This window comes from Lysinibacillus sp. EB271-A1-10B (genome assembly GCF_058791335.1).
On sequence record NZ_JBYTDL010000008.1, the window covers coordinates 57672 to 115342 of the forward strand.

A 57671-nucleotide genomic window follows, 5' to 3' on the forward strand; every position below is an offset into this window, starting at 1 on the left:
TGTTGGACTTAATGGACACCGTTCTGTAGGAGGCTGCCGTGCTTCTACTTATAATGCTGTACCGTTAGAGACTTGTGAAGCTTTACGTGACTTTATGGTAGAATTCCAACAAAAACATCAATAATAAAAAAATCGACGAATGATTTATTTAAAATCATTCGTCTTTTTTATTATTTGCGATAGAGGGCAAATTCCCACGATATATCTTTTCATATCATAAGAGCAATAAAAGTCGAAGCATTGAAGCTCCTAGTAGAACAACATAGTTACGATAAAAGAGGTAATTCCTAGTGAAACCTCACTTGGAATTACCCCTTCCTTTAAGTATTATCATCTCAAATTTTACAAAGCTTCAGGTTTACACTCGGGACATTTACCGTAAATCTCAAATTTATGGTTTTCAATTTCATAGTCTGGCAGCTTTTCTCCAAGCATTTCCATAGGGCAGAGATTTAGCTCCTTAACATTGCCACAATCCATACAAATAAAATGATGGTGATGATGTTCAGACTCACAATGCATACGGAAATTCCGCTCCCCTGATAACTCAGTTTCATCCAGTATTCCTAGCTTCACAAACGTTGAAAGGTTGCGATAAATCGTATCGAAACTCATACCCGGAAAATCTTTTTTCAAAACACCTAATAAATCTCGAGCAGTTAAATATTTATCTGTTGCTGCAAACATATCTAATATTAACTCCCGCTTATCTGTTTTTTTATAGCCGTTTTCTTTTAAAATTCCCCACGCTTTAGAAACGTTCACTGCGCTACCTCCCCCTGTTTTGCAGCCATTTTAAATACTAATTTCTTCACTAGGATAACAAGTAATAAAATTAAGATAGAAGTAACGACAATCGTACCACCAGGTGCTAAATCTAAATAGAAAGCACTAACTAAACCGATTAACACAGCCGCTTCGCCAAAGACAATTGCATAGATGATTGTTTGCTTAAAGCCCTTTGCAAGTCGCATTGCAGCAGCTACTGGTAACGTCATAAGTGATGATACAAGTAAAATACCAACGATGCGCATACTTGCAGCAATAACAAGTGCTGTAATAATCATAAATAAGAGATGAATCCAACGTGCAGGCAGACCGCTAGCTTTTGCATATTCCTCGTCAAAAGATAAAACAAAGAGTTCCTTGAAAAATATAAACAAAAAGATAGCGACAACAACAGCAATTCCTACTACTACCCATAAATCCTGACGTGATACAGCTGACACTGAACCAAATAAATAGCTCATTAAATCCGTGCTAAAGCCGCTTGCAAGCGAGATAAAGATTGCACTAATACCAATCCCACCTGACATAATAATGGGAATAGCAAGTTCTTCATAGTGCTTATATACACGTCTTAGACGCTCAATTAAAATGGAACCGCTGACAGAAGCCAGTATACCTAAGTAAATTGGATTTAGCATTGCCAAGGCTGTAACAGATTGACTGATATATAAGCTTCCCGCTATACCTGCCAGTGTCACATGTGATAAGGCATCAGCAATAAGTGAGAGCCTTCGAACGACAATAAAAACACCTAGCAGCGGTGCCAATATGCCAATAACTAGCCCAGAGAAAAAGGCATTTTGTAAAAATTCATAGTTAAATATTGCTTCAATCATTAGCCTTCTCCTTCTAGTGAATCTTTCTCACGGAATGACCGTACCAAGCATCAAGCGCATCGTGAGAAATTGTATCAAATTCATTTTTATAACCGTGGAAGTGGATAGTTTGATTTAAACATGCTACATGACTGATACGATTGGACACTGTATCCACATCGTGTGTAACAAGAATCATTGTAATTCCCTGTTCCCGATTCAATTTCGCCAGCATATCATAAAAGGACTGCACATTCTCGTGATCAATGCCGACAGTTGGTTCATCTAATATTAATAGCTTCGGTTCACTAACTAATGCCCTTGCAATAAAGACACGTTGCTGTTGCCCACCAGATAACTCTCCAATATTACGATTCATAAATGCTTCCATTCCAACAGCTTTTAATGCTTCTAAGACGTTTTCCTTTGCATCTCGTCCAGGTCTTTTAAATAAGCCTAATTTTTTGGATAATCCACTTTTCACAACCTCTTGTACGGTTGCTGGAAACCCTGAATTGAAGGCATTCGATTTTTGTGACACATACCCAATCCATTCACGATGCTTAAAAGTTGTACTTGGTTCACCAAATAGTTTAATTTCTCCAGACATTGGTTTTAGTAACCCTAAAATAATTTTTAATAATGTAGATTTCCCAGAACCGTTCGGACCTAGAAGTGCTAAAAAATCTCCCTCTTCCACTCGGAAAGAGATATTTTTTAATACTTGTGTATAGTCATATTGAAATGACACGTTTTCAATATCAATTAATGATTCTTTCATGTATGTTCTCTTCTTTCTAATTCAAAATCATTACGATTTAACAAGTTGTAAGTATAAATGAAAGTACAGTTTTTGTAAAGAAAATAAGATCATCATAACGTGTGGTTGATTTTTCGTTCCTACTGGGCGCGTCAGTCTCCACTCCAATCAACTTATATCCATGGCATACGTTTTAACAAATGGTATCCACAACTTTTGGTGATGGCCAGAAAATAAGATTTTATTGTGAAGGATTTCATAGCTGTCACGACGTTCACAAGAATGATTTTGTTTTAAAAAATAAACAACTTTAAAAGGAGGATTAGCTTTGAGTATTCAATTTTTACAGCAATTAACACAAAGTAGTGATAAGGAAATCGTTGCGATTGCACGTTCTGAAGGGTTTGAAATTACTACTTCTGAAGTAAAAAAACTCCGGCCTTATTTGGAGCAATTCTCATTTTCATGGCTTTTTTTAGGTATTCCAAAAGATATTCTTGTAGAGGTTGAAGCTGTTTTAGGTAGAAAGCGTTCCAGACAACTAATTGCATTGTTTACGAAATAATCAATTTCATCTTTGTGTACTTATAGCTGACATTGCACTTTAGCTACAATTACTTTTACTAAATAAAAATAAAATAAGCCTGAAATCAGTATTCATGCAGCTGATTTCGGGCTTATTTATTCTATCCTCTTAGAGCGTCGATTAACTCTGGTTTATACTCTCCATTACGAAGCATTTCAATTTCATGTTTATAAGGAGCCGATTTTGATTTGGCATCACTATTTAATGCGACAAATGGTGTTTCTAGGATTTTAGGAACCTCCATTAATTGCGGATGATGGACAACATACTTTAATGCATCAAAGCCAATATGACCGAAGCCAATATTTTCGTGACGGTCTTTTCCTGCACCGCGAACATTTTTAGAATCGTTGATATGCAGGACTTTGATACGGTCAACACCTATTAATTTATCAAACTCATTTAAGACGCCATCAAAATCTTCTACAATATTATAACCAGCATCATGCGTATGGCACGTATCAAAGCATACTGAAAGACGTTCATTATGTGTTACACCATCTATAATTTTCGCAAGCTCTTCGAAAGAACGACCACATTCAGTTCCTTTTCCCGCCATTGTTTCTAATGCGATTTGTACCGGGTAATCCTGTGACAGTACTTCATTTAAACCTTCAATAATTTTGGCAATCCCTGCGTCTGCTCCCGCGCCAACATGGGCACCCGGATGCAACACAATTTGTGTTGCTTCCAACGCCGCTGTTCGTTCGATTTCAGTTTGTAAAAAATCTACACCTAGACGGAAAGTTTCAGGTTTTTCTGTGTTTGCAATATTAATAATGTATGGAGCATGAACAACAATATTTGTCATGCCATGCTCTTTCATGTGTAGTAAACCGTTCATAATATTAAGGTCAGCAATTGGCTTACGACGAGTGTTTTGAGGTGCTCCTGTATAAATCATAAAGGTATTTGCCCCATACGAAAGAGCCTCTTTACTTGACCCGAGCAGCATTTCTTTTCCACTCATTGAAACATGTGATCCAAGTAGCATTTGAAAGCCTCCTTATTTTTTACCGCGAGCTTTTAAGCGACGTTCACGCTTTTTAATTTTGTCCATTTCCCATTTCATATTACGTTTATAGCCTGGTTTTACTTTTTTCGGCTTACGTACTAATGATTTAGCTTTTGCATCGATTTCATTTTCATGCTTCACACGATTTTTACGTGCATGACGCTCTTTTAATTCAGACCATTCGCCATTTTTCACGTCTTTTTGAACAAATGGAATACCCATTTTCTCAACACGTACTACTGCATCTTCATCTGATGGCTCAAATAATGTGATAGCAGTTCCTTTATTACCTGCACGGGCTGTACGTCCCACACGATGAACAAAGAATTCTAAGTCCTCTGGAATTTCGTAGTTAATGACATGTGAAATCCCTTGAATATCGATACCACGCGCTGCAAGATCTGTTGCAACGATATATTGATAATCCAAATCTCGAATTTGCTTCATCATCTTCTTACGATCACGCGGACTTAAATCACCATGTATTTGACCACAGCGAATCCCGTTTTCATTTAAGTAGCCTGCAACATGCTCTGCAGTTTTACGTGTGTTAGTGAAAATGACAGCTAAAAATGGATTGATCCCTTCAATAACTTCCAACAAACGTTTGTTACGTGATTTCGAACGCACTGGTACAAGCACAAAGTCAATTCCTTCTGCGACCGGACGTTTATCGTTCATATGGATATGAACAGGTGCTTCCATATATTTTTTTAAGAAAGGCTGAAGCTTTTCTGGAATTGTTGCTGAGAATACAAACATTTCAAGGTTTTCTGGCATTTGGGAAGCAAAACCATCGATTTCCTCTATAAAGCCCATATCGAAGGCTAAATCTGCCTCATCGACAACTAAAATTGGCGCCGTATGCACAAATAACGCTTGCGCTGAAACGAGATCACGAATACGTCCTGGCGTTCCGACAACAATTTGTGGTTGTGTTTTTAACTTATCAATGGAGCGTTGTTTGTCCGTACCTCCAATAAATAATTTCGCTTGAATTGTTGTTCCTTCTATTAATTGATTTAACGCATCAAAAATTTGTTGTGCAAGCTCACGTGTAGGTGACGTAATAACAGCTTGTACTTCCTGCTTATCAGCATTAATTCGTTGCACTATTGGAATTAAAAAACTATGTGTTTTTCCTGTTCCTGTATGCGCTTGTCCGATTGCACTTTTTCCTTTTAATAATAGCGGAATGATTTCCTTTTGAATCGGCGTTGGTTCTGTAAAGCCAAGTTCTGCAATTGCGTCCTGCAAAAATGGCTGAAAATTATAATCAGTATATTTTGACATAATTCGTTCCTCCTAACATCTTTCACATTGTATCATGATTCAACTTTTAGGTATATTCAGGTGTGTTAATTAAGCGTTTTATCCACCCTAATTGAAAGGCTCTGATAACCGCTGGGCTACTTGTCTTCCCACTGAGTCGAGTAGCCCAACTACAATGGACTACATAAGCAAAATATCAACAAAAAAAATTTTATCAGTCAATAATAAATCTATATTTTCCTAATCAACACGCATGAGGTATATTAACGTCCTATTATCTAAAGCATGAACATAATTTTTAATTTTTATCATGGCTGTAGCAAAGCCCTTATCAAAGTTACTCGAAATACTGTGAATATGCAATAAAAATTGCACTCAGACCTGTAAACAAACGCTACTCCTAATTGCATAAAGCTGTAAGGTAATTTAATTGTAAGACCTTGATATTCCTATTTTTTGAGGAGATTTTCTCTATGGTGAGCTACCATAATAATTTAGTCTAGATATTTTTAGTATGTTAATTTTAATACTATTTTGATTCAGTTTGGTACTCGTACTAATGATGAAGAACCGTTGATTTTTCGCTGAGGGCGGCGACTCTTACGGAAATCAGCCACTTGGAGTAAAAATTAACCTTTGTTTTTTGAGACACTTTATCAGGTGTGCTTTTTAAAAATAGGTGTATTTTTGAGGTGAATTAAAGTTGGGCGATAAGTTTGAAAATTAGGGCGACAAATCTTAGAATTGTTCCGATATATCTCGAAAAGGTTCCGATAAATCTTAAAATTGTTCCGATAAAAGGGTTTTTTGTTTCTATTTCGCTAATATATTCCCAATTTTAACTGATTGTAGCGTAGGGTTACTCGAATTAATTCAAATGTATAAAAATGGTTAATCAACACATAAGACACTTATTTTATATTTATTATTTTGTCGACAAGCTGAACCCACCTAATGCTGTTAGAAGGAGCTATGAATAAGTATTTTTTATGTCAATTCATTGTTAACTAATGCCTTACAGAATTACCATATGTTACGATAAAGATGTAAGATACTAGAGGAGGTTGACTTATCATGAAAGCAGCAAGATGGTATAAAGCAAAAGACATCCGTGTAGAAAACATTGAAGAACCAGTAATCGCACCTGGAAAAGTAAAAATTAAAGTACATTGGACAGGGATTTGTGGTAGTGATTTACATGAATATGCAGCTGGCCCAATATTCATTCCAGTGGAACAACCTCACTATGTAAGTAAAGATATTGCGCCAATTGTTATGGGCCATGAGTTTTCTGGTGAAGTAGTAGAAATTGGCGAAGGTGTTTCAAAGGTACAAGTTGGAGATCCTGTCGTTGTAGAACCTATTCTTGCATGTGGCGAATGTGCCGCTTGTAAAAAAGGAAAATATAATATTTGTAAGCATTTAGGATTCCACGGTCTTTCTGGCGGTGGCGGAGGTTTCTCTGAATATACAATGGTAGATGAAAAAATGGTACACAAAATGCCCGAGGGTCTTTCCTATGAACAAGGTGCACTTGTTGAACCAGCGGCAGTAGCATTACATGCAGTTCGTCAAAGTAAACTAAAAGCTGGTGATACAGCAGCTGTCTTTGGTACTGGGCCAATCGGTCTTCTAGTTATCGAGGCATTGCGAGCAGCTGGAGCAGCGGAAATTTATGCGGTAGAACTTTCAGCAGAGCGTGCTGCTAAAGCATTAGAGCTTGGCGCTACAGCTGTTATTAACCCTAAAGATGAGGATGCAGTAGCTCGTCTACATGAATTAACAAATGGTGGCGTAGATGTTGCATTTGAAGTTACAGGTGTTCCTGTTGTATTGCAGCAAGCGATTGATTCAACAACATTTGAAGGTGAAACAATTATCGTTTCTATTTGGGAAACAGACGCTTCTATTCTACCTAATAATATCGTACTATCAGAGCGTTCTGTAAAAGGTATTATTGCTTATCGCGATATTTTCCCAGCAGTTATGGAATTAATGAAACAAGGCTACTTCCCTGCTGAAAAACTTGTGACAAAACGAATTGCTCTTGAGGAAGTCGTAACAGAAGGCTTTGAAGTACTAATGAAAGAGCGAAACCATATTAAAATTCTTGTAAATTCACAAGCTTAATATATAGTGAAACAGGTAGAGAAAATAGTTTCTCTACCTGTTTTTGATTTGTTAAAATTTGTTTCCCCTATATTGTTCATTCTCATAACGTAGGGTTGATTTCCGTTCCGACTAGGCGCTTTGTTGCTGCTACGTTAACACTACGCTTTCGCACAGAGCAAAGCTTCCTGGGGGCTTCCGAGGAGTCGCCCAGTCGTAATGAAGATCAATTTTTCATGGCATACGTTTTAGCATAAGTCCCATCCCAACTTTTATTGATGAGCCTCTTTTCCCTCCATTTTTTTCATAATATCCAAATTAGCCATAAGGAAGTTCACCTTACTTTCTCCAAAAATCCCCAACGAACGTTTTTCTGTATTTGCTTCTATAATTTTTTCAATCTCATCCTTCGAAAGCCCACTTGCTTGGGCAATACGTTCGACTTGTATTTCTGCAGCCTTCACACTGATATGTGGATCCAATCCTGAACCTGAAGCGGTCATTAAATCAGCAGGTATATCTTGTCGTTTTACGGATGGGTTTGCTAGTAAAAACTTCTCGATATCTGCTTCTATCCGTTTTTTCAATTCTGGATTAGATGGTGCATAGTTAAACGTTCCAGAGCTTACACCACTATAATTCACCCGCCCCTTTTCGTCTGGTATCGTATCCTCTTTCATATAAACATTATAGTTAACAGATGAGACACGCCCCCAGAAATATTCTGGTGCCGTAAAAGCTTGACCGATTAATTCTGAGCCGACAGCTTCACCATCCGTCTCTATTAAACTACCATTTGCTTTATGATGAAATAACCCTTGGGCTAATGCAGTCACTGCAAATGGGTATATAAAACCACATAAAACAAACATAGTTAGTGTGATGAGTATTGCTTGCTTTGAGTTCTCAAAAAATTTTCGCATGTAGCTTCCTCCTATAACCCAAACGTATGGAATAGTGGCCCAACTAATAGATCAATCAACTTAATACCAATAAAGGGAGCAATAATACCGCCTACGCCATAAACAAGTAAATTTTTATTTAATAATTTTGCAGCACTCATCGGCTTATACTTGACGCCTTTCATTGCAATTGGTATTAACAATGGAATAATGACCGCATTAAAAATTAAAGCAGAAATGATCGCACTTGTAGGTGAATTGAGATTCATAATGTTTAATGCACTCATCTCAGGTACAGCAACCATTAACATAGCTGGGATAATGGCAAAGTATTTTGCGATATCGTTTGCAATACTAAATGTTGTTAAGGCACCTCGAGTCATCAGCAATTGCTTCCCAATTTCTACAACTTCAATAATTTTAGTTGGATTTGAATCTAAGTCGACCATATTAGCAGCTTCCTTCGCTGCATTCGTTCCTGAATTCATGGCAAGCCCTACATTCGCCTGTGCCAGTGCTGGCGCATCATTCGTGCCGTCACCAGTCATAGCTACAACTTTACCTTGTGCTTGCTCATCTTTAATAACTTGAATTTTATCTTCTGGCTTACTTTCTGCAATAAAGCTATCTACTCCAGCTTCCTTTGCGATAGCTGCTGCAGTTAGCGGATTATCTCCTGTACACATGATTGTTTTAATACCCATTGCTCGAAGCTGATCAAAGCGGTCCTTGAGTCCAGCCTTTACGACATCCTTTAAATAAATAACACCTAAAATTTTATCGTTTAACGCTACTACAAGCGGTGTTCCACCAACAGAAGATACTTGCTGAATCAGCTGTTCCATATTTGTAGGAATGCCATGACCTGCATTCATACTTTCTTTTTTTATTGTATCGTAGGCTCCTTTTCGAATTTTTGTACCATCCTTCATATCCAATCCGCTCATGCGTGTCTGTGCGGTAAATGGAATATGTTCGCTTGACTTGATAATGTTTTCTTCGTCGTCAGTATTCACTCCTAATTCACAAGCAAGTGACAAAATTGATTTTCCTTCAGGTGTATCATCTGTTAAAGAACTAAGCCATGCAACTTGAATCAAATCTTTACTTTCCACCCCTTTTACTGGGAGAAATTCAGCTGCCATGCGATTGCCATAAGTAATCGTTCCAGTTTTATCTAATATTAAAGTATCCACGTCTCCACACGCCTCTACGGCTCTTCCAGACATCGCAATAACGTTAAACTGTGTAACCCTATCCATTCCTGCAATACCGATTGCCGACAATAATCCTCCTATTGTTGTAGGAATTAAACAAACTGTCAGGGCTATTAATGTTGCGATAGAAATCGGAACATTTAAATAAGTTGTCATTGGATAGAGTGTCACAACAACTAATAAGAAAATAATTGTTAAGCTTACTAAAAGTGTGTTGAGCGCTACCTCATTTGGCGTTTTTTTACGACTGGCTCCCTCGATGAGCGTAATCATTTTATCTAAAAACGATTCCCCTGGCATCGAAGTAATTTCGATCATCAGCCAATCACTCGTAACCGTCGTGCCACCTGTCACTGATGAAAAATCACCACCTCGCTCCTTTACAACAGGAGCAGATTCACCCGTTATTGCCGATTCATCTACTGTTGCAATCCCATCTCTGACTTCCCCGTCATTTGGAATAACCTCTCCTGCTTGAACTAAAACGATATCGCCCTTTTTTAACTCATGTGCCTGTTTAAGTATTTCAGAACCATCACTAAGCAAAACACGAGCCTGTGTCACTGTTTTCGTCTTTTTTAAAGTTTGAACCTGTGCCTTCCCCCGTCCTTCTGCAATCGACTCGGCAAAATTAGCAAATAGAATGGTAACAAAAAGAATGACAGCGACAATCGCATTATACAATCGGTCATGTTCTCCAACCTCGTTACCAAATATATTCGGAAAAAGTGTTAATAACAGTACGAACATAAACCCTATTTCTACTACAAACATAACAGGATTTTTCACCATATATGCTGGGCTAAACTTCTTTAAAGCGTCTATCATAGAGCTTTTAAACATAGTGCCCGTAATAAAACTTTTTCTTGCTGTTTCCATAAGTGTCTCTCCTTATTAAAAATCAATTTCGCCTTGGCGTAATTGTAGCTGACGCTTTGCTTTCGCTGCAGATAAACAATGCGTCCGGATTTTGAATTGTGCACGCACATTTATTCCTTTCAAATTCATCTCACCACATTAAAGGTAGGAGTCTTAAGCTGAATGAAGATAAAGTTGTAAGTGCTCTGTAATTGGCCCAAGTGCTAATGCTGGTAAAAACGTAAGAGCACCAATCATTAAAACGATAGCAACAAGTAAAAATGTAAAAATTGTATTATCTGTTTTCAATGTGCCCACCGAATCACTATGAAACATTTTTTTAGCAAGTAAAGACGCTATGGCTAGTTGAATAATGATCGTCAAATACCGTCCAAAGAACATGGCAAGTCCTGTCGTCACATTCCAAAATGTTGAGTTGTCAGCTAGTCCTTCAAAACCTGAGCCGTTGTTCGCAGAGGCCGATGCAAATTCATATAAAACTTGGGATAAACCATGTGCACCTGGATTCGTTATACCCGCTACCCCTGCTGTTGTTGTAACTGCAAGTGCTGAAAATAGTAGGATAATAGCAGGGTGGATTAAGATACAAAGAGCAATTAATTTCATTTCCTTTTCCTCAATTTTCTTGCCTAAAAACTGAGGTGTTCGACCAATCATTAAACAGGCGATGAAAATCGTCAGTAGCACATACATCATCATGTTCATCAGGCCGACTCCTTTGCCTCCGAACACAACATTCAGCATCATATTAAACATTGGGATAAGACCACCAAGCGGTGTTAATGTATCATGCATATTGTTAACAGATCCCGTTGTAAAAGCAGTAGTCACTGTTGTAAACAACGCTGATTGAGCTACCCCAAAGCGCATCTCTTTTCCTTCCATACTTCCAAGCTCCTGCGAAATTCCGAGCTCACTAATGATTGGATTACCCGCTCTCTCAGCCACATACACAGTCACCAATCCGACTAGAAACAGCACACTCATCGCCACAAAAATGGATAGACCTTGTTTGCCGAATATCGTTTTCTCTTTTCTATGTGCGACCATTAAACTAAATGCAACTACACAAGCACCAGGTAATAACATCATAGATAGCATTTCCACAATATTAGAAATGACCGTTGGATTTTCAAAAGGCGTCGTTGAATTCGCTCCATTAAAACCACCACCATTAGTGCCTATATGCTTAATGGATTCAAGAGAAGCTACAGGCCCAAGTGCAATATCTTGAACTTTACCTTCTATTGTTTGAACAGTTTGATTCGCACTTAAGGTTTGCGGAGAACCTTGAGATACTAAAATAATGGCAACAACAATAGATAAAGGCATTAACACACGTGTAATAACACGAACAAAATCTATAAAGAAATTCCCTATAGTATCAGTTTTAGCAACAAGGCGGCGGCAGAACGCCATACAAGCGGCATATCCAGTAGCTGCAGATGTAAACATCATAAAGATAATGATTAACATTTGTGATAAATAGCTAAGTCCTGATTCGCCACTATAATGTTGAAGATTCGTATTCGTCATAAATGAAATAATGGTATTAAACGAAAGTGTTGCTTCCATATTGTCAATATTATTTGGATTTAAAAACAGCATAGCTTGAATGCGCAATAGAATATATCCAATAAAAACCATAAAAGCATTCGACAAAATTAATGAAAGTACATACTGTTTACCAGTCATATCCACTTGCTTAATGCCACTTAATTTATAAATAACGGCATCAAATCTATCCATTATTGGATCAAGCCATGTTTTTTGTTGCATTGTCACCCGAAATAGATAGTGCCCAGTTAAAATAACGATCGGTAAATAAATAATTAATACGATGGCAATTTGCCACATACCGCAATACCTCCTACTAGCCTATTAATAGTTTTCAGGATAAAGTAATGCATACCCTAGATAACCGAAAAGGAACACAAGTACAATCCCCATAATAATCCACATTTTTATTCCCCCTAATGTGTTGATTAACCATTTTTACCCACTCTACTTATTTAGAAGGCTCTGATTTCCGCTACGGGCTACTCTTTTTGTCGCTGACGCTTCGCTTTCGCACAGAAAACATTCGCTCCGTGCAGGGTCTCGCTTTCCCGCGGGAGTCGAGTAGCCCTACGCTACAATCAGTTAAAATGGGTTTACATGAGCAAAATATCAACAATAACATTCTTTTATCAGCCAATAATTAAACCTACATTTTCTTAATCAATACGCCTGTTATTCCCCCTTACTTCTCTTCGACTAGCTTAAAGCACCATGCGGTTAACGCATAAAGACACGCAAAGCTTATGATGAGTACGCCAGTCATATAAAAGTCCATCAATTCGAAACACCCCTTCTCTCTTTTGGATGCTCTCATCATACTGACTTTCAAATTAATGTAGTGTTAGGAAATCGTTTTTTCTATTAAGAAACTATAAAGAGAGAAAATCTTAATACTTTCTTAATGGAAGATAGCGCTATAATACAAATGAGGTGAAAGAGGATGGAAAATACACGTCCAACTCCAGAGACGTTTTTAGCGAGGCTTCAACAGGAAGAACAATTTGTAGGGAAGTTAAAGATTTTTCTTGGTTATGCTGCTGGAGTAGGTAAAACTTATGCAATGCTAGATGCAGCACATCAAGCACAAAAACTTGGTAAAGATGTGGTAGTTGGCTATGTAGAACCACATCCTCGTCCAGATACGTTAGCTTTACTTGAGGGACTTGAACAAATCCCTACGAAAAAAATAATTTATAAGGGTAAACCTTTTCAGGAATTAGATATTGATGAAGTACTGAAGCGTAAACCGGAAATTGTCCTTATTGATGAATTGGCACACACTAATGTTCCAACGATGCGTCACAAGAAACGTTTTGGAGATGTAGAGGAATTACTTGCAAAGGGCATTCATGTCTATACAACAGTAAACATTCAACATATTGAAAGTCTACACGATATTGTAGAGGAAATAACCGGAATAAAAGTACGGGAGCGTATTCCAGATTATTTAATTGATCAAGCTGCACAAATAAAAATTGTCGATATTGAACCAGATGAGTTAATTCAGCGCCTACAAGAAGGTAAAATTTATGTAAAACAACAAGCTGAAAAAGCAGTGCAATCTTTTTTTCGCAAACAGAATTTAGTATCACTTCGAGAAATTGCACTACGAAGAGCTGCAGATACGATTAACTATAAGCAGGTAAACAGCAGTGAATCTATGAAAAATCCTGTACAAATCGAAGAGCATTTACTTGTTGGTATTAGTAGCTCTCCCACTAATGCTAAGGTTATTCGAACTGCCGCTCGACTTGCACAGGCATTACATGGAAAATTCACCGCTCTTTATGTACAAAACGTACAGGAGCATAATAAAAATAACGCAAATTCAGAACGACTTCAGCAACATCTGAAACTTGTTGAACAGCTTGGCGGCCATGTCGTAATAGTTCAAGAAGATGATGTAGCTGCTGCCCTTGCCAACTATGCACAAATTAGTGGTGTCACCAAATTAGTCATCGGTAGAACTAGTATGAGAAAAAAATGGTGGCGACCAAGTACAAAAATTAGTGATCGGCTCAACGAATTTGTACCGAATTTAGCAATTCACATAGTGCCTGATCAGGAAAACGAACAATTCTACTTCCCTACTGTAAAAAATAAGTTGTCATTTGAATGGCTTGACTTATTAAAAATGGCTATAGTATTTGGCATCGTCTCAGTTGTTGGGCTATATTTTTACAGAATTGGTGTAAGCGACTCGAACATCATCACTATCTACATTTTAGGTGTCTTAATTCTTGCCATTTGGTCATCAGGATGGATGATGAGCATTATTAGCTCCATCATAGCCGTACTGCTTTTTAATTACTTTTTTACAGAACCACGTTTTTCATTTAACGCCTATCATCGCGACTATCCGATGACCTTTGTTATCATGTTCCTTTCAGGAGTGATTACAAGTAGCTTAACAAAAAAAATAAAGGAGCAAACCATTGTAGCTGTTCGTAAATCTTATCGAATGGAAGTGCTCCTTGATACGAATCGCAGGCTTCAACATGCTAAATCGATAGAAGAAATTATTACGGAAGGCATGTCACAAATCGTTAAGTTAGTAGAAAGACCCGTACAATTTTTTGAAATAGAAAATAATTTAATTGAGAACTCATTTTTTTTCCGAGCTGAGAGCATATCTAGTATTGAAAATAATAAAATAGCTTCCTTCTTTGAGAATCCGAATGAACATGGTGTAGTAAGCTGGGTTATCAATAATAAGCATGTAGCAGGTGTGTCCACTGATATATTTCCCGAAGTGAATGCCTACTACGTACCGGTTATTTCAAACGGGCGTGTTAAGGGCGTGATTGGTATTGCACTGTCAAAGCAATCACCGTTACCTGCATTTGAACGAAATATTTTGCATGCCATTATCAATGATTTTTCATTCGCACTTGATAAATGGTATTTACAAAAACTCAATGAAGAAGTAGCTAGAGAAGCTGAGATGGAACAAATACGAGCAAACCTTTTGCGTGCAGTTTCTCATGATTTAAGAACACCGCTAACTGCTATTTCTGGTAATGCAGATATATTACTATCAAATGCATCCCAAATTCGAGAGGATGAAAAAAGCAGAATATATGAGGATATTTATAAAAATTCCAAATGGCTTGTACAAATGGTTGAAAACTTACTTGCTGTGTCTAAGTTAGAAGATGGACAATTTGCTTTAGAGTTACAAATGGAACTAGTAGAAGAAATTATTCAAGAGGCACTAACACATGTCGTTCGTCTAAATAATACCCATGAAATAACCTATCAAATTGAACCTGAATTTGTATTTGCTTTAATGGATGCGCGACTTATTATTCAAGTTCTCATTAATATTATTGATAATGCATTGACCTATACACCATCAGGTAGTGTTATTACTATACGGGTAAAAGAATCTGAACATTTAGTACACTTCAGCATTTCTGATGATGGACCTGGTATTGATGATGCTATAAAAGGAAGCCTTTTTGAGCCATTTACAACTGGAAAAGTACAGCGTAGTGATAGTCGAAGAGGCCTGGGTTTAGGCTTGGCTCTATGTCAAACTATTTTAAAATTACATGGGAGCGAAATAACAGTTTCAGATAATAAACCAAACGGAACGATTTTTAATTTTTCACTGAAAAAAAGCTCTTTACCAAAAGTTAAGGATGACATTTATTAAATTGGGCGACTTCTTGGGATCAACGTCATAGGCGGGATTCTGATCAGCCCTCCTTTGTAATCGCCTATTAGGAACAGAAATAACTCCCATCCATGTTATGGGAAAGAGCCGAAAAAGGAGTAATGAAATTCGATGAATAAACGAATTCTAGTAGTAGAAGACGATATAGCCATTGGCAATTTAATTAAAATGACATTAGCTACTCAGCAGTATGAATTCGACATTGCACGAGATGGTAATAGTGCTCTACAAAAGGCTCTTGCCATGAACCCAGACGTATTTATATTGGATTTAGGACTACCGGACATAGACGGTGTAGAGCTCATAACGAAAATTAGAAGCTGGACTCAAACACCTATTATCGTAGTTAGTGCACGTGGCGAAGAGCACGATAAAATCAATGCTTTAGATGCTGGAGCAGACGATTATGTTACAAAGCCTTTCAGCGTTGAAGAGCTTTTAGCCCGAATTCGAGTAGCTTTGAGAAGAATGTCGTTCGAGCATCAGCTAGAAAACGAACCCTCTGTCTTTGTAAATGGTCATTTACAAATAAACTACGCGGCAAATACTGTGTTTGTAAATGGTAAAGAAGTGCATTTGACCCCTATTGAGTATAAGCTCTTGGTTGTTTTATCAAAGCATGTCGGCAAAGTATTAACACATAATTTTATTTTAAAGGAAATTTGGCACAATGCACTTCAATCGGACGTTCCCAGTCTAAGAGTTTTTATGGCTACTCTTCGAAAGAAAATAGAGGACAATCCAGCTAACCCGAAGTTAATCCAGACACATGTCCGCGTTGGGTATAGAATGCTGCGTTGTCATGAAGAATAAAAGTCTTTAACTTTGCTAAATAGTATTGTTTTATATAGTAAACTTATTATTGATAGACCCGCCAAAAAGTGATAAGATTTTTCCGATAATGATTATCACTACAAGAAAGTAGGTAGATCTCATGAACCTTCATGCGGTTCAATTGGGTGAAAAAGTTAAAGTGAAAGATCTTCAGCAAATTGACACTCTTTTATGTAAACGATTAAATGCTTTCGGTATAAAGGAAGGCTGTCAAGTTTGTATGGTCCAAAAAGGATGGTTTTCTGGCGCTTGTATTTTAGAATGTCAAGGACAGAAAATCGGGCTTAGAAAAAAGGATTTAATGGATATAAAGGTCGAACAATTATGAGTAGATTAGCTTTAATAGGAAACCCCAATATCGGTAAAACATCACTGTTCAATACGTTAACAAATTCATATGAATACGTTGGCAATTGGAGTGGCGTAACCGTTGAAAAAAAGTAGGACAAGTAAAAAAACTACAAAAGGAAATTATTGATTTACCTGGTGTCTATACGCTTAACCCGATTTCAAGAGATGAAAGTGTTGTGACTTCATTTTTACTTGAAGATCAGGTAGATGGAATTTTAAATATTATTGATGCCTCTAATTTCGAACGAAATATGCAATTAACTGTAGATATACTAGAACTTAGAAAACCTGTTTTCGTTTGTTTAAATATGATAGACGTTGCAAAAAAGAAAGGCATTTCAATTGATGTCGAGAAATTACAGCGTTCTTTGGGAGTACCTGTTATTCCAATAAGTGCTCGTACTGGGAAAGGTGTTGAAGGTATTTATGCCGCGATTCAAGACTCAGATCGTACCCAACAACATTTTACATTAACCTATGATGACCTACTTGAAGAAGGTATCGCAAAAATTGAAGCATTATTACAGCATATACCTGAGGAACAAAAAAGATGGTGTACTATTCAATTTTTATTAGGGAATGAAGCTGTTGATGCTTATTTGAAAGATAATGAATATTTTGAACAGCTAGCTGCAGTACGTGATGCTTTAGAGAAGCAAATAGGTGAACCATTAAATAAAGCTATTGCTAAAAAGCGTGATTTATATATTGCTAACATTTACAGCGAAGTAATCATACAAGAGAAAAGTGAAACACAATGGACAGAGAAAATTGATAAAATTCTAACACACCCGATTTTAGGTATTCCAATTTTCTTAGCACTTATGTTTTTAATGTTTCAGGCAACGTTTGCATGGATTGGTACCCCGATATCTGATTATCTGGATGGATTTGTAGGCGGCCCGCTAACAGATACTGTTACGCAAGGCTTAGAAGCTATTTGGTGCATCCCCTTTTATTATTAATTTAATATGTGATGGGATCATTGCAGGGGTTGGTGGCGTCTTAGTGTTCATTCCACAAATCTTTGTACTATTTTTCTTTATTTCACTATTAGAAGATTCCGGGTATATGGCGAGAATTGCTGTTGTTATGGATCGCCTTATGGAATTTTTCGGCTTAAACGGCAAGGCCTTTATTCCGATGATTGTTAGCTTTGGATGTAATGTTCCGGGTGTAATGGCTGCGAGAACAATTGAACAGCCAAGAGAACGACTATTAACTATTCTTGTTGCTCCGTTTATGAGCTGTTCAGCAAGGTTACCTGTATATGCTTTGTTCGGTGCAGCATTTTTTACTGCACATCAATCCTTAGTAGTATTCTCCCTATATGTAATGGGTATAGTGGTAGCGCTTATTGTAACAAAATTATTATCGATGACGATCTTAAAAAATGAAACTTCAGTTTTTATTGTTGAATTACCAGCCTATCATGTACCACAGCTAAAAACACTTTGGCGTTCTACTTGGGAAAAAGGAAAAGGATTTTTCCGTAAAGCTGGTACTATAATCTTTGCCGGTTCCGTGATTATTTGGCTTCTTTCTTATTTAGGACCACATGGCGCTAATATCAATATGGATGATAGCTTTTTAGCAATTATTGGAGGCGCTTTCGGTGTGTTGTTTATCCCACTTGGCTTTGGAACATGGCAAGCCGGTGCATCCCTAATTGCTGGATTCCTGGCAAAAGAAGTGATTGTTTCAACGATGGCGATTATTTATGGCGTAAGTGAAGGTGTCTTATCATCTACAATGACAACTCATTTTACAGCTTTAAGTGCTTATACATTCTTGGCCTTTGTTTTACTGTACATGCCTTGTTTAGCCACAGTAGGTGCAATAAAAAGAGAAACACAGTCTGTGAAATGGACATTATTCGCAACTATCTATCCATTTGTTGTAGCATATCTAATTGCACTTATGATTTATGGTATTGGGAATTTATTGATGTGGGGTGTATAGAATGTCTTTATTAATTAATATCTTACTCGGTAGCATTATATTTGGCTATGCTGGTATTACCTTATATAAGAGCATTAAGAAGCAGAAGAAGGGCAAGTGCGCATCATGCTCATTACAGAAAAGTTGTTCCTCTAACGTTTGTGCCCCTCCTTCTCAACTGAAAGATTTTACTACTAAATAAATAGAGCGAGGTATTTCCAAACTGTTATTTCGTTGGAGATTACCTCGCTTTTTTGTGCACTTTTAGACATAGAGGACTTTCTTTGTTCTAAAGCTTAAGTATTAAGAAACGTATTAGAGAAAGATTACTTTACAGCCAACGATTTTAAATGTTTCATCATCAAAAGTTAGTGATGACATTTTTATAGTGTATATTCTATATATAAGTTGATTTCCGTTTCGGCTGGGCGACTCCTTGGAGGATCAGCCATAGCGGAACGAAAAACAACTCACGTTTTGGTAATGAGCCTTAAACTTTAAATTTATTGATTTCTTCCTTCACGGACACCGCTTCTTCGCTTAATGCCTTTGCAACAGCGTTAATTTCTTGAATAGTCGCAGCTTGCTCTTCTATTGTCGATGCTATTGTTTCAGATTGTAGTGCAGTATTACTGGAAGTAGTAGACATATCATTGACCGATGCTGCTATTTCTTCAACACTTGCAGAAATTTGTTGTGTAGAAGCAGACACATCCTCAATCTGAGATGTCATATCACTAATCGATTTTAAAATTCCTTCAAAGGCATTTTGGGCATTCTGAATAAATGTGACACCCTCATCCACATTCAATACAGTTACACTTACAGCCTTTTCTACTTCTCTCGTTTCTTGCTGAATAAGCGCTATTACATCGACTATTTGATTGGCAGATGCTTTGGATTCCTCTGCTAATTTACGTACTTCATCTGCCACTACAGCGAAGCCTTTACCATGCTCTCCTGCACGAGCCGCCTCAATCGCAGCATTTAGTGCTAGAAGATTTGTTTGTTCCGTAATCTCAGTAATTACTTTTGTAATATTAACGATTTCAGCTGATTGTGTGCTTAGCTTCTTAATACGTTCATTTGTTGTATTAGAAGATTGTTGGATAATCGACATTTGGTCTTCTGCGACATGCAACGTTTTTTCACCATTATTTGCAATAGATTGCGTGTCGACTGCTTTAGAATGAAGCATTTGAGTTGCCTCTGCAATACGTTGAACACCTTGGGCAGTTTCATCCATTGTTATCGTACTTTCACGACTAGTAATAGCTGCTTGGTTATCACTAATTGCCATTTTCTCCACAAGATTTGCAATATCATGAGAGGAATTTGAAATTTCATCTGTACTTACTGCTAACTCTTCAGCTGCTGATGTTGTATGCTCAACATTTGCAGTCATGCTATGTATTAATGAATGTAAATTAGACTTCATCAAATTAAAAGAATCTGCCAAATCTTTAATTTCATCCTTCGTTCTAACTTCGATATCCTTTTGGCATAAGTCTCCTTCAGCAATTACCTTTGCTGCAGAAGTTAACTTATTGACAGGAACAATTATGGAACGTACAAATAGTAACCCAACTACTACACAAATCATTGCAATAATACAGAACATCCATAAGAACCACTGCTTATTATTATCAATAAGCTTTTCAACATGCGCTAATGAACTTTGCGTGTCTGTAATGTTTTTTTGTTGCAACAAATCTACTTTGTCATTAATCTCAATTGAAGTCGTATCGAATTTCAGCATTATTTTATTCCCTAGCTCAGGCCCTCCTTGAATATAACTATGGGCCATTTTCTGACCTGAACTATAATACTCATCAAACGCTACTTTAATCGCATCTAATTTTTCCTGCTCTTCCGGATGCATTTTTTTCACTTGTTCCAAATTTTCATGAAAAATTTTGCTATATTTATCTGCTTGCTCAAATCCATCATCTAAATTATTAAGTGCTCTTGTGGCACTAATATCCGTCAAATACTGCTGAACCTGTACGACTGCTAGTTTCATTTCATCTGCTAATAACGTCGTTTGAAGTGTTTTTTCTTTTATCAAATGAACTTGCTCTAGTTGGGATTTGGCATTTTGTTGCTGAAAAATCCCCATCACTAAAACTAATACGACGATAAGACCAAACGACACTATACTTCTCACTTTAATTGTCACAGAATACCCCCTATTTTTACCCTCTGCTATTTTAATCTAGTAACTTCAAAATCATCTTTTTGTAAACTTAATGATACATTATACCTTTCTTATCGACCGAAAGAGTGAAAAAATGTGTAGTTTTCAAGAATTTTTTACCACTTATTGACTACATATGAAATAAGTAATCCTGACAGGCTATAGTGAGATACTTTTACAATCGCCTTAGTTATTTATTTGTGGGTGTCGAACGCTAACTTACCCTTCTGCATATCATATTTATAATCAGGTATGTCATCAATGATAAATCACTATTGAAAGGAGATCGTTATGGTATTTAGACCACCTTATCAGTTCCCAATGTATCCTGGTGGCATGGGAATGCCAAGAATGCCCATGCAAATGCCGATGCAAATGCCAATGCAAATGCCTCCACAGATGTCACCACAGTCCTTTTTCCCGCCCGGAGGCTTTCCAAATCAAGCACGAATGCCGGGTGGCTTTCCAATGTCTAGTGGAATAGGATCATTTGGAGGACAAATGCCAATGCCATCTATGCAGGAGCCATCAAAAATAGGTTCATTTTTGCAGCAGGCGAATAGCTTATTTAACTCAGCGAAAACATATACGCCTTACATTCAGCAAGCAATGCCAATGGTGAAAAATATTCCATCACTTTTAAAATTGTATAAAGGGTTTCAAGGTCTTCCTGCTGCTGGAGCTGCCGCAGGGGCTGGAGCAGTAGCAGCTGAAGCAGCAGCTAGCGGAGGAGGAGGTTCTAGCAAAAGTCGAAAAGCGTCTCGAGAAAATACATCCTATACACCAGCTAACCCACTTCCGTCTAAGCCTCGTATTTTCCAGCCGCCTATGTAGATGAAGGTTTCTTTGTATTCGCCGTTCTTGTCCGTTATAATGTAGATAGGTAAGCTTGAAAGGAGTCACAACCATGCAAGTATTAAAAATTAATCCACGTGGCTATTGCTACGGTGTTGTTGATGCGATGGTCATCGCTCGAAACGCCGCATTAGATAAAACATTACCAAGACCTATCTACATTTTAGGTATGATTGTGCATAATAAACATGTCACGGATGCATTTGAAGAAGATGGCATCATCACATTAGATGGCGAGAATCGTTTAGAAATTATTGAACAAGTTGAAACTGGCACTGTTATTTTCACAGCGCACGGTGTTTCACCTGAAATTCGTGAAATTGCGAAGCGAAAAGGCTTAGTATCCATTGATGCTACATGTCCTGACGTAACAGTTACACACGATTTAATTCGTGAAAAATCATCAAATGGCTATGATATTATTTATATCGGTAAAAAAGGCCATCCTGAGCCAGAAGGAGCAATTGGCGTTGCACCAGATCACGTGCATTTAGTACAATCATCCACTGATATTGATGCATTAAATTTAACGAATGATAAATTACTAGTAACGAATCAAACGACGATGAGTCAATGGGATGTCGCTCATTTAATGGATAGTTTAAAAGAGAAATTCCCACATATTGAAGTGCATAAAGAGATTTGTTTAGCAACCCAGGTACGTCAAGAGGCAGTTGCTCAGCAAGCCGGGGAAGCAGAATTACTTATTGTTGTTGGTGATCCAAAATCCAATAACTCAAATCGTTTAACACAAGTATCTGTTGAAATAGCAGGTACGCCATCTTATCGAATTGCAGACGTTTCTGAGCTAAAAATTGAATGGTTAAAAGGCATTAATTCCGTCGCTGTCACTGCAGGGGCGTCAACGCCAACACCAATTGTAAAAGAGGTTATTTCATTCCTTGATCAATTCGATGAAAATGATGAATCAACACATAGCATTAAGCGTACAGTTACATTAGATAAAATTTTACCTAAAATTAAAACGCCAAAGCCTGTTGATAAAATTATGCCGGACTAATTGAAGAATCCTGATTGTTGAAACAGACAATCAGGATTTTTCATTATTTACTAAAGTAATAGTTGACCGGACGACCAATGCCACCATAATGTACATCCATCGTAATTTCCTTTTGCTTCTCTAAATAATCTAAGTATCGTCTTGCTGTTACGCGTGCAATACCTATACCACTGGCAACTTCTTCGGCCGATGCTCCTTCTACAGATTGCAAATAGTGCACAACTTTCTCTAGTGTTGCACGATTAAACCCTTTAGGTAAACTTTTTTCCGGGCATACGACATTTGTTTGCTGCACCTCATTATGCCCATCATGGTAATGGAATAATTGATCGAGCTCCCCCTGTGTTAGCTCACGCCCTGTTTGTATTTGCTTTTTGAAGCGCAAATAATTTTCAAGCGTGCCTTGCACTCGTTCAAATGAAAAAGGTTTCATAATATAATCAAAGACGCCAAGATGCAGGACCTGTTTGACCGTTTCCATATCATTAGCAGCGGTTACCGTAATTACATCTACTGGTAATTCAAGTTCACGAATTTTTCGTAAGCTTGTCACTCCATCCTGCTCTGGCATGAAAATATCCATAAATACTAATTCTGGTTTAAGTTTTCGAATTTGAGCAATCCCCTCTACTCCATTTGAGGCTTGTCCAATTACTTCAAATCCAGCTATCTTTTCAATAAATTGGCGATTAACTTCTCGCACCATCGGATCGTCCTCTATTAATAAAACCTTTGTTTGTGTCACTGTTAGCCCTCCATACACTCTGTTCTATCTCTATATGTGTAAATTTTCTCAAATGAACCATAAGTAGTCGTCCAGTCTTTACTCTAATCAAAAAACAATTGTTACTCTCAGCCTTTGGTAATATGCCTATTAAGTATGGTAAAAAGTTATTAAAAAGCTTGTTCCCTTATTCGGCTCACTTATGACTTCTATTTCTCCCTTTCCTTTTTGTACAATTTCTTTTATTAAATAAAGTCCAATGCCCCGACCTTTTTTCTCTTTTGTCGAATAACCATTATCAAAAATATGTGATTTTATTTCATTTGTCATGCCTATACCATTATCTGTTACTAGAATTGCAAGCACATCCTCATCCTCATCAACAGAAACATGGATCATTTTTTCTTCAATTTGTACATCCTTTAATGCATCAAAAGCATTTTCAATTAAGTTACCAAATAAAATAACGAAATCATGGTGGTCTAAATTGTTAGGAAATGTTGTCAAACGGCTTTCTCTGTCAATCTCCAGTAGAATTCCCTGCTCTTTCGCATAAGAAATTTTACTAAGGAGAAGCCCTGAAATATTTTCATTTTTAATCCGTTCATTTAAAAAATTTGTAATTTCATCGTGTTCTTCTTTTACTTGCGTTAAGTAAGTGAGTGCTTGTTCATGATGTCCAAGCTGCAAAAGACCAGCAATTGTGTGCAATTTATTTTTATGCTCATGCGTTTGTACGCGTAATGCTTGTACGAATGCCTTAACACCCGTTAATTCCTCTGCAAGTTTTTTCACTTCTGTACGATCCTTAAACATGGCCACAGCGCCAACTGTTTTTCCATTAACTTGTATAGGAATACGATTACTCATAATACTGTGATCATTTATATAGAGCTCACGATTGAAAATAGGTTGATCTAGCTCCAAAATTTCCGGTAATCGTGTATCCGGTAATATATCAAAAATTTTCTTCCCTATTAATGTTGATGGTTGTTTATGTACACCTAATATTTCACACGCTTTTTCATTAAATATTGTGATTGTCAATTCATTATCTATAGCAATAATCCCTTCATGCATTGCGTTAAAGGTTTCTGTTCTTTCTACATACATTTTAGCAATTTCATGAGGCTCTAACCCAAACATTTGCTTTTTCATATGAAGGCCTAATGTATGAGCCCCCCATGCACTAAAGAAAAGAGACAATAAGATTGTAATGATTAATTCTGTTTGAATCGATTGTAGTAACTCCGCAATAGTTAAAACACTATAACCTACTACTACTACACCTATTTGTCTTCCTTCTTTACTCATTATCGGGACGAATGCTCGTACCATATCTCCATGTTCACCATGTGCAATAGATGTATAATAATGCTCAGAAAACGCTGCATTTAGATCACCTGATTGCGAAACACGACCGATCTCTTCTGTTTTTGGATGTGAATACTTGCGCCTTTGCATATCAAGGACAACAATATACTGCGCTCCATTTATATCACGTATTTCTTCCACTACAGGATTAATGTGTTCCGTAGCCTCATTAAAATTATTATTTGCAATGTACGTTTTTAGCTCAGGAAGCTGTGATACTGTTTTTGCGACAAGCAGAGCCTGATTTCCAAGCTTATCCTTTTGTTCATTCATGACATACCCTAGCAAAAATGTACCACCTATACTAAAGGAGAGCATGAGAATAAAAAAAGTCAGAGACATAATTTTTCTCTTCATCGATAATTTTTGAAATTTCAAGATGTACGCCTCCTCTTACTATATTTTAGCTTACTCCATATGTTAGAATAACAAAAACATCAGAAAATACGAATAAATTGGGTGTAATTGATGAAAAAATTTATTATTGGAACAATAGTAACCGTTTTATTATTAACGATAGCGATTGGTGTTCAACAAGGCTTACTATTCGCCAAGCCTCTTCCCTATGACGATGAGCAAAAAGGCTTGGATACACAAATAACGATTCATTTAAGTCATGTAGTAGCTGAGAATACACCAAAAGGACAAGCGGCAAGTAAATTCGCCGAGCTTGTTCAGGAAAAAACAAATGGTGAGGTGAAGGTACACGTCTACCCAAACTCTTCTTTGTTTAATGATGAAAATGAGTTTCAGGCTTTAGAAAATGGAGAAGTAGAAATGATTATCCCTACTTTTTCAAAGATGACATCCTATATACCAAATTTGCAGGTTCTTGATTTACCTTATCTTTTTAATACGGATGATGAAGTCCACGAAGTTCTTACAGGTTCGATTGGTGAAGAATTGTTAAATGAGCTTGAACCTTTTCATATAAAAGGACTAGGTTTTTGGCATAATGGCTTTAAACATTTAACTACTGTCAATCACCCTATTCATAGATTTGAAGACTTAAAAGGCCTACGAGTCCGTACAATGCCAAGTAAAACGCTTGAAAAGCAATTCGAGGCTGTTGGGGCTACCCCAACTCCAATTTCCTTTAGCGAGGTTTTTACTGATTTAGAATCGAATACTATTGATGCTCAGGAAAACACAGCGTCAAACATTTATTCTAAAGGTTTCTATAAGGTGCAAAAGCATATGACATTAACTAAGCATGGCATTTTAGGATACGCTGTTTTAATAAACGATAAGTTTTGGAAATCCTTACCTCCTAAAATCCAAAAACAGATTATGGAGGCAATGAAGGAAACAACAGACTGGCAATTTGAACAAGCTGTAGAAATGAACAAAGAAGATTTACAAAAGCTTGAGCAGCAAGATAACTTTGAGATTTATACGATGAGCAATGAGGAACGACAACGTTTTAAAGAAAAACTAGCACCTGTCTATGATTTTTATAGAAACAATGTACAAAACAACGATGTTTTATCCGAAATAGAAAAAATTGTATCTCCTTAAAGTGAAACTTTTAAACAGTGAGGTTTCTTCACTGCCCGTTATTATGAAATTAATAATTTTGTTCATTAATGATAAAATTCTCACCTTCGTGGGGATTTTTTCTTTTGTATTATAATAGATTCCAAAATTGCAAATCTACTATAAAACAGCCCCAAACTCTTACTATGACTAGTTTTATTGATCCTCCGACTAAAAATGAACAAAATGAACAATAGAAACATTACGGACATAAAAACTATTGTCGGAAAATTTCAGCTATGATAACCACATGAAAGCGTTCACATAATATTCATAAGTAGTGTAAGGGGAGAACTTTATGCGTATAAATTTTAAAAACTTAACTGTACAAGTACTGATTGCCATTGTGCTAGGTATTATTGTAGGTGCTACGTTTCCAGAGTTCGGAGCGAAGTTAAAAATATTAGCAGATATTTTTATTAAATTAATTAAGATGTTAATAGCTCCTATCATTTTCTTAACAGTCGTTATCGGAATTGGTAGTATGGGCGATGTAAAAAAAGTTGGTAAAATTGGCGGGAAGGCATTAATTTATTTTGAAATTGTCTCTACTTTCGCACTAGCGATCGGCTTAATCGTTGTCAATATTGTACAACCTGGTAAAGGATTTAATACAGCAGCTGCTAACGGTGCAGATGTTTCTCAATATACAGAGGCAGCAGCCGCTACAGAACATGGTATTGGTGCATTCATTATGCAAATTATACCTGATAATGTTGTAGGAGCACTCGCAAATGGAGAGTTATTACCTGTTTTATTCTCAGCTGTTTTATTTGGCGTAGCAGCTGCTGCTATTGGTGAACCAGCTAAACCGGTTATTACATTTTTCGAACGAGTAGCAGATATATTCTTTAAAATTGTTAATATGGTCATGAAGGTTTCCCCGATTGGTGCATTTGGTGCAATGAGCTACACAATCGGAAATTTTGGTCTTAAATCACTTGGAAACTTAGGATTTTTAATGTTATCCGTGTATATTACAATGTTTATCTTTATCGTCGTGATCATTGGTCTTATTTCACGTTACTTCGGGTTTAGTATTTTTAAGTTCATTAAATATATTAAAGATGAAATTTTTATCGTTATTGGGACATCATCATCAGAATCTGCACTGCCTTCGATGATGCGCAAATTAGAAAACTATGGTTGCTCAAAACAGGTTGTTGGTCTTGTCATTCCAACAGGGTACTCCTTTAACCTTGATGGCACGTCCATTTACTTATCCATGGCGGCTATTTTTATAGCACAAGCTTATGGAGTTGATTTAGATGTTTGGCATCAAATTACATTGCTTGCTATTTTAATGCTAACATCTAAAGGTGCGGCTGGTGTAACAGGCTCAGGCTTTATTACGCTCGCAGCAACATTAGCAGCATTCCCTATGATTCCAGTGGAAGGGATTGCACTTTTAATCGGGGTCGACCGCTTTATGTCTGAGGCTCGCGCCGTAACAAACTTAATTGGTAATGGTGTAGCAACTGTTGTCGTGTCAAAAATGGAAAAAGAATTCGATCCAGAACAAGAAAAACGTGCCCTTGCAGGAGAAGTCACAACTCAATAATAAAAACAAAGGCTGTCCGAACATGAAAATCTCACATGATCGGTCAGCCTTTTTTATTGTTAAACTTTTTTTATCTAAAAAAAACTTACGCATTTTATCATTCATTTATGATCCCTCTCTCTAACTGTCTATCAAAATTTTTGTTGAAGGTGAAACCTGGAGTTAAGCTTCCCCGTATAATAAGTAGATTGGAGGCTTTTTTATGACTACATTTACCCTTACCTATCCAAAAGCTTTCGAAAGCTTTGCAAATATACCTATTGTGAACGAACAAAATGAGACGGTTTGTTTGCTACAAAAGGTTGAACGTTCATCCGTTGGAAAAGTAATCAACGCTGTAATGTTAGTTGCTGCACAGCAGACATTGCCACATCGCTATGAAGCTCGTACTACTTTAGGAGCACCGCTTTTTCAAGTGCAATTTACACCATTAACAAAGGGTGTTAGCCATCAGCTTATTATGCCAGATGGATCCATTTTACCGATACAACGGAAGACGGTTCAATTACTTGAATCCTCCTACTCCTTTACAATGGATGGACTCGCTTTTCGCTTTGAAAAGGATTTTACTTCAACCGCCTATTTATATTGTAATGATGAAAAAATCGCAAGTGCTAGTACTATAGAAACTGAGCTTTTGCGTATTGGGATATCTTTTAAACTTTTTAACTCTGACGATACGCTCTTTGTTGCTTTGCTAGCAACTCTGTATCAGGCTTTATTCTCAATGAGTAATAAGTAGGCTCCTCACCAAAACGGTGATTCGTTACCATTCCAATTGGACACTTTCCTAGGGGTTTCAGTCGCAAATTCCTAGGAGTCGACCAGCCTCGCACCATTTTATATACATAAAAATTCGGTTTAAATAGATATGAACGATAAAACTCCTATTGCTAGGAGTTTTTTTGATGGTAGTAATTATATTAAATATCTTCTATGCATTTACAACTACTTGTCGTTGATTTCTCATAAAAGCCAGTTTATGGCTTCCACTACTGCTAGAATCATTCAATATATTCCGGGACACGAAATAAATTCGCTTTGTTTTGACCTTTTTATGCCATCCCTCAAAAAGAGGAGTACACTAAAGAAGTAGAAATACTATACTTTCGGAGGCATTTACAATGAATACAAAAGCAGCAGATATCAAAAATTTAATGACGCTAGATCTACTTATTCAAATCCTAGAGGAACGCGGTATTATGACAGATAGAGAATTAAAAGAACGTCTTACTAATAACGTTAAACTTTCCTCAATGGATGCAGATTTAAAAGAGAAAGTCATTGAAGAAATAAAACATTAATGGAATGGATGGCATATCAAAAAGGGCCGCTTCTTAAGCAATAAAAATACTGTAAGCGGTCCTTTTTTAAATATGCACTTTTAGTTCCTTCACATATACCGCAGTCCCTGTTATCGTAATATTCAGTTTCCCCTCATCGTTTTTTACATGTACATGCACACGCCCATCCTTCCCAAGTTCCTGACCCTGTTCTACAATAAGTGTTTTTGGCAATTGAGCTTTCTGATCGATATAATTTGCATAATATGCTCCCATTACACCAGAAGCAGTGCCTGTAGTTATATCTTCAATTGTTCCAGAATAAGGTGATGAAAAGTGCCTTGCGTGCATATTTGCATTCTTATCAAATGCCTCTAAGCAAAAAGGATGCAAGGATGCTTTTGGCATTTCTTCAAGGATAGTTGGAAAATCTGCAGATTGCGGTGTCATTCTTTCAAAGTATGTTAAATTTTTAATTGGTATTAGCAATGTCCAAATTCCTGTACTTCCATAGACTATCGGTAATTCAGGATGTATCGCTTCCTCTGTTAGTCCAATTGATTGTGCAAGTTTAGATTTTGAACCATTAAAGGCTTCAAACTGAGGTGTTACATGTTGCATAGTAATATAAATTTGTCCTGCTTGTTGCTCTTTTATCTCAATTGGAAGAATTCCTGCTTTCGTCTCAATAGTTAGTTTTGACTTATCTTCTAGTAAACCTTGTGTTTTTAATGCATATATCGTAGCCATCGTTGCATGCCCACATAAATTTACCTCATGCTCTGGTGTAAAATAACGTATACGTAAATCTGCTTTATCCGATTTTAGCGCAAAGGCTGTTTCGTTAAAGCCTACTTGCTTAGCAATAGCCTGCATTTCCATTTCACTATACTGATTTCCCTCAATGACGACACCTGCTGGATTCCCCATATTAGGGATCGCACTAAACGCATCATAATGATCTACGGTAACCATTTTCATATACTTTTCCTCCTTTATTTAAGCTTAGCTACGCACAAACTACTGTTTACTACCAAGCCTTTCAAACGGCCACAATACAAAGCCTGCAGTTCCTAAAATTTTATCTTGCGAAACGAATCCGATATCCAAATTCCGACTATCTATGCTTTGTCGACGATTATCCCCAAGTACGAAAAAATGACCCTCTGGTACAGTCATTTCCCCTAATTGTTCCTCTAGAGTGAAATCATATGTAAAATCACCTTTATCAAGTAATCCTTCTTTATATTCTGTTAAATAGGGCTCATCAAAAGCCTCCCCGTTTATAAATAAAACGTCATCTTTGTAGGCTACACGATCTCCTGGTAAACCGATAATTCTTTTAATATAATGCTTATCTTGCTTTGTTTCAAAGACAATAACATCGAAGCGGTCATAATCGGTAATTCGTGGTCCCACTTTATTAACAATAACTTTATCTCCAGTTTCAAAAGTCGGCTCCATTGAGGCACCTTTTACAACTACAGGCGATAGAATAAAATAACGTACACTCATTGTAAAAATGATTGCCATTCCAATCACTTTAAACCATGACCAAAATTCATTCTTAGTTTGTTTTTGTGTCACACTTTACACTCCAATCCTTTTTCCTTCAAATCCAATCCGATTACATTATTAATGGAGACGAATTCCATTCAGAAAAGTTCCATAATTCTAAAAATCATTGAATTCTAAAATGCCTATTATTTTTTTGATTCAAGAAAACGTAATTTGCCATTTACAAACGAAGGGCTTACCTATGAAACAGCTCATTGGGAAGCATTAAATAATGATTCTCATACGACAATTTATATATCCGATATCGATGCAAATCGAGAAGATGCTTGGTATTTCTATTTAAAAGATGAAAAAGAGTTAGATGTCCTATACAAAGAGATTTTTCAAAAGATTGAAACGTTATAAATTTTTTTGTATTTGCCACTCGAAAACCAGCGTATTCGAAAATTCTCGAATACGCTTTTAATTTTGGAAAAACAACAATCAAGTTAAACAGAGTCAAATAAAAAAGCAATATGTACTTTTTATTGTACATATTGCTAAAGATCCCTATCGAATCGTTTTTAATGCTGTTGCCCAAGGAACAAGCTGATCTAACATTTGATTTACTGAATCTGCTTGCACATCCTTCGGTTTAAAGACCGAGCCGTTTTCGAAGTCAGTAAATAAGGATAGAGCAGGATGCACGCGAACATCTGCTACTAATAATTCACCAAGAATTCCACGTAAATGTTCAGCCGCTCTTGCACCACCGACAGAACCATAAGAAACAATACCTGCGGCCTTATTATTCCATTCCACGCGTAAGTAGTCTAATGCATTTTTTAGTGCACCGGTAATGGAATGATTATATTCCCCAACGATAAAAACAAACCCATCACATGCAGCAACACTTTGCGACCACTCAGCTACTCCAGAAGTATCTCCTCCTGGCTCACCTAGCAATGGTAATTTAAAGTTAGCGATATCAATTATTTCATATTCCGCATCACGACGCTTTTCTGCTACTGCCTTTACCCATTCACCAACTTGTGGGCTTAAACGCCCTTCACGAGTACTCCCTAAAATAACCCCAATTTTCAACATATGACTCCTCCTTCATTCATCCCTTAAATTGTGACCGAATCATTCACTTACATTAAAAACGGTTCTCTTAGCCATGTTGTACAGGAATCCATTTCTTTATTCAATATACATATAGTTAATTAAACCATTTTTACTTTGAATTAAATTATCTTTAATCCAAGATAAAAATATCATATATTTATAAAAAATACCAATTATTTCATTTAAATTAAATTATTTTAATTTAGTAGGTCTTTCTAATGCTGCAAGTTCATCCTCAATTGAAGCATATTGTCTTTCTACAACATATTTGGTATCCGATATAGCTGCATTATAAATATGCGGAGCAATATTTTCCTTTATAAAATCAAATACTCTTTCTGCTTCAAATTCAGAAATATCCTCATCTCGATTATTGTAGAAAAATCGTTGAATATCAGCTATTATTGTTTCTTGTTGTTCTTTTGTTAATCGAATAAACAATCCAAAACGCTCCTCTCATTGCAATGAATACTCACCTATCATAACACTCTAAAATTAATCCATGCATAAAAAGACTGAATTTTATTTTATAGTGATGAAAACAAAATACGCAAAAAAATTTGGTGAATGTTATGGCACTTCCAGTGAGGGTGATTTCCGTTCCAGGCTACTCGCACAACAAAGCGCCCAGCCGGAACGGAAATCAGCCCCTAGTTTTGTAGAAGATCATACTTTATTTAATAGGACACCTAAATTTCTTTAACACAATAGTTTTTCAACAACACAAAAAGGCTGAATTATATTACATACTATAATTCAGCCTTTTTAATATTACTGGTTACATTTAAATGAATAGTTTGTTGATAGAAACTTCTTTTCTTTTGAGACGATGGCTTCGCCGCCATCTTTTTCACATTGCTCGGTCATCGCATCAATTTTTTTGGCATTCATCGTATTTGTCATAACTGTCATGCCTACCCCAAACACAGCAATTAGCAAACCAATCATGATCCATAACTTGCCGCCTTTATTGCCAGCAGGTCTTTCATTCGCCACAGATATTCCCCTCTCTTACACGAATAAAAACGGTTCTGTATGAATAGTAGATTGTACAAATTCAACAGAATATTTTTTATCCTCACACATTCTTGTCATCTTTTTAGCTACTCCGGCAATCATCACCTTCTCCACATGATGACCTGGATCTACGATTTGCAGACCAATTGCTTGAGCGTCCTGGGCAGTATGGAAATACATATCACCTGTTAAAAATACATCTGCCCCTGCACGTTTCGCAGAATAGATATATTTATTGCCGTCGCCTCCGACAAGCGCAACTTTTTTCACTTTCGACTGTAAATCGCCAACAACTCGGACAGCAGGTACGTCTAACTGCTTCTTGACAAATTGTGTGAATTCGTGAAGAGTCATTTCCTGTGGTAAAAAACCAACTCGCCCTAAGCCCATTACATTTGTTTGCTGGTCTAGACGAATGAGATCATAGGCAGGTTCTTCATATGGATGTGCATTTAACATTGCCTTTAACACACGATTTTTTACGGATTCCGGAAATACTACTTCTATCTTTACTTCTTCTTCAACATGTAATTCACCGATAGCACCTACATGTGGATTTGCACCTTCTAGTGGACGGAAGCGCCCTTCCCCCATTGTAGTATAACTACACGCTTCATAATCGCCAATACGACCTGCTCCTGCCTTTGCTAATGCCTCGCGTAAATCAGTGGCATTTGCAGTCGGTATAAAAACAGCCAGCTTCAACATATTTTCCGCATATGTTTCTTCGAGAATAAAACGGTTTTCAAGCTGGAGAGCATCTGCTAGTAAATCGTTAACACCATCTTCAGCCACATCTAGATTCGTATGTGCTGCATAAACAGCAATATCATTTTTAATAAGCTTTTCATATAAACGCCCAGCTGGATTGTCAGTACGAATATTCGAAAGTCGTCTAAAAATCGGTGGATGATGTGCAATGATTAGTTCGCATCCTTGAGCAATAGCCTCATCGGCTACTTCTTCATTTACATCTAACGTGACTAATACTTTTCTTACAGGTTTGTTTAAAGTGCCAATCGCAAGACCAATAGGGTCATTTTCCATACAGGCTAGCTTTTTAGGCGACCATGATTCAAACAATTGAATAATTTCCTGACCGTTTACTGTCTTCATCTCACAGAACCCCTTCCACTAAATTGAGTAGAGCCACTAACTCTGCACGTTTTTCTTCAATTTCAGGTGTTTGATCTGCCCCTTCAATAGACTGTAATACACGCTGCCAATTTTCTTTTTCACGAGCCCATTTTTTTATAAATGCTGGTGATTTTCGTTGCATTAATCTCGGACCAAATATAATTTCCGGTTCCGTTAACGTCATTGTGCTTCTTTGCAATACAAGAATTTCATAAATTTTTTCGTCTTCCTCTAAAATCTCTTCGTCCTGGATTGCCCAATTATGTGCTAATGCCCATTCACGAATCACTTTAGCATGAATATTTGGCTGCAAAATAAGCCTTGTTACCCCATTTAATTTTTCAGGATGCTTCTCTAAAATGGAGACAATCAAAGGACCGCCCATTCCAGCAATAGTAACAGTATCAACATGGTCCGTTTCTTCCACTGCCGCTAAACCACTCGCAAGTCGTACTGTAATTTTTTCTGTTAAGCCTTCTTTTTGCACTTGTCCTACTGCTGATTCAAATGGCCCTTTCACAACTTCTCCTGCAACTGCATAAGAAGCAATACCTTTATGAATTAAGTAGCATGGTAAATATGCATGATCGCTCCCAATATCAGCTACAACTGCGCCTGAGGGAACAAAGCTTGCTACTGTTTCTAATCGTTTTGATAATTTTTGTGCATTCATTTTTTTACCGCCTGTCTTCAATAGTGTCCATTCTTAGTATGTATGATGTCGAGAAAAAAAACAAATGGAGTTGCCTCAAAAATTTTGAGCAACTCCATTTTACTGAAGATAAATAAATTGTAGCTGCACCAATTACGATTAAACGCTTTCGGTGCAGCTACTTTTATCAATTATGCCTCGGCAGAATTGCGTCCGGAATTGGCTTTGTGCTTAGGCCTGCACGATGCAGGTCAGTTAGCCGTTATCGCATGGATGCGATGAATTTAGGCTAACATCCCCTAAGCACTCCTTTCCGATTCCGTGACATCTGCCAGAGGCTTTAACTTCTGAAAGAAGTTAAACTATTTTAGAGTTGAAATGTACTTAGCGATTTCTTTTGCTTCCGCTTCAGTTTTCATTCCAGGTGTCATTGGTGTGCCTTCGATACCGTTAGTTAAAACGTCTACGATATGAGCCTCATCTAATCCATGTAAGTTTGGACCTACAGAACCAGTTAAGTCAGCAGCGTGACAGCCAATACAAGATTGTACTAAAGCTGAACCGTCATCAGTAGCTTCTGTCTTTTCGCCACCGCCCTCTTTTTCAGTAGCAATTTCTTTTTTGTTATCTGCACCTGTTAAAGACATGAAGAAAATAAGACCAACACCAAATGCAAGAATTAAGATGTAAGGAACGACTGGATTGTTTTTCATATGTTTCCCCTCCTCATTGTAAATCTACTTCTATTATAATATAGAATCAGTCAACATCTAATATTGTACTTCATTAACCATGAAACGAAAAGACCATTCGCTAAGTTTTCCTTTGTTTGTAACAAATTCGACATTTCTGTATCTATTGGATAAAATATGTCTTGAAATCGCCAATATTTGGACTATCTATTATCTTTTTAGCAATCAATTATGCCTTTCCAAAATCGGCTTGAAGAAGTTTATCTAAGATTCATTACACGTTGTTATCTTTCCTCTATTTACGCATTCATATACCAAGAAAATTAAAATATCTTATTGATATTTGCTAATAGAATACGCCATAGTAATAAGTTCTATTATCATGGCTCATCACCATAACGTATGGTTGATTTCCGTTCCGGCTGGGCGCTTTGTTGTTGCTGTCGCTTCGCTTTCGCACAGATAAAACATTTGTTGCTGTCGCTACGCTTTCGCACAGATAAAACATTTGCTGACGCTTCGCTTTCGCACAGATAAAACATTTGCTGACGCTTCGCTTTCGCACAGAGCAAAGCTTCCTGGGGGCGTCCGATGAGCCGCTTCACTCGCACTGCTCGCTGCAGGGTCTCGGGCCAACAGATGTCTTTTGCGCGAAAGCGTGAGTGCAACGTAGCGGCTGCAGCAGGATGTTGGTCACGGAGGCGTTATACAGGATGTGATGTTTTTAGCCTCCGTTCCTCTATTGCTGATCCCCGAGGAGTCGCCCAGCCTCCACTCCAATCAACTTATATAAAAATCAGCCACAACTTCCGGTAATTAACCATTAATATTCTATACCTACTGATATCAGTTACTCAGACTATTGTTTTTAGTCTTCAGTAATTTACATGGATAAATTTCGAGATTACATATTATACCAAAAGAATCTGTAAGCTATATAAAAGCATACAGATCCTTGTCATTTGTTGGCGAACTAATTTACAAAATGGGTTCTTATAATAAGTTTATGATATAATAGCTGATCAGTGCTAGTAACCCTAGGACACCTGAGACCGTGAAATAAAGTAGCTTCATTTTTAAACCTGACCAAAGCCAAACTCCACAGTTCGCTGCAATCAAGCAAAACAATGCGGTATTATTTCCGTTAAAATATGTAGTGTAAATTCGAATAGACATACTGAACAATAAAACAGCGGCTAGCAAATGGAAAACAGGCGCTAATAAATCATTTTTTCGTGCCATTCGAAATGCCGTCAGAAATAATACTATAGCAGCTATTCCAACGACTATCGTTAAAATGATCATGAAAGATGGTATTGTAAAATAAAAAGTTAGCAGAGTAATCATCGCAATACATATACCTGCAATTACAAGTAGCAGCTTTCTCTTTTCAGAAGGCAAAATAGCTTGTTTATGATGTACTGGTTCTAACTCCTCTAAATTTTCCCCCTCTGCATAAAGAGCGGCTAAAAAGTCACAGTAATGTTCTGGTAATAGCTTATTTTGCTTCCAAAACAAAATCTCATTCAAGATTATTTTTTTTCGAGGATTTGTCATAATTTTTGCTCCAAACATTGCTTTATATGGTTGTTATTCCAATTTTATCTCAAAACATTGCCGAACACATCTATATAAAGTAGCAAAAATATTTAGTTTGTCACATTCTAGTACATGATATAAACATTTTCGAAACAATATTTTCTTTTGATAGACTTTGTTTATACGAGTATTTTTCTGATTCAATAGTAGCACAAAAAGGGCTATCTAATTAGTCATCACTAATTAGATAGCCCTAGTCTGTATACCTTATTCTAAGAAATCTTTTAAACGTTTGCTACGAGAAGGGTGGCGTAGCTTTCTAAGTGCCTTAGCCTCAATTTGGCGAATACGTTCACGTGTTACACCAAATACTTTTCCTACCTCTTCTAACGTACGTGTGCGACCATCATCTAGACCGAAACGTAAGCGAAGTACATTTTCTTCACGGTCAGTTAATGTATCTAACACATCCTCTAATTGCTCTTTTAACAATTCATAAGCTGCATGGTCAGATGGAGATTGGGCTTCAGAATCCTCAATAAAGTCTCCTAAATGTGAATCATCTTCTTCTCCAATTGGTGTTTCAAGAGATACTGGTTCTTGCGCAATTTTTAAAATTTCACGTACTTTTTCAGGTGTTAAATCCATTTCTTCCCCAATTTCTTCTGGAGATGGTTCGCGACCTAAGTCTTGTAGTAATTGGCGTTGTACTCGAATTAATTTATTAATTGTTTCGACCATATGCACTGGAATACGAATTGTACGTGCTTGGTCCGCAATAGCACGTGTAATTGCTTGACGGATCCACCATGTTGCATAAGTAGAGAATTTAAAGCCTTTACGGTAGTCAAACTTCTCAACAGCCTTGATAAGCCCCATATTCCCCTCTTGAATTAAATCAAGGAATAGCATTCCACGGCCAACATATCGTTTTGCAATCGATACAACAAGACGTAAGTTTGCTTCCGCTAGACGTTTACGTGCTTCTTCATCACCTTGCTCAATACGCTCAGCTAGAGCGATTTCTTGCTCGGCAGAAAGTAAATCAACTCGACCAATTTCTTTTAAATACATACGTACAGGGTCATTTATTTTAACACCCGGTGGTACACTCAAATCATTTAAATCGAAAGTCTCTTCGTTTGCTTCTTCTTTCATTAAGCTTTCTTCTTCAAACTCTTCTTTTCCAATGATTTGAATGTCTTTTGCCTTTTCAAGATCCTCAGCAAAGTGGAAAATCTCTTCGTTCTCCAATTCATAAGGCGCAAGTTTCTCTGAAATTTCTTTCATTGAAATTTCACCTTCTGTTTTTGCTTTTTCTTGTAGTAGCTTTTTTGCTTCATCTAATGTAATTTCTACTTCTACCTCTTTTGAACGTTCTGACTTGTCCGCCATAAACCTTCCTCCTTCTAAACAACCGAATCGGGTTAAATCGCCGATAACGATTTTCTTAAATGAATAATCTGTTGGGCGATTTCAAGTGCACGCGCATACTCGTGCATCTTCTCCGCTTCCTTTGACTCATGCATCTTTTGTTGAATTTCTTGCTCAATTCTATATTTTTGCAGCTGACGTATTGAGTCTGTGACCTCTGCCTCTGCATGGTCGGGATCCCGTTCCGTTAAAGCCGCTTCCATTACTATCTTGCGTAATTCAGAGTCATCTAATATTTCAACAAAACGCTGATAATCAGGATGACCAAATTCCTCATAAAATCCTACTAAGCGAACAAAAACAGCCAAATAGGCATCTCGTACAAACGGTTCTTTTTGCTCACTACGTAATACCCTGTCCACTACATCTATATTATGAAGCATATGAGCCAGTAATAAACGTTCTGCACGTTCTGCTGCGTCCATAGGCTTATGTTGCTGAGTGACCGGCATCGAAGGCGCCTGAACTGGCATTTCTACTTTTGTAGAACGCACCTGATTTGCCTCTAGCTTTCGGAATTGAGCATAAATCGCTTCATCCGAGATATTTGTCTCATTCGATAGCTGTCTTATATACAAATCTCGTTCGACTGGTGACGATCTACCTACCAGTTGCTCAAGAACTTCTTGAATATATTGAAGCGTATCATTTTCAAACTGAAAGTTCTTATTTCGTCTAGCATGCATCATCATAAAAGCAATATACGCATGAGGGTTTTCCAAAATTTGTTCTTTAAATGCCTGTCCGCCTAAACTACGAATGTATTCATCGGGATCTAGCTTATCTGGTAACACCGCAATATTAACTTTCATACGTTCCACTTGAAGTAACTGTGCCGCTCTTTTTGCCGCATCAAAACCTGCATTATCACCGTCATAGCAAACCGTAACCTGCTCTACTAAGCGTTTTAGCTTTGTGATATGCTGATTCGTAAGCGAAGTACCCATTGTTGCTACAGCATTCGTTACACCAACAGAAGTTGCTGCTAAAACATCCATAAACCCTTCCATCAATACTACTTGACGATTTTTTCTAATGGAGGTTCGTGCTTTATCTAGGTTATATAGCACTTCACTCTTTTGAAAAATCGGTGATTCTGGACTATTTAAATATTTTGCCTCTTCACCAGTCGATGTAAGAATTCGTCCTGAGAATGCTATAATCTTACCGTTCTCATCACGGATGGGAAACATAATACGCCCTCTAAAACGATCAAAATAGCGTTCTTCCCCTTCACGCTTAATCACTAAACCACTTTCCGCGATTTCTTGTAAGTTATAACCTTTTCTTTCAAGCAATATCGTTAATGCATCAAAGCTCGGAAGAGACCATCCAATGCTATTAGATTCTATAAGTTCCCTTGTAAATCCTCTTTCTAGCAAATAATTTAAAGGTTCTTCACCATCTTCCGTATTTAACAGTAAATGATGAAAAAAATCTGCTGCAAAAGCGTGTGCTTCTTTCATCCTTTCTTCTGCTTTAGATACCTTTTTCGTTACTTCTGGTAAACTTGGCCCAACATCTAAATGTATGCCAATACGTTCACCAAGTTTCACTACAGCGTCAGGAAAAGAAATACCTTCTATATCCATGACAAAAGTAACAGCATTACCACCCGCACCACAACCGAAGCAATGAAAAATTTGTTTGTCTGATGACACAGAAAAAGATGGCGTTTGTTCTCCATGAAATGGACAGAGTCCAAACCAATTGCGCCCACGCTTTGTAAGCTGCATGTATTCGCTAATGACATCAATAATATCCGATTGTGTGCGAATCTGTTCAATCACTTCTTCAGGAATCTTCCCTGCCAAATCCATCACCATCTTTAAATTACGTTCTAAAACACAATTCGCTATCCGATTTAAAAATCCTTTATTTCTCGACAAAAAAATAGGATTTTTCTCTTAATAAATATTTTTACCACAATTTTATTATTATAAAACATAAATTAGTTTTTATCTATACTATTTTCAAACCCGACTCAAAAAAACCGCCTCTTATAACCGAGGTGGTTTATCATCATTCGTTTCTTATTTACAGTTTAAAATATGCTCAATAATAACGTTTGCTGTTTCTTCAACAGCTTTGTTTGTCACATCAATAACTTTACAACCAATTTTAGAGACAATTTTTTCAAAATGCTGGATTTCATCTAATATTCGATTATGCTGCGCATAGATAGCATCATCATTCAATCCTAGAGACATCAATCTCTCTTTTCGAATGAAGTTTAATTTATCAGGAGAAATAATTAAACCAAAACATTTTTTCGGATCAATTTTTAAAAGTTCTTCAGGTGGCTCCACTTCTGGTACTAAGGGTACGTTCGCCACCTTATAGCGTTTATGTGCTAAATATTGTGATAGCGGTGTTTTAGAGGTACGGGAAACACCAACTAGCACGATATCAGCCTGTAAAAGACCACGTGGATCTCTACCATCATCATATTTTACTGCAAATTCAATAGCCTCTATTTTTTTAAAATAATCATCATCTAGCTGGTGAACAATTCCTGGAGCCTCTAATGGGAATTCTTCCACAAAGGTTGCCATTGTTTTTAAAGCAGGCCCTAAAATATCGACGGCATATACATTTTCTTGCTCACACAGTTCACATAATAACGATCGCATCTCCTGTCGAACAAGTGTATATACAATAAATGCCTTCTGTTTCGCTGCGAGGCATACAATTTTACGAATGAGCTCCTCTGATTGTATATGAGGAAAACGACGAATTATCGTGTTTTCCAAACCAGGTCGGAACTGACTAATAACCGCTTTCGCTACTTGGTCACCAGTTTCACCGACTGAATCAGATACAACAAAAACCCGTAGTCTTTTCATACTGCTCTCCTTCAACTATTTAGTCATTTTGTGCAAGTGATAAGAAAGCTCGTGTAATCGTCGTTTTTGTTAGTCGTCCAACGATCGTCAATCCACCTTCTTGTGGCTCAACTACTGGTAGCGAATCAACTTCTCGATCAATTAGTTTATTCGCTGCGACGACTAAAGAATCTGATCTTTCACAGTACGATATATTTGGCATGCGTGTCATAATTATATGTACAGGAATTTTGTTTAAATCCTGCGTGCCAATACTTGTACGTAGTAAATCCTTACGAGAAAGTACCCCTGTCAAAAATTCATTCTTATCTACGACAAATAGTGTACCAACATCCTCAGAAAACATGAAGCAAATCGCATCATAAACAGTCATTGTTTCTGGTACAACAACAGGTCCTGAATGAAAATCTTTCACCTTTAAATTGTTAATACTATCCGTCAATGTAACGGATGTTTTTTTACCTGAATAGAAATAGCCAACACGAGGTCTAGCATCTAAAAAGCCCGCCATTGTGAGTATTGCTAAATCTGGTCTTAAAGTTGCTCTTGTCAGATTGAGACGTTCTGCAATATGTTCGCCTGTGATAGGGCCGTTTTCTTTCACAATTTGTAAAATGTCTTCCTGACGTTTATTGAGTTCGATTGGACTCACCGCCTCAAATCTAATAGTGTTATACTTATGCTCAATTATTATATACTATTTTAATAATTATTGCGAAGAAAAGAACTACATGCTACAATATTGACACATACGCTTGCTCTCGATGTATTTTCGAGTGATTTGCGTTATATAGGCGATGACGGGAAAAAAGTATCTGTTCCATTTTAAAGCGAGTAGAAGATGGTGAAAGTCTACACAGTAACAGAGAAAAGGCACTCCTTGAGCTAACTTTTTGAAAAGAGGTTTTAAACAATTCGTTTAAAACAATCAGGGTGGAACCGCGGGTTTTAGCACTCGTCCCTGGGCATTTATTGTGCCCGGAGACGGGTGCTATTTTTAATTTAGTCCTATCTAAATTAAAAATATTTAGCGAATTTATTAATTATATAAATACGCTAAAACAAAATCAAAGTTCACTCTTTGAAAACTATAAAGGAGGCTATTTTTATGGCTAACAAATCAATGGAAACAATTGTATCATTAGCGAAGCATCGCGGCTTTGTCTTCCCAGGTTCTGAAATCTACGGAGGCTTAGCAAACACTTGGGATTACGGTCCACTAGGTGTTGAATTAAAAAACAATGTAAAAAAAGCATGGTGGCAAAAATTTGTCCAAGAATCAGAGCACAACGTTGGGATCGATGCTGCAATTTTAATGAATCCAAAAGCTTGGGTTGCTTCTGGTCACGTTGGTAACTTTAATGATCCAATGATCGATTGTAAGGCATGTAAAGCTCGTCATCGTGCTGACAAAATCATCGAGGATGCTGCGCTAGCTAAAGGCGATGAAATCATTGTCGATGGTATGACATTTGATCAAATGAAAGAAACGATGGTTAAATATGACGTAGTTTGCCCAGATTGCGGTAAAGCTGATTTTACAGATATTCGTCAATTTAATTTAATGTTTAAAACATTCCAAGGTGTAACAGAATCTTCTACTAACGAAATTTATTTACGCCCAGAAACAGCACAAGGTATTTTCGTGAACTTTAAAAATGTACAACGTTCTATGCGTAAACGTACACCATTCGGTATTGCACAAATCGGTAAGTCTTTCCGTAACGAAATTACGCCAGGTAACTTCACTTTCCGTACACGTGAATTTGAACAAATGGAGCTTGAATTTTTCTGTAAGCCAGGCGAAGATCTTGAATGGCACGCATACTGGAAAGAGTTTTGTAAAAACTGGTTATTAAATTTAGGCATGAAGGAAGAGTCTATGCGCCTTCGCGATCATGAAGAAGACGAATTATCTCACTACTCAAATGCAACAACTGATATCGAATTCAAATTCCCATTCGGCTGGGGCGAGCTTTGGGGCGTAGCGGATCGTACAGATTACGATTTAAAACAGCATATGGAGCATTCTGGTGAAGATTTCACTTACATCGATCCAGTATCAAACGAACGTTATGTACCATATTGCATCGAGCCATCTTTAGGTGCAGACCGTGTGACATTAGCATTCCTTTGCGATGCTTATGACGAGGAAGAGCTTGAAGGCGACGATAAACGTACAGTTTTACGCTTCCACCCTGCTCTAGCGCCATTTAAAGCTGCGGTCCTACCACTTTCTAAAAAGCTTTCGGATGAGGCTACTGATGTTTGGGCAGAGCTTCGTAAATCATTCCCAGTTGACTTTGACGAGTCACAATCAATCGGTAAACGTTACCGTCGTCAAGATGAAATTGGTACACCATTCTGTATCACTTACGACTTTGACTCAAAAGAGGATGGTCAAGTTACAGTACGTCACCGCGACTCAATGTCTCAAGTTCGTATGCCAATTACAGATGTTAAAGCATATATTGAAAAACATCTTCAATTCTAAATTCGTAAGATGTAAAAAGGGAGTCGCATTTTAAGCGACTCCCTTTTTCTGCGAAAAAATGACTACTCGTACAATTGATGAAGAACCGGTGATTTCCCTCGGACTCCAGCAAGATAACTTGCACTGAAAGCCCTTCTGGAAAGTAGAAGCCAAGCCTGCAGAAAGTGCTCACTCGGAGTGAAAATCTACCTTTGTTTATAGATCACATTTCAATTTTTTATCAGGTCTTAATTGATGAAAACAAGCGCTCTTGCATCTTCTCCTCAAATGAAAACCTTTTCATACTCATACCTACTAAGCTTATTAGAATTTCCTCGATATCTACAAGCGTATAATAAAGGAATGTTCCTTCTCGCATTGGGCGAACCCTCTTATCGATTGTTAGTTTATCCTCAATAAAGTAAGCTACATTTACGTTACAATGTTCCATCAATTGCGAAATACGTTGATCATCATCTGGATTAATAAAAAACGGAACAATTTTGTCAATATATAAAATACTTTGCACTAGTTTTATAAAGAAATTTTCACGAAGTGCAGTTTCCACAACTACTACAGTTGTTTTTTCATGCTGGTAATCCATATACAATATATTTATTTGCTCTTCTAATAACTTTTTTAGAATAGCAATAGAATTTCTATACTTTGTCATATCCGTTTGGATTTCTCTTGTTAATAAACGTAGAATTCGAAAAGCAGGTAAAAATATTTTTAAAACAATTTCTTTAGGATGCAAATGATCTATTAATTTTTTATAGTAAACTCTTAAGCTATTTTCGTCACAGCGAATTAATTGTTCTACAAATAAGTTAAAAATTTCTTCAAAGCTGTTAGTACGATAATCTATCATTTTCGAAATTTTCACACTATAATTCAAAGGTAAAATCATAGATTTTTGCTCATCTAATAGCTTAACTTTAGGCAATGTCGGGAATAAATCATAGACAAGTTCTACTTGAGCACTTCGATTATCTGATAATTGAACGACTGAATTGACAGGATAAATTCCTAAACACTCTACAAATTTATGCATAAATTTCTCGTTATATAAATGTCGATCACGATATAAAACAGCCAATGCATCTGTTGCAGCATATCCCGAATGATATACTCGCTTTGATGTCATCGCTGAATAAACATCAATAATCTGCAGTATTTGAACTCCCTCACACATATCATCCTCACAAAGCTGATTCGGATAACCTTTACCAGCAAAACGTTCATGATGATCACGTGCTAAATAGGCAATATCCTCTTCCCCATTTTCGATGAGTAGCTTATAACCTTTAGTCGTATGAGTTTTGACTATATCAAACTCATCTTCCGATAATTTTCGTTTTAAATTTAATATTTTTTGCGGAATACATACCTTCCCAATATCGTGGAACAAATAGCCTCTTGCTAGCGTTTCAATATCCATTAAACCTAAATTACGGGCAAAAATTGTACCTAAAACGAAAACATCAAATGAATGAACAAAAGAATATTCATCCCATTCTTTTAATCGCATGAGTAATCCATAGCGTTGTTTCTTTTCTAAAATTTTTTCAAAAACACCTCGTACATATGCAGTGTCTTGGATGCTTTTTAAAATTTGGCCATAGCGTAATTCATGCACAACATTCTCTAATGTAGTCATAAAAAGCTGACTTACTGTTTCTTTATACTCATCTACATCATCATTTTTATCCATTAGCGGTGCAAATACATCCTCGTAATCCTTTGAACGCTGAACACTCAAATCATGAACAATTCGGACTGAATCAGTCGGTAAATAAACAGATAATTCGTCAACTTTTCTAAGTTTAAGTAATGCAATAATTCGTTCCGTCAAAACAAGATCTTTTTTAGCTAATAAACGATAATCAGAAAAAATATCTTCAGCTAAAATATCATTCGCTTCAACTTCATCAATACTTAACGTCACTTTTCTTAGCATAATTTCTGCCACATACGCAATGCTTAAGCATTATGTGACTCCCTCCTTCTCCCGTAAGACTGCGTTGTTCGTTGTTCGTCAATTACGCCTCGGCATAATTGGTCCGGAATCGGCTTTTTATTTAGGCCTGCAAATGTTTTTTGTGCGAAAGCAAGGCGAAAGCAAGGCGAAAGCAAGGCGACAGCAGCAATATGAGGACAATACGATGTCGGTCATTTCGATAATGCCATAGCATAGCTTTTTCACCGATGCAGGTCCATTAGCTGTTATCACATGGATGAGATAATTTTAGGCTAACATCCAATGCTAACTCCTTACCGATTCCATGACACCTGCGGGAGGCTTTAACTTCTTTCACATGTGTAACTTTCGCTACAGAGAATATTTACTGTAAGAAGTTAAATATCATCATCTATATCAATTACAATATCATAGATTAAAATGTCTTTTCAACTAGTATATGACATTTGAATGGATAGTTTCTACTATATTTATATTAAAAACTCTACTAAAATTAATATTTTATACCTAACGAATCATTTTATATTATTTGTTAATTTGAAATAAAAGGTATAAAAAGACCTATACATTGAACAGTATAAGTTTTTATTTATAAGTTATAGTTAAATTTCTCTCATAAATTATACTTCTACAATTGATAAAGGATTAATCATTTTGTCCTAATGCCATTTACAAAAATCAATGCAACTACAAAATAAATATCATTTTAGCAAAATAACTATCAAGCATGCGAATGAGGAACTTTAGAAAACCACCTTTTCCCTATGTTTCACCAAAAGTAGCGGATGACATTTGTTAAAAACGTAAAAATGCCAGAAGATCAATGTTAATGGTCTTCTGGCGTTTTTTCTTGTTCTGTACTTGTTCTTAACTGAAATTCAGGCGTTCGCTCTAGCTGTTCAATAAATTTTTTAGTCTTAAAACGAATTCCTGTTTGTTCCTCGTAAATGGTTGTAATTATTTTTTTAATAAAATATTTTGTTTCCTTTTTCAAGTCTAGTTTCCCAATCTGGTCAATTGGTACAGTATAGAACATCCGAATAAGCTTAAGCTGGGTCGGTGTTAATCGAATGATATAAGGATCATGGTGATAACAGCGATGACACAAAAAACCACCCTGTGTAAAAGAAAATGCAAATTCACCGTCTACGGCACCACAAGCAGCGCAAGCATGTAAAATAGGCTGTACACCTGTATAGGGTAGCATTTTCCATTCTACGAACAATGTAATGGCCTCCGGGTCATAACCTTCCTCAATGGCTTGTAATGCTTGTAGGAGCACATCAAATGCATATGGCTCAGGCTTCCCCTCTTCTACTACTCGCTCGACAAGTTCCATTATAAAACTTGCATATGCTGTTGCCATAATATCTTCACGAATATGGCGCATTGAATTAAGATGCTCACCTTGCTGCAATGTTCCCATACCAGTATGATGCTGCACCATAAACATGCCATACGTAAATGGCTGTGTCACAGATGCTAGTCTACTAGAAGGCTTCTTCGCTCCTCGAGCCATCGTCGCAACCTTACCCGCTTCTCTTGTTAGTAATGTTACAATTTTATTTGATTCTCCATAGGCACGCACCTTTAGGACAATCCCTTCCCATTTATGAAGCATCGATCCCCCTCCTTTCTACACTGTTTCGCATGAAAATAGAGCTCTCCAATAAATTAATTGGACAGCTCCATTTAAAACTACAGCGACAAATAAGAATGTTGTAAAGTTGCTCCTTAACTCAATAACAGATCCTATTAATATTCATCATCACGGAAACCGAAGTCACGTAAATGCGTTGATTTATTTCGCCAATCCTTTTGAACCTTTACCCAAAGCTCTAAATACACTTTTGAACCAAGAAGCATCTCAATATCTTTTCTTGCACGTATCCCTACTTCTTTTAATAGCGCACCACGTTTACCAATGACGATCCCTTTTTGCGAATCTCTTTCCACGATAATCGTTGCTGCCACACGAATTTTATCTTCATTTTCTTCATCACGGCGAATTTTATCAATCACAACAGCGATGGAATGAGGTATTTCTTCGCGCGTTAAATGCAACACTTTTTCACGAATTAACTCCGAAATAATGAAACGTTCAGGATGATCCGTTACTTGATCTGCTGGATAATATTGCGGACCCTCTGGTAAATATTTCGTTAATGTCGTTAATAAATCTTCTACATTATTCCCTTGTAATGCTGAAATCGGTACAATTTCCGCAAAGTCATAACGCTCTTTGTAGCTTTCAATTATCCCTATTAATTCATCTGGATGAATTTGATCGATTTTATTGATTACCAGGAAGACAGGCGTTGGATTACCCGCAAGCATTTCAAGGATGAATTCGTCACCCTTTCCAAGTTTCTGCTCTGCATTAACCATGAACATAATAACATCCACTTCACGCAATGTATTTTTAGAAACTTTTAGCATAAAATCCCCTAGCTTATGTTTCGGCTTGTGGATTCCTGGTGTATCTATAAAAATCATTTGGCTATCATTTGATGTCAGTACACCTTGTACTTTATTTCGTGTTGTTTGTGGCTTATCACTCATAATCGCAATTTTTTGACCAATAACACGGTTTAAAAATGTTGATTTCCCAACATTCGGTCGACCGATTATGGAGATAAAACCTGACTTATAGCCATTATTATTTTCCAGCATTCTCTAAATCCTCCGTTGTAAATGCAAACGGTAGTAATTCGCCTACAGACGTTACCGTGACATCACCTTTTAAATTTGTTAAATATACAGGCATAGATGGCTTGCAAAACTCCATCATCACTTGACGACAAGCTCCGCATGGCGCACATGGTCCATCTGTATCAGCTACAATAGCAATCGCCTCAAAATCATAAATACCTTCTGACACAGCTTTGAAAAATGCTGTACGCTCAGCGCAATTTGTCATACTATAACCCGCATTTTCAATATTGCAGCCGTGAATGACCTCTCCATCTTTCGTTAAAATCGCCGCGCCAACTTTAAATTTTGAGTAAGGTACATAAGCCTTTTCACGCGCTTTTTTTGATTCTTCTAGTAATGCTTGCATATCAATTGTCATCAATGTTCACCTCTACATAAAAAATAGCTCATCACCATAACGTGGGCTGATTTCCGTTCCGGCTAGGCGCTTTGTTGCTGTCGCTACGCTTTCGCACAGTTAAAACATTTGTTGCTGTCGCTACGCTTTCGCACAGTTAAAACATTTGTTGCTACCGCTACGCTTTCGCACAGTTAAAACATTTGTTGCTACCGCTTCGCTTTCGCACAGAAAACATTTGTTGCTACCGCTTCGCTTTCGCACAGAAAACATTTGTTGCTGCCGCTTCGCTTTCGCTCCAGGGTCTCGGGCCAGCAGATGTTTTTTGCGCGAAAGCGTAGTGCTAACGTAGCGGCAGCAGAGGGTTTTGTTTGTGCGAAAGCGCAGCGACAGCAGGATGTTGGTCACGAAGGCGTTATCACAGGACGTGATGCTTTTAGCCTTCGTTCCTCTATGACGCTGATCCCTAAGGAGTCGCCCAACCTCCACTTCATCAACTTATTGCATGGATTAACAAATGTCCTCACTTAACTTTTGGTGACGAGCCCAATAATCATAATTCTCCAGCACATTTGTTACCACTTCATGACCGAGTAATAATTTTTAAAACCATTTCGGTATAAATATGAGTAATCCGATTATAGCACTGAATATCGCAAATACAAGTACTGCACCTGCAGCAAGATCTTTCGCCTGCTTAGCAAGCGGATGAATCGTAGGTGAAGCTAAATCCACTACTCGTTCAATTGCTGTATTAATCATTTCAAGTGCAAACATTAGAGCAATTAATAACAATACAATATACCATTCTATACGTGATAAACCCGTAAAATAGCCAGCAATCAAAACTATTCCCGCACTTAGTAAGTGGGATTTAAAATTTTGCTCCGCACAGGCTGTAATAATACCTTTAAAGGCATACCCAAAAGAGCGTACAAATTTGCGAACATTCATTTATTCTCGTCCTAAGCCGAAAGATTGTAAAATCTCATCCTGCTTACCGAACATCACCTTTTCATCTTCTGGCACCATATGATCATAGCCAAGTAAATGTAAGAAACCATGGACTGCTAAAAAGCCTAATTCTCGCTCAAATGTATGCCCATATTCCGCTGCCTGTTCTTTTGTACGATCTGTTGAAATAATAATATCTCCTAATATACGAGGCATCCCTTCAAATGTTACTTCCATTTCTCCCTCACCTAATTCCTCCAGGGCAAATGAGATAACATCTGTCGGTTGATCTTTGTCACGATATTCTCGGTTTATTTCTTGAATCGCTTCATTTGTAACGAACGTCACTGACACTTCCGTTTCCGGCTCAATATTCTCTAGTTTCGCAGCTAGCTGCAAAAGCTTTTCAACAAGCTCCATATGCTCAGTAGCCACTTCATTTGTTTCATCTGTAAAATCAATTGTTAAAATCATAGATCCTCCTACTTATCTGCCTTTGGATATTCAATTCGTGAATGGAAAATTCCATTCAACGTTTCACAAAGTACTCTCTCTATACATTTTAACTCTTTTATCGAAATATCGCATTCATCAAACTGACTGTCTTGTACTCGATCATCAATGATTGCTCGTACCAACTTTTGAATTTTCTCTGCATTCGGTTCCTTCATCGATCGAACCGCTGCCTCAACGCTATCTGCAACACTAATAACTGCCGCTTCCTTCGTTTGTGGTTTCGGACCTGGATATCTGTACGTTGTATCATCTAAGCATTTTCCTTCTTCCTTCGCTTTAAAGTAGAAGTATTTTAACAGACTAGATCCGTGATGCTGCAAAGCAATATCAATAATTTCCTGTGGCATCTTATATCGTTTTAGCATTTCAGCCCCATCAGTAGTATGCGCAATTATAATTTCCGCGCTTTTTTCCGGAGACAATGAATCATGGGGATTAATACCAGACATTTGATTCTCGATGAAAAAAGCAGGTCGCTTCGTTTTACCAATATCATGATAATAGCATCCTACACGAGCTAGTAATCCATCCGCACCAATTTCCTCACACGCAGCCTCCGCTAAGTTCGCCACCATAACACTATGATGATATGTTCCCGGAGCCTCCATTAGTAATTTTTTCAGCAATGGATGGTTCGGGTTAGATAATTCAATTAAACGCAACGATGACAATAAGCTAAATGCTGATTCAAAGAATGGTAAGAGACCCATTGTAAGAGCTCCTGATAATAAAGCTGATATCATTGCCGCGATAAAGTAAAACACTAACTCTGACAAGCCGTAGGTAGATTGTGTCATCAGTAAATAAAATGCAATAAATAACATATTTACGAGCCCTATAATACCTACAGTATGTAGAATATGCGAACGCTTTTCCATACTTTGTAAAAAGAATAAACTCGCAAATCCTCCAAAAATTATATACAGTGTAATTTCCATCTGCATAACAGATGAATAACCCTCTTGGAATATAACACCCGCAGATGCTGCTGTCATAACCGTAATAAGAACTGCAGCACGGTCATCTGCTAATAACCGTACTAGCATCGTTGCCAATGCTGTTGGGAAAAGGAAGGCAATCGTAACATCGAAACTTCCTGAGACTAGACTAATAAATTTCATCAGCAGGATTGATAAACTATAAACAATTACTGTTACCAACAGGGCATTACGTTTCTTGTACTCATCTATATGCCAGCGTTCGAATAAAACAAACATGAACATCATTTCAAGAAGTATTAAAATAATCAACCCTGCAATCGGTTTCATGGATGCCTTATTACTTACCATACCTAGAAGCTCTAATTGACGGAACGCCTCATTATCAATAATTTGCCCTTCCTGTACGATGATTTGACCTTGAAGAATTCGAGTCGGTTCAACTGATTCCTTCACTTGTTCCTTTCGAATTTTCGTTTGTTCCTCGTTTATCGTCTCGTTTTCAATAATACTCGTACGACCAATTAAAACTACCGTATTAAATATTTTATCAGGATAGCCTCGTTGTCCACGAATTTTTGTCTCAAAATCATTTTGAGACGCAAACACATTTTCAGATCGAATGGATTTTTGTAAATATTCCTGCACGAGTTTTGATAGTTGCGTACTTGTTCTTTTTAGATCCGCTTCACTTTGTACTAACAATCCTTCTAGTTGTGAATCAGTGAAGACAATAGGCATTTGCTCTGAATCTATAGATTCAAGTTTTTTACGAAGCTGCGCCACTTGATCGACAACAGGAATAGGTTCTTTGCTACTCTCAACATCTGCCTTTACCTCAAGAACATAGTCGAATAAAGACGTTACAATCGAAGCTCGCTGTTTAGCAACATCTGCAGAAAATTGATAGACTGGTGCAACTGCATTTGTTGCTTTTTCTCGTTCCTGTTGCGTTTTATAAGTATCTTCTATCGTTTTAGTAGATCGTACTGTTTCAGGCGCTAGCTGTAATGGTTTAAAATCATATGTAACACCTTTAACATTGCCATACATAAAAGTAAATTGTAGGGCTCCTGTTAAGATGAGAACGACAATTAAAAAGTAGCGAAAGCCAATAAGTTCTGTTATTTTTTTTAATTGTTTCTCCATCTTGCACCTCCTCTATCTACCTTCTATCATACCAATTCAAAAAACATTTTTCCCGAAAAATGTATAAGAAAGTAAAAAAACAGCTATACACATCGTATAGCCGTCACAATTTTTTCCATTTTTAAACCGTTTTCTATTTGTTCTATCTTTTATATCCGTGGCTAAGCATTTTAATGCAGACTTTTTAAAGGCTGTTGCACCTGCCGTTTCGTTTCACTACACTTTCGGTGCAGACTTTCTAAAACCCCGTTGCACCTGCCGTTTCGTTTCACTACACTTTCGGTGCAGACTTTAGAATTGCGCTTTGCGCAATTCTAAAGTTGCTGCTCTTCGTAGGCTTGGATGATTTTTGCTACGATTGGGTGGCGTACTACATCACCTTGTTCTAAAATTTGGAAATGTATAGATTTTACGTACTTTAATGTTCGTTCTGCTACGATTAATCCAGATTCCATATTTTTCGGTAGGTCAATTTGTGTTTTGTCGCCTGTAATGACCATTTTTGAGCCAAATCCTAGTCGCGTTAAAAACATTTTCATTTGCTGATGTGTCGTATTTTGAGCTTCATCTAAAATAACAAAGGCATCATCTAATGTGCGGCCACGCATATATGCTAAAGGCGCAATTTCTATTGTGCCTCTTTCAATAAGCCTTTGTGTTTGTTCTGATCCGTAAATATCGTTTAAAGCGTCATAAAGAGGGCGTAAATAAGGATCTACCTTTTCCTTCAAATCCCCCGGAAGAAAGCCTAGAGACTCTCCTGCCTCTACTGCAGGACGTGTTAAAATAATACGCTTAACGTGCCCGTTTTTTAGCGCCTGTGTTGCCATGACTACCGCTAAATACGTTTTCCCAGTACCGGCTGGTCCGATACCAAAAACAACGTCCTTATGACGGATTGCTTGTATGTATTCTCGTTGACCTATTGTCTTTGCACGAATAGGCTTGCCTTTCGTCGTGCGAGCTATTTCTTCATCATAAAGTTCTGCAAAGTATTCAATCGTTCCTTTTTGTGTCATTTCAATTGCTGTTGCAACATCACGTTGATCAATATTAATTCCTTTACGAATGACCTTTAAAAGAGCATGTAAAAGGAATGTTGCTTGTTCCTTTGCATCCTCTTCACCAGCAAGCTGAATTTGTTCACCACGTGTAATAATATGGACTTTTAGAGCCTCTTCGATTAATTTCATATTTGCATCGGAAATTCCGAGTAGCATGACCGCTTCGTTTGGATTATCCACTTGTAATACAGTTAAATGTTCTGACATAATCATTCTCCTTGTAGGCCTTGTATTGGACTGGCAATGTTTTCATTGACTAAAAATAGAACTTTCCCTTCAACTGTACCATTCCCCCACTTTACCTGTAAAAGGTTTTCTTTTTTTATAACCGTTTTCGCAGGTAGTGAACGAAGTACCTTTTCATGAAGCAATGGTATGAGCAATGAATCTATTTTGGATTCATTAAGCTCTACTTGCACTTTTTTTGTGTACTGCTCCTCAACAACCGAAACATATGGATCGAGCCAATCAGGTAAATCTTTCTTTTGCACATAGTCAACTTTATCTTTTTCTTCATGAATACCTTTCACTAATACGCGCCACTGCTTTTGTTGTAGCGTTTCCATCGTTAGTTTTGTTGGAATTTTAAATGAACATTCAAGCCAATAATCTGCGTAAACTTCTCCCTTTGCTCCAACAAAGACTTGATCTTCACCACTTTCAATTACACCACTTACGAGAACATCACCTTCGTAAGCCGTATCGTTAACTGAAATTTTCCGTTCTCCATTTTGAATATTAAAGTGAGTAATTACACCACTTTTTGTTGCTACTAAATGTTCCGCTAGCTTTTCATTCGTTTGTTTAGTTTGTTTCGGGGACTCCTGAGGTCGTAAAATCACTCGTCCACCGTACTTTTCAATATGCACCCACGAAAGGTCTCTATGCCCTTCTAATAGCTTCTGTCGCATAACTGCATCTGAGGGTAAGTTTTTTTTAGAAATGGGTGTTTCTAATTGAAATGTATCTTGAAAGGTCTTTCCTAGACGTGCCTCTAACTCCGGTGTTGCCGCTTTAATATCAATCCGCCAAATAACCTGCGCACATAGTAATGGTATTAATATCATCAACGCTAGGCCAAGCAAAGTCCAAAGCTGCGCTCGAAAAACTTGAAGTTCATCTGCATAATAGATTGCCATTTTAAGTCGGTAACGGCTACGCACACGGCGAATCTTTGGTAGATAGTGCATAGTTGTTTCAAAGACAACCTCTTGTTCACGAAAAACAACACGCTTTAATGGCACATGTTGCGCATGCAATGCTTGAATAAAAGGATGAACATTTTCATGGCGCTTTATACGTATGATAATTGGCCGATTATTCCACATTATCGCTCACACCCATATTCTTTGTCATTTTCATCTGAAGCTCCTGTAAATCCTCTACAGAAAGATGCAGCATATCTTCTTTAAGAGCATTAATTTCCACTGATTTTCCACGCACAGTAATATGATAATCTGCATAGATAAAAGAGCACGATGAAGCATCAGCATGTAGAAAACGATACGGGCCAATGATTTTTAGTGTTTCATATTGTAATAATTCAAGTAGTGGCGTTAATTGAAATAGTTTTCTCATAAAAAAATGCCTCCTTCTTCGGCAATATATGCATCGAAAAAGGAGGACATGCTAGTTATTTTCTTTTTGCTTTTGGAGGGCCTAAAACTTCTGCCATTACAACAGCCTGCATGAATGATTTTTTTGATGTCGGTAATTGAAAAGCCGATTGTGACTCAGCTACTCCCTCGACTTTTTTTCCAGCTGCCAAACGGCCAATACTTTCTCTATTCGAAGTACGACCCATTTTCTCAGTCGGGACTAAAGAGGGAGCTACATAGCTCGGTGTTTTTTCAATTACTGTTTTTTCGACATTTTTTTTCGGCTCTTCGAATTGAGGCTGTTCATTTTCCCATTCACCTAAAAATCTACGTGCAAAATCCTCAAAACTCTGTGGTTTAGATTGTTGCTGTTGCGTCACCTCTGCTTTTTTTATAACAGGAGGCTCTACTTGTGAATCCTTGTTAAAAGGAGGCATTGGTTTTTGTTCTTTCTTTTTTGATTTACCGAAAATAGAGCTGACTATGGCAATTATCACAAATATAATTAATTGTTCCATTTATTAGCACCGCTCCTTTCAGTTTTTTTATTGGTTAGATTCATTAGTTTCTGATTTATCTGAGCCTACTTTAGAAATGGAGTCTCGCATCGCTGTATCTGCTTGAATGTTACGGTAGTTCATGTAATCCATAATCCCCAGATTACCAGAACGTAGAGCCTCTGCCATAGCCTGTGGTACTTCAGCTTCAGCTTCTACTACTTTTGCCTTCATCTCTTGTACGCGTGCAATCATTTCTTGCTCGTTCGCTACAGCCATCGCACGACGTTCTTCAGCCTTCGCTTGTGCAATGTTTTTATCAGCCTGTGCTTGTTCAATTTGTAATTCAGCACCGATGTTTTTGCCGATGTCAACATCAGCAATATCGATCGATAAGATTTCAAATGCTGTACCTGAATCTAGACCTTTTGATAAAACAGTTTGAGAAATCATATCAGGGTGTTCTAAAACTTCTGTATGATGCTCAGCCGAACCAATTGTCGAAACGATCCCCTCACCTACACGAGCAATAACCGTTTCTTCACCAGCACCACCGACTAAACGCTCAATGTTTGCTCGTACAGTAATACGTGCCTTCGCTTTTACTTCAATCCCGTTCATCGCAACGCCTGAAATAAATGGTGTTTCAATGACTTTCGGGTTAACAGACATTTGTACCGCTTCTAATACATCACGTCCCGCTAAATCAATAGCTGCACAACGTTCAAATGATAATTCAATATTTGCACGATGAGCCGCGATTAACGCATTTACTACACGGTCAACATTACCACCTGCTAAATAGTGACTTTCAAGTTGATTGATCGTAACAGGTAATCCTGCTTTATGTGCTTTTATTAATGGGTTCACGATTCGTGATGGGATTACACGACGTAAACGCATACCGATTAATGTGAAAATACTAACACGGACACCTGCAGCAAGTGCAGAAATCCATAGCGCCACTGGTACAAAAGTAAAGAATACCGCGACTACAATGAATAATAAGACTAGCCCTGCAATCGGACCTAATAAAGCTAAATCAAAACCCATTTGCTATTCCTCCATCTCTTTTTCTGTTCGTCTCACAACAATACGTGAGCCCTCTACTTTAATAATTTCTACATGTTTCCCAACATCAACATAGCCACCTTCCGATACTACGTCAATGCGCTCACTTCCAAATAACATTGTACCCGCCGGACGAAGTGGTGTAATCGCTTTACCCACTTTTCCAAGCAGCTCTGTGCGATTCACGTTAGATACATAGCCTTCTTCCGTCGTTGTCGCATCCATCAAGACAAGCTTGTTTAAAACATGCAATTTTTTACCGAAAAATTTCATCAAGATCACCATTCCTATTATCGCTACAACAAATGCAATGAAAATCGCTATAATCATTTGCATCATGTTTGCACCTGCCAGTATTAGACTTAGTAATATTAGCGCACCACCTAAAATACCTACAATACCACCGGGGACAAAAAACTCCGCTATAACAAGCGCTAAACCTACAATAAATAAAAGTAATGTCTCATAACCTGCCAAGCCCGCCACCATATGACCGAAGAAAAATAATCCTAGCGCTGACAATCCCATTATACCCGGAACACCAAAACCTGGCGAATATAGCTCAACTACAAGCCCTAAGCTTGCAATCGACAATAAAATCGGAACGATAATTGGATTTGTAATAAAACGAGCGAGTTTTTCAGCAAAAGTAGGTTCAATCGGAACGATATCACGCTCATCTATTTGAGTTTCTTTTAAAAAATCCTGGAAATTCGAAACCGTTCCATCTGAATAACCAACTTTTTTTGCCTCTGAAGCAGATAACGTTAATAAATTCCCTTCTCCTGCTCGAAATTCTGGTAAATCAACAGATACATCAGCCATTGCTCGTGCATATTTTGGATCGCGATTTTTTGATTCTGCAGCTGCCTCCATTTGAGCAACCCATGCACTATGAGCCTTTAAATCTGCTGCATTTCCTGCTGAATCAATAACTGCAGCCGCCCCGATCGTTCCATTTGGCACCATGTAGATTTCATCCGCATGTAAGGCTAAAAAGGCACCTGCAGAATGAGCATCTTTGTTAATGTACGCAATTTTACGTATATCCGTTGCATCCATAAGCATTGCAATATCACCTGCTGCATTCACAAAACCACCAGGTGTATGAATGTCTAAAATAATCGCTTCTGCATTGTTTTCTTCCGCCTCTTTAAAAGCTCGTTCTAAAAATGC

Annotated in this window: 52 protein-coding genes and 1 pseudogene (2 of these 53 cut by a window edge); 16 read left to right on the top strand and 37 right to left on the bottom strand. The window is 37.3% G+C overall.

Annotation, left to right across the window (positions count from 1 at the left end):
* Positions 1 to 124, top strand: partial view of a 3-phosphoserine/phosphohydroxythreonine transaminase gene (gene serC / locus AC3WSK_RS12680; protein WP_079563459.1) — the 3' end only. 965 nt of this gene lie to the left of the window's left edge; only the last 124 of its 1089 coding nucleotides appear in the window; its start codon lies off the left edge, out of view; the stop codon is at positions 122 to 124.
* A gap of 218 nt (positions 125 to 342) precedes the next feature.
* On the opposite strand, the gene AC3WSK_RS12685 is transcribed toward serC, so the two are convergent.
* Genes AC3WSK_RS12685 through AC3WSK_RS12695 form a run of 3 tightly spaced genes read right to left on the bottom strand, consistent with a single transcriptional unit; the run spans position 343 to position 2385 of the window.
* Entirely contained in the window at positions 343 to 765 is a 423-nt protein-coding gene (locus tag AC3WSK_RS12685) for a Fur family transcriptional regulator (protein WP_079563460.1), read from the bottom strand.
* On the bottom strand, positions 762 to 1625 hold the full coding sequence (locus tag AC3WSK_RS12690; protein ID WP_079563461.1) for a metal ABC transporter permease: 864 nt from the start codon (positions 1623 to 1625) through the stop codon (positions 762 to 764). Before AC3WSK_RS12690 ends, AC3WSK_RS12685 begins: the two co-directional genes overlap by 4 nt.
* Positions 1626 to 1638: 13 nt before the next feature.
* Positions 1639 to 2385, bottom strand: coding sequence for a metal ABC transporter ATP-binding protein (locus tag AC3WSK_RS12695; protein WP_079563462.1), 747 nt, complete (start codon positions 2383 to 2385; stop codon positions 1639 to 1641).
* A gap of 307 nt (positions 2386 to 2692) precedes the next feature.
* On the opposite strand from AC3WSK_RS12695, the gene AC3WSK_RS12700 reads away from it, so the two are divergent.
* Positions 2693 to 2929 carry a Nif11 family protein gene (locus tag AC3WSK_RS12700; protein WP_079563463.1) on the top strand — a complete coding sequence of 79 codons (237 nt, stop codon included), beginning with the start codon at positions 2693 to 2695 and terminating at the stop codon, positions 2927 to 2929.
* A gap of 121 nt (positions 2930 to 3050) precedes the next feature.
* Here the strand turns inward: AC3WSK_RS12700 and AC3WSK_RS12705 are convergent, their stop codons facing one another.
* Positions 3051 to 3944, bottom strand: coding sequence for a deoxyribonuclease IV (locus tag AC3WSK_RS12705; protein WP_079563806.1), 894 nt, complete (start codon positions 3942 to 3944; stop codon positions 3051 to 3053).
* 12 nt (positions 3945 to 3956) lie between these two features.
* A complete protein-coding gene (locus tag AC3WSK_RS12710) occupies positions 3957 to 5258 on the bottom strand; it encodes a DEAD/DEAH box helicase (protein WP_079563807.1) in 1302 nt (433 codons plus the stop codon).
* Between the two features lie 1053 nt (positions 5259 to 6311).
* Here AC3WSK_RS12710 and AC3WSK_RS12715 point away from each other — a divergent pair.
* Entirely contained in the window at positions 6312 to 7367 is a 1056-nt protein-coding gene (locus AC3WSK_RS12715) for a 2,3-butanediol dehydrogenase (RefSeq protein WP_492413418.1), read from the top strand.
* A 251-nt stretch (positions 7368 to 7618) separates the two neighbouring features.
* On the opposite strand, the gene kdpC is transcribed toward AC3WSK_RS12715, so the two are convergent.
* The 3 genes from kdpC to kdpA form a co-directional block, all read right to left on the bottom strand.
* Positions 7619 to 8269: a K(+)-transporting ATPase subunit C gene (gene kdpC / locus AC3WSK_RS12720; RefSeq protein ID WP_427483605.1), complete on the bottom strand. Its 651-nt coding sequence runs from the start codon at positions 8267 to 8269 to the stop codon at positions 7619 to 7621.
* A gap of 11 nt (positions 8270 to 8280) precedes the next feature.
* Positions 8281 to 10344, bottom strand: coding sequence for a potassium-transporting ATPase subunit KdpB (gene kdpB / locus AC3WSK_RS12725; protein WP_079563813.1), 2064 nt, complete (start codon positions 10342 to 10344; stop codon positions 8281 to 8283).
* Positions 10345 to 10497: 153 nt separating this feature from the next.
* The gene (gene kdpA, locus AC3WSK_RS12730) at positions 10498 to 12201 is read right to left on the bottom strand and encodes a potassium-transporting ATPase subunit KdpA (protein WP_079563815.1); all 1704 of its coding nucleotides are present in this window, start codon (positions 12199 to 12201) and stop codon (positions 10498 to 10500) included.
* Between the two features lie 643 nt (positions 12202 to 12844).
* Here kdpA and AC3WSK_RS12735 point away from each other — a divergent pair.
* The 5 genes and pseudogenes from AC3WSK_RS12735 (at position 12845) to AC3WSK_RS12755 (ending at position 18911) form a co-directional block, all read left to right on the top strand.
* Positions 12845 to 15562, top strand: a complete 2718-nt coding sequence (locus AC3WSK_RS12735) for an ATP-binding protein (protein WP_079563819.1) — start codon at positions 12845 to 12847, stop codon at positions 15560 to 15562.
* Positions 15563 to 15694: 132 nt separating this feature from the next.
* Entirely contained in the window at positions 15695 to 16396 is a 702-nt protein-coding gene (locus AC3WSK_RS12740) for a response regulator transcription factor (protein ID WP_079563822.1), read from the top strand.
* Positions 16397 to 16517: 121 nt separating this feature from the next.
* Complete coding sequence (locus AC3WSK_RS12745; protein ID WP_079563825.1) at positions 16518 to 16745, top strand: FeoA family protein; 228 nt, start codon at positions 16518 to 16520, stop codon at positions 16743 to 16745.
* A pseudogene (gene feoB / locus AC3WSK_RS12750) lies at positions 16742 to 18730 on the top strand (ferrous iron transport protein B). Before AC3WSK_RS12745 ends, feoB begins: the two are co-directional and overlap by 4 nt.
* A gap of 1 nt (position 18731) precedes the next feature.
* Positions 18732 to 18911, top strand: coding sequence for a FeoB-associated Cys-rich membrane protein (locus tag AC3WSK_RS12755; RefSeq protein ID WP_079563830.1), 180 nt, complete (start codon positions 18732 to 18734; stop codon positions 18909 to 18911).
* Between the two features lie 288 nt (positions 18912 to 19199).
* Here the strand turns inward: AC3WSK_RS12755 and AC3WSK_RS12760 are convergent, their stop codons facing one another.
* Positions 19200 to 20888: a methyl-accepting chemotaxis protein gene (locus AC3WSK_RS12760; RefSeq protein WP_079563832.1), complete on the bottom strand. Its 1689-nt coding sequence runs from the start codon at positions 20886 to 20888 to the stop codon at positions 19200 to 19202.
* Positions 20889 to 21197: 309 nt separating this feature from the next.
* Here AC3WSK_RS12760 and vrrA point away from each other — a divergent pair, with 309 nt between their 5' ends.
* Positions 21198 to 21740: a VrrA/YqfQ family protein gene (gene vrrA, locus AC3WSK_RS12765; protein WP_427483603.1), complete on the top strand. Its 543-nt coding sequence runs from the start codon at positions 21198 to 21200 to the stop codon at positions 21738 to 21740.
* A 73-nt stretch (positions 21741 to 21813) separates the two neighbouring features.
* Positions 21814 to 22782: a 4-hydroxy-3-methylbut-2-enyl diphosphate reductase gene (locus AC3WSK_RS12770; RefSeq protein ID WP_079563836.1), complete on the top strand. Its 969-nt coding sequence runs from the start codon at positions 21814 to 21816 to the stop codon at positions 22780 to 22782.
* A 43-nt stretch (positions 22783 to 22825) separates the two neighbouring features.
* Here the strand turns inward: AC3WSK_RS12770 and AC3WSK_RS12775 are convergent, their stop codons facing one another.
* Positions 22826 to 23527, bottom strand: a complete 702-nt coding sequence (locus tag AC3WSK_RS12775; protein WP_492413423.1) for a response regulator — start codon at positions 23525 to 23527, stop codon at positions 22826 to 22828.
* Between the two features lie 129 nt (positions 23528 to 23656).
* Entirely contained in the window at positions 23657 to 25237 is a 1581-nt protein-coding gene (locus AC3WSK_RS12780; protein ID WP_427483614.1) for an ATP-binding protein, read from the bottom strand.
* Between the two features lie 111 nt (positions 25238 to 25348).
* Here AC3WSK_RS12780 and AC3WSK_RS12785 point away from each other — a divergent pair, with 111 nt between their 5' ends.
* The 4 genes from AC3WSK_RS12785 (at position 25349) to AC3WSK_RS12800 (ending at position 29281) form a co-directional block, all read left to right on the top strand.
* Positions 25349 to 26398, top strand: a complete 1050-nt coding sequence (locus AC3WSK_RS12785; protein ID WP_492413425.1) for a TRAP transporter substrate-binding protein — start codon at positions 25349 to 25351, stop codon at positions 26396 to 26398.
* Between the two features lie 316 nt (positions 26399 to 26714).
* Entirely contained in the window at positions 26715 to 27977 is a 1263-nt protein-coding gene (locus AC3WSK_RS12790; protein WP_492413427.1) for a dicarboxylate/amino acid:cation symporter, read from the top strand.
* Positions 27978 to 28179: 202 nt separating this feature from the next.
* Positions 28180 to 28719: a tubby C-terminal domain-like protein gene (locus AC3WSK_RS12795; protein ID WP_079563848.1), complete on the top strand. Its 540-nt coding sequence runs from the start codon at positions 28180 to 28182 to the stop codon at positions 28717 to 28719.
* 382 nt (positions 28720 to 29101) lie between these two features.
* Positions 29102 to 29281: a hypothetical protein gene (locus AC3WSK_RS12800; RefSeq protein ID WP_079563850.1), complete on the top strand. Its 180-nt coding sequence runs from the start codon at positions 29102 to 29104 to the stop codon at positions 29279 to 29281.
* Positions 29282 to 29347: 66 nt separating this feature from the next.
* On the opposite strand, the gene AC3WSK_RS12805 is transcribed toward AC3WSK_RS12800, so the two are convergent.
* Positions 29348 to 30241, bottom strand: a complete 894-nt coding sequence (locus AC3WSK_RS12805; RefSeq protein WP_079563852.1) for a PhzF family phenazine biosynthesis isomerase — start codon at positions 30239 to 30241, stop codon at positions 29348 to 29350.
* Between the two features lie 39 nt (positions 30242 to 30280).
* On the bottom strand, positions 30281 to 30847 hold the full coding sequence (gene lepB / locus AC3WSK_RS12810; protein WP_079563855.1) for a signal peptidase I: 567 nt from the start codon (positions 30845 to 30847) through the stop codon (positions 30281 to 30283).
* Between the two features lie 144 nt (positions 30848 to 30991).
* Between lepB and AC3WSK_RS12815 the strand changes: the two genes are divergently transcribed.
* Positions 30992 to 31183 (top strand): hypothetical protein, encoded by a 192-nt coding sequence (locus AC3WSK_RS12815; RefSeq protein ID WP_240518381.1) that lies wholly within the window; start codon positions 30992 to 30994, stop codon positions 31181 to 31183.
* 144 nt (positions 31184 to 31327) lie between these two features.
* Here AC3WSK_RS12815 and AC3WSK_RS12820 read toward each other — a convergent pair whose 3' ends face one another.
* The 11 genes from AC3WSK_RS12820 to ccpN all read right to left on the bottom strand — a co-directional run bounded on the left by AC3WSK_RS12820 (position 31328) and on the right by ccpN (position 41854).
* Positions 31328 to 31864 carry an NADPH-dependent FMN reductase gene (locus AC3WSK_RS12820; RefSeq protein ID WP_079563857.1) on the bottom strand — a complete coding sequence of 179 codons (537 nt, stop codon included), beginning with the start codon at positions 31862 to 31864 and terminating at the stop codon, positions 31328 to 31330.
* A gap of 213 nt (positions 31865 to 32077) precedes the next feature.
* A complete protein-coding gene (locus tag AC3WSK_RS12825; RefSeq protein WP_079563859.1) occupies positions 32078 to 32326 on the bottom strand; it encodes a DUF2164 domain-containing protein in 249 nt (82 codons plus the stop codon).
* Positions 32327 to 32656: 330 nt separating this feature from the next.
* Complete coding sequence (locus tag AC3WSK_RS12830) at positions 32657 to 32881, bottom strand: hypothetical protein (protein WP_079563862.1); 225 nt, start codon at positions 32879 to 32881, stop codon at positions 32657 to 32659.
* Between the two features lie 15 nt (positions 32882 to 32896).
* Positions 32897 to 34018, bottom strand: a complete 1122-nt coding sequence (locus AC3WSK_RS12835; protein WP_079563864.1) for a Nif3-like dinuclear metal center hexameric protein — start codon at positions 34016 to 34018, stop codon at positions 32897 to 32899.
* Between the two features lies 1 nt (position 34019).
* Positions 34020 to 34712 (bottom strand): tRNA (adenine(22)-N(1))-methyltransferase, encoded by a 693-nt coding sequence (locus AC3WSK_RS12840; protein ID WP_427483599.1) that lies wholly within the window; start codon positions 34710 to 34712, stop codon positions 34020 to 34022.
* Positions 34713 to 35053: 341 nt separating this feature from the next.
* The gene (locus AC3WSK_RS12845; RefSeq protein WP_079563868.1) at positions 35054 to 35404 is read right to left on the bottom strand and encodes a c-type cytochrome; all 351 of its coding nucleotides are present in this window, start codon (positions 35402 to 35404) and stop codon (positions 35054 to 35056) included.
* Positions 35405 to 36376: 972 nt separating this feature from the next.
* The gene (locus AC3WSK_RS12850; RefSeq protein WP_079563870.1) at positions 36377 to 36940 is read right to left on the bottom strand and encodes a hypothetical protein; all 564 of its coding nucleotides are present in this window, start codon (positions 36938 to 36940) and stop codon (positions 36377 to 36379) included.
* 249 nt (positions 36941 to 37189) lie between these two features.
* Positions 37190 to 38317 (bottom strand): RNA polymerase sigma factor RpoD, encoded by a 1128-nt coding sequence (rpoD, locus tag AC3WSK_RS12855; RefSeq protein ID WP_079563872.1) that lies wholly within the window; start codon positions 38315 to 38317, stop codon positions 37190 to 37192.
* 32 nt (positions 38318 to 38349) lie between these two features.
* Positions 38350 to 40182 carry a DNA primase gene (gene dnaG / locus AC3WSK_RS12860; protein ID WP_427483597.1) on the bottom strand — a complete coding sequence of 611 codons (1833 nt, stop codon included), beginning with the start codon at positions 40180 to 40182 and terminating at the stop codon, positions 38350 to 38352.
* Between the two features lie 207 nt (positions 40183 to 40389).
* On the bottom strand, positions 40390 to 41202 hold the full coding sequence (locus tag AC3WSK_RS12865; RefSeq protein ID WP_079563874.1) for a pyruvate, water dikinase regulatory protein: 813 nt from the start codon (positions 41200 to 41202) through the stop codon (positions 40390 to 40392).
* A gap of 19 nt (positions 41203 to 41221) precedes the next feature.
* Positions 41222 to 41854, bottom strand: coding sequence for a transcriptional regulator CcpN (gene ccpN, locus AC3WSK_RS12870; protein WP_079563877.1), 633 nt, complete (start codon positions 41852 to 41854; stop codon positions 41222 to 41224).
* Between the two features lie 456 nt (positions 41855 to 42310).
* Between ccpN and AC3WSK_RS12875 the strand changes: the two genes are divergently transcribed.
* Positions 42311 to 43696: a glycine--tRNA ligase gene (locus AC3WSK_RS12875; protein ID WP_079563879.1), complete on the top strand. Its 1386-nt coding sequence runs from the start codon at positions 42311 to 42313 to the stop codon at positions 43694 to 43696.
* 220 nt (positions 43697 to 43916) lie between these two features.
* Here the strand turns inward: AC3WSK_RS12875 and AC3WSK_RS12880 are convergent, their stop codons facing one another.
* The 13 genes from AC3WSK_RS12880 to AC3WSK_RS12940 form a co-directional block, all read right to left on the bottom strand.
* On the bottom strand, positions 43917 to 45635 hold the full coding sequence (locus AC3WSK_RS12880; protein WP_492413434.1) for an HD-GYP domain-containing protein: 1719 nt from the start codon (positions 45633 to 45635) through the stop codon (positions 43917 to 43919).
* An 847-nt stretch (positions 45636 to 46482) separates the two neighbouring features.
* Positions 46483 to 47277: a DNA repair protein RecO gene (gene recO, locus AC3WSK_RS12885; RefSeq protein ID WP_079563881.1), complete on the bottom strand. Its 795-nt coding sequence runs from the start codon at positions 47275 to 47277 to the stop codon at positions 46483 to 46485.
* Positions 47278 to 47411: 134 nt separating this feature from the next.
* Positions 47412 to 48329, bottom strand: coding sequence for a GTPase Era (gene era / locus AC3WSK_RS12890; protein WP_079563883.1), 918 nt, complete (start codon positions 48327 to 48329; stop codon positions 47412 to 47414).
* A complete protein-coding gene (locus AC3WSK_RS12895) occupies positions 48316 to 48729 on the bottom strand; it encodes a cytidine deaminase (protein ID WP_079563886.1) in 414 nt (137 codons plus the stop codon). Before AC3WSK_RS12895 ends, era begins: the two co-directional genes overlap by 14 nt.
* A 582-nt stretch (positions 48730 to 49311) precedes the next feature.
* Positions 49312 to 49662, bottom strand: coding sequence for a diacylglycerol kinase family protein (locus tag AC3WSK_RS12900; protein WP_349660389.1), 351 nt, complete (start codon positions 49660 to 49662; stop codon positions 49312 to 49314).
* A complete protein-coding gene (gene ybeY / locus AC3WSK_RS12905) occupies positions 49663 to 50136 on the bottom strand; it encodes an rRNA maturation RNase YbeY (protein WP_079563471.1) in 474 nt (157 codons plus the stop codon).
* 8 nt (positions 50137 to 50144) lie between these two features.
* Positions 50145 to 52265, bottom strand: a complete 2121-nt coding sequence (locus AC3WSK_RS12910; RefSeq protein WP_492413438.1) for an HD family phosphohydrolase — start codon at positions 52263 to 52265, stop codon at positions 50145 to 50147.
* 314 nt (positions 52266 to 52579) lie between these two features.
* Positions 52580 to 53536, bottom strand: coding sequence for a PhoH family protein (locus AC3WSK_RS12915; RefSeq protein WP_079563473.1), 957 nt, complete (start codon positions 53534 to 53536; stop codon positions 52580 to 52582).
* A gap of 2 nt (positions 53537 to 53538) precedes the next feature.
* Positions 53539 to 54657 carry a sporulation protein YqfD gene (locus tag AC3WSK_RS12920; protein ID WP_079563474.1) on the bottom strand — a complete coding sequence of 373 codons (1119 nt, stop codon included), beginning with the start codon at positions 54655 to 54657 and terminating at the stop codon, positions 53539 to 53541.
* Entirely contained in the window at positions 54647 to 54907 is a 261-nt protein-coding gene (locus tag AC3WSK_RS12925; RefSeq protein WP_079563475.1) for a hypothetical protein, read from the bottom strand. The genes AC3WSK_RS12920 and AC3WSK_RS12925 overlap by 11 nt, the downstream gene beginning before the upstream one ends.
* A gap of 55 nt (positions 54908 to 54962) precedes the next feature.
* A complete protein-coding gene (locus AC3WSK_RS12930; protein ID WP_492413441.1) occupies positions 54963 to 55445 on the bottom strand; it encodes a YqfB family membrane protein in 483 nt (160 codons plus the stop codon).
* Between the two features lie 27 nt (positions 55446 to 55472).
* On the bottom strand, positions 55473 to 56477 hold the full coding sequence (gene floA / locus AC3WSK_RS12935; protein ID WP_079563477.1) for a flotillin-like protein FloA: 1005 nt from the start codon (positions 56475 to 56477) through the stop codon (positions 55473 to 55475).
* Positions 56478 to 56480: 3 nt separating this feature from the next.
* Positions 56481 to 57671: the 3' portion of an NfeD family protein gene (locus AC3WSK_RS12940; protein ID WP_492413443.1), read on the bottom strand. The gene runs 138 nt beyond the window's last position; 1191 of the gene's 1329 nt are visible here — the last part of the coding sequence; its start codon lies beyond the right edge, outside the window — the gene reads right to left on this strand; its stop codon occupies positions 56481 to 56483.

What these genes read in the sequence shown, in the direction of transcription:
- AC3WSK_RS12925 (WP_079563475.1), bottom strand. Translation starts at nt 54,907, where the DNA reads ATGAGAAAACTATTTCAATTAACGCCACTACTTGAATTATTACAATAT.
- AC3WSK_RS12845 (WP_079563868.1), bottom strand. Translation starts at nt 35,404, where the DNA reads ATGAAAAACAATCCAGTCGTTCCTTACATCTTAATTCTTGCATTTGGT.
- AC3WSK_RS12780 (WP_427483614.1), bottom strand. Translation starts at nt 25,237, where the DNA reads ATGAAGAGAAAAATTATGTCTCTGACTTTTTTTATTCTCATGCTCTCC.
- rpoD (WP_079563872.1), bottom strand. Translation starts at nt 38,317, where the DNA reads ATGGCGGACAAGTCAGAACGTTCAAAAGAGGTAGAAGTAGAAATTACA.
- AC3WSK_RS12850 (WP_079563870.1), bottom strand. Translation starts at nt 36,940, where the DNA reads ATGACAAATCCTCGAAAAAAAATAATCTTGAATGAGATTTTGTTTTGG.
- AC3WSK_RS12745 (WP_079563825.1), top strand. Translation starts at nt 16,518, where the DNA reads ATGAACCTTCATGCGGTTCAATTGGGTGAAAAAGTTAAAGTGAAAGAT.
- AC3WSK_RS12770 (WP_079563836.1), top strand. Translation starts at nt 21,814, where the DNA reads ATGCAAGTATTAAAAATTAATCCACGTGGCTATTGCTACGGTGTTGTT.
- AC3WSK_RS12820 (WP_079563857.1), bottom strand. Translation starts at nt 31,864, where the DNA reads ATGTTGAAAATTGGGGTTATTTTAGGGAGTACTCGTGAAGGGCGTTTA.
- kdpB (WP_079563813.1), bottom strand. Translation starts at nt 10,344, where the DNA reads ATGGAAACAGCAAGAAAAAGTTTTATTACGGGCACTATGTTTAAAAGC.
- AC3WSK_RS12790 (WP_492413427.1), top strand. Translation starts at nt 26,715, where the DNA reads ATGCGTATAAATTTTAAAAACTTAACTGTACAAGTACTGATTGCCATT.
- recO (WP_079563881.1), bottom strand. Translation starts at nt 47,277, where the DNA reads ATGCTTCATAAATGGGAAGGGATTGTCCTAAAGGTGCGTGCCTATGGA.
- AC3WSK_RS12710 (WP_079563807.1), bottom strand. Translation starts at nt 5,258, where the DNA reads ATGTCAAAATATACTGATTATAATTTTCAGCCATTTTTGCAGGACGCA.
- AC3WSK_RS12735 (WP_079563819.1), top strand. Translation starts at nt 12,845, where the DNA reads ATGGAAAATACACGTCCAACTCCAGAGACGTTTTTAGCGAGGCTTCAA.
- AC3WSK_RS12840 (WP_427483599.1), bottom strand. Translation starts at nt 34,712, where the DNA reads ATGAATGCACAAAAATTATCAAAACGATTAGAAACAGTAGCAAGCTTT.
- AC3WSK_RS12930 (WP_492413441.1), bottom strand. Translation starts at nt 55,445, where the DNA reads ATGGAACAATTAATTATATTTGTGATAATTGCCATAGTCAGCTCTATT.
- AC3WSK_RS12695 (WP_079563462.1), bottom strand. Translation starts at nt 2,385, where the DNA reads ATGAAAGAATCATTAATTGATATTGAAAACGTGTCATTTCAATATGAC.
- AC3WSK_RS12690 (WP_079563461.1), bottom strand. Translation starts at nt 1,625, where the DNA reads ATGATTGAAGCAATATTTAACTATGAATTTTTACAAAATGCCTTTTTC.
- AC3WSK_RS12900 (WP_349660389.1), bottom strand. Translation starts at nt 49,662, where the DNA reads ATGAATGTTCGCAAATTTGTACGCTCTTTTGGGTATGCCTTTAAAGGT.
- kdpC (WP_427483605.1), bottom strand. Translation starts at nt 8,269, where the DNA reads ATGCGAAAATTTTTTGAGAACTCAAAGCAAGCAATACTCATCACACTA.
- floA (WP_079563477.1), bottom strand. Translation starts at nt 56,477, where the DNA reads ATGGGTTTTGATTTAGCTTTATTAGGTCCGATTGCAGGGCTAGTCTTA.
- AC3WSK_RS12705 (WP_079563806.1), bottom strand. Translation starts at nt 3,944, where the DNA reads ATGCTACTTGGATCACATGTTTCAATGAGTGGAAAAGAAATGCTGCTC.
- AC3WSK_RS12920 (WP_079563474.1), bottom strand. Translation starts at nt 54,657, where the DNA reads ATGTGGAATAATCGGCCAATTATCATACGTATAAAGCGCCATGAAAAT.
- AC3WSK_RS12875 (WP_079563879.1), top strand. Translation starts at nt 42,311, where the DNA reads ATGGCTAACAAATCAATGGAAACAATTGTATCATTAGCGAAGCATCGC.
- AC3WSK_RS12785 (WP_492413425.1), top strand. Translation starts at nt 25,349, where the DNA reads ATGAAAAAATTTATTATTGGAACAATAGTAACCGTTTTATTATTAACG.
- AC3WSK_RS12880 (WP_492413434.1), bottom strand. Translation starts at nt 45,635, where the DNA reads ATGCTAAGAAAAGTGACGTTAAGTATTGATGAAGTTGAAGCGAATGAT.
- AC3WSK_RS12800 (WP_079563850.1), top strand. Translation starts at nt 29,102, where the DNA reads ATGAATACAAAAGCAGCAGATATCAAAAATTTAATGACGCTAGATCTA.
- AC3WSK_RS12805 (WP_079563852.1), bottom strand. Translation starts at nt 30,241, where the DNA reads ATGAAAATGGTTACCGTAGATCATTATGATGCGTTTAGTGCGATCCCT.
- AC3WSK_RS12835 (WP_079563864.1), bottom strand. Translation starts at nt 34,018, where the DNA reads ATGAAGACAGTAAACGGTCAGGAAATTATTCAATTGTTTGAATCATGG.
- AC3WSK_RS12740 (WP_079563822.1), top strand. Translation starts at nt 15,695, where the DNA reads ATGAATAAACGAATTCTAGTAGTAGAAGACGATATAGCCATTGGCAAT.
- kdpA (WP_079563815.1), bottom strand. Translation starts at nt 12,201, where the DNA reads ATGTGGCAAATTGCCATCGTATTAATTATTTATTTACCGATCGTTATT.
- ybeY (WP_079563471.1), bottom strand. Translation starts at nt 50,136, where the DNA reads ATGATTTTAACAATTGATTTTACAGATGAAACAAATGAAGTGGCTACT.
- era (WP_079563883.1), bottom strand. Translation starts at nt 48,329, where the DNA reads ATGCTGGAAAATAATAATGGCTATAAGTCAGGTTTTATCTCCATAATC.
- dnaG (WP_427483597.1), bottom strand. Translation starts at nt 40,182, where the DNA reads ATGGTGATGGATTTGGCAGGGAAGATTCCTGAAGAAGTGATTGAACAG.
- AC3WSK_RS12910 (WP_492413438.1), bottom strand. Translation starts at nt 52,265, where the DNA reads ATGGAGAAACAATTAAAAAAAATAACAGAACTTATTGGCTTTCGCTAC.
- AC3WSK_RS12795 (WP_079563848.1), top strand. Translation starts at nt 28,180, where the DNA reads ATGACTACATTTACCCTTACCTATCCAAAAGCTTTCGAAAGCTTTGCA.
- AC3WSK_RS12755 (WP_079563830.1), top strand. Translation starts at nt 18,732, where the DNA reads ATGTCTTTATTAATTAATATCTTACTCGGTAGCATTATATTTGGCTAT.
- AC3WSK_RS12865 (WP_079563874.1), bottom strand. Translation starts at nt 41,202, where the DNA reads ATGAAAAGACTACGGGTTTTTGTTGTATCTGATTCAGTCGGTGAAACT.
- AC3WSK_RS12715 (WP_492413418.1), top strand. Translation starts at nt 6,312, where the DNA reads ATGAAAGCAGCAAGATGGTATAAAGCAAAAGACATCCGTGTAGAAAAC.
- vrrA (WP_427483603.1), top strand. Translation starts at nt 21,198, where the DNA reads ATGGTATTTAGACCACCTTATCAGTTCCCAATGTATCCTGGTGGCATG.
- AC3WSK_RS12915 (WP_079563473.1), bottom strand. Translation starts at nt 53,536, where the DNA reads ATGTCAGAACATTTAACTGTATTACAAGTGGATAATCCAAACGAAGCG.
- AC3WSK_RS12895 (WP_079563886.1), bottom strand. Translation starts at nt 48,729, where the DNA reads ATGACAATTGATATGCAAGCATTACTAGAAGAATCAAAAAAAGCGCGT.